Annotated in this window: 44 protein-coding genes (2 of these 44 cut by a window edge); 28 read left to right on the top strand and 16 right to left on the bottom strand. The window is 34.2% G+C overall.

The features are described 5' to 3' along the window. Positions 1-326 carry the end of a polysaccharide deacetylase family protein gene (locus FC091_RS00230; protein WP_138432275.1) on the top strand. It extends 340 nt beyond the left edge of the window, so only the last 326 of its 666 coding nucleotides appear in the window; its start codon lies off the left edge, out of view; its stop codon occupies positions 324-326. Here the strand turns inward: FC091_RS00230 and FC091_RS00235 are convergent. After that, positions 307-603: a thioredoxin family protein gene (locus FC091_RS00235; protein WP_138432276.1), complete on the bottom strand. Its 297-nt coding sequence runs from the start codon at positions 601-603 to the stop codon at positions 307-309. The two genes, FC091_RS00230 and FC091_RS00235, sit on opposite strands and share 20 nt — an antisense overlap. A gap of 108 nt (positions 604-711) precedes the next feature. Further along, complete coding sequence (locus FC091_RS00240) at positions 712-1,941, bottom strand: metallophosphoesterase (RefSeq protein WP_138432277.1); 1,230 nt, start codon at positions 1,939-1,941, stop codon at positions 712-714. A 102-nt stretch (positions 1,942-2,043) separates the two neighbouring features. Between FC091_RS00240 and FC091_RS00245 the strand changes: the two genes are divergently transcribed. From FC091_RS00245 to FC091_RS00270, 6 genes are all read left to right on the top strand, one after another. Then, positions 2,044-4,998: a GH92 family glycosyl hydrolase gene (locus FC091_RS00245; RefSeq protein ID WP_138432278.1), complete on the top strand. Its 2,955-nt coding sequence runs from the start codon at positions 2,044-2,046 to the stop codon at positions 4,996-4,998. A gap of 158 nt (positions 4,999-5,156) precedes the next feature. Then, positions 5,157-6,827 carry an MFS transporter gene (locus tag FC091_RS00250; protein WP_138432279.1) on the top strand — a complete coding sequence of 557 codons (1,671 nt, stop codon included), beginning with the start codon at positions 5,157-5,159 and terminating at the stop codon, positions 6,825-6,827. Between the two features lie 10 nt (positions 6,828-6,837). After that, positions 6,838-7,854 carry an isoaspartyl peptidase/L-asparaginase family protein gene (locus FC091_RS00255; RefSeq protein ID WP_138432280.1) on the top strand — a complete coding sequence of 339 codons (1,017 nt, stop codon included), beginning with the start codon at positions 6,838-6,840 and terminating at the stop codon, positions 7,852-7,854. 33 nt (positions 7,855-7,887) lie between these two features. Next, positions 7,888-9,639: a tetratricopeptide repeat-containing sensor histidine kinase gene (locus FC091_RS00260; RefSeq protein ID WP_138432281.1), complete on the top strand. Its 1,752-nt coding sequence runs from the start codon at positions 7,888-7,890 to the stop codon at positions 9,637-9,639. A 99-nt stretch (positions 9,640-9,738) separates the two neighbouring features. Further along, on the top strand, positions 9,739-10,428 hold the full coding sequence (locus FC091_RS00265; protein ID WP_138432282.1) for a LytR/AlgR family response regulator transcription factor: 690 nt from the start codon (positions 9,739-9,741) through the stop codon (positions 10,426-10,428). A 211-nt stretch (positions 10,429-10,639) separates the two neighbouring features. Then, positions 10,640-13,177: a tail fiber domain-containing protein gene (locus FC091_RS00270; RefSeq protein WP_138432283.1), complete on the top strand. Its 2,538-nt coding sequence runs from the start codon at positions 10,640-10,642 to the stop codon at positions 13,175-13,177. A 248-nt stretch (positions 13,178-13,425) separates the two neighbouring features. Here the strand turns inward: FC091_RS00270 and FC091_RS00275 are convergent, their stop codons facing one another. Beyond that, positions 13,426-14,844: an aldehyde dehydrogenase family protein gene (locus FC091_RS00275; RefSeq protein WP_138432284.1), complete on the bottom strand. Its 1,419-nt coding sequence runs from the start codon at positions 14,842-14,844 to the stop codon at positions 13,426-13,428. 268 nt (positions 14,845-15,112) lie between these two features. Here FC091_RS00275 and FC091_RS00280 point away from each other — a divergent pair, with 268 nt between their 5' ends. From FC091_RS00280 to polA, 5 genes are all read left to right on the top strand, one after another. Next, entirely contained in the window at positions 15,113-15,373 is a 261-nt protein-coding gene (locus tag FC091_RS00280) for a hypothetical protein (RefSeq protein WP_138432285.1), read from the top strand. 155 nt (positions 15,374-15,528) lie between these two features. Further along, positions 15,529-19,518 (top strand): response regulator, encoded by a 3,990-nt coding sequence (locus FC091_RS00285; RefSeq protein WP_138432286.1) that lies wholly within the window; start codon positions 15,529-15,531, stop codon positions 19,516-19,518. 156 nt (positions 19,519-19,674) lie between these two features. Beyond that, a complete protein-coding gene (locus FC091_RS00290; RefSeq protein WP_138432287.1) occupies positions 19,675-19,872 on the top strand; it encodes a hypothetical protein in 198 nt (65 codons plus the stop codon). Between the two features lie 26 nt (positions 19,873-19,898). Then, on the top strand, positions 19,899-21,473 hold the full coding sequence (locus FC091_RS00295; protein WP_138432288.1) for an autotransporter outer membrane beta-barrel domain-containing protein: 1,575 nt from the start codon (positions 19,899-19,901) through the stop codon (positions 21,471-21,473). Positions 21,474-21,738: 265 nt separating this feature from the next. Beyond that, the gene (gene polA, locus FC091_RS00300; protein WP_138432289.1) at positions 21,739-24,603 is read left to right on the top strand and encodes a DNA polymerase I; all 2,865 of its coding nucleotides are present in this window, start codon (positions 21,739-21,741) and stop codon (positions 24,601-24,603) included. Between the two features lie 53 nt (positions 24,604-24,656). On the opposite strand, the gene FC091_RS00305 is transcribed toward polA, so the two are convergent. Both FC091_RS00305 and FC091_RS00310 read right to left on the bottom strand, forming a co-directional pair. Beyond that, positions 24,657-25,217, bottom strand: coding sequence for a type 1 glutamine amidotransferase domain-containing protein (locus FC091_RS00305; protein WP_138432290.1), 561 nt, complete (start codon positions 25,215-25,217; stop codon positions 24,657-24,659). Positions 25,218-25,345: 128 nt separating this feature from the next. Continuing rightward, positions 25,346-27,298, bottom strand: a complete 1,953-nt coding sequence (locus FC091_RS00310; protein ID WP_138432291.1) for a YgiQ family radical SAM protein — start codon at positions 27,296-27,298, stop codon at positions 25,346-25,348. Positions 27,299-27,425: 127 nt separating this feature from the next. Here FC091_RS00310 and FC091_RS00315 point away from each other — a divergent pair, with 127 nt between their 5' ends. The 9 genes from FC091_RS00315 (at position 27,426) to FC091_RS00355 (ending at position 34,788) form a co-directional block, all read left to right on the top strand. Further along, positions 27,426-28,409 (top strand): L-threonylcarbamoyladenylate synthase, encoded by a 984-nt coding sequence (locus FC091_RS00315; RefSeq protein WP_138432292.1) that lies wholly within the window; start codon positions 27,426-27,428, stop codon positions 28,407-28,409. An 81-nt stretch (positions 28,410-28,490) separates the two neighbouring features. After that, positions 28,491-28,925, top strand: a complete 435-nt coding sequence (locus FC091_RS00320; protein ID WP_138432293.1) for a universal stress protein — start codon at positions 28,491-28,493, stop codon at positions 28,923-28,925. Between the two features lie 161 nt (positions 28,926-29,086). Next, on the top strand, positions 29,087-29,542 hold the full coding sequence (rplM, locus tag FC091_RS00325) for a 50S ribosomal protein L13 (protein ID WP_138432294.1): 456 nt from the start codon (positions 29,087-29,089) through the stop codon (positions 29,540-29,542). Then, entirely contained in the window at positions 29,542-29,928 is a 387-nt protein-coding gene (rpsI, locus tag FC091_RS00330; RefSeq protein ID WP_138432295.1) for a 30S ribosomal protein S9, read from the top strand. Before rplM ends, rpsI begins: the two co-directional genes overlap by 1 nt. A gap of 209 nt (positions 29,929-30,137) precedes the next feature. Then, on the top strand, positions 30,138-30,911 hold the full coding sequence (gene rpsB / locus FC091_RS00335; protein ID WP_138432296.1) for a 30S ribosomal protein S2: 774 nt from the start codon (positions 30,138-30,140) through the stop codon (positions 30,909-30,911). Positions 30,912-30,995: 84 nt separating this feature from the next. Next, positions 30,996-31,970 carry a translation elongation factor Ts gene (gene tsf / locus FC091_RS00340; RefSeq protein ID WP_138432297.1) on the top strand — a complete coding sequence of 325 codons (975 nt, stop codon included), beginning with the start codon at positions 30,996-30,998 and terminating at the stop codon, positions 31,968-31,970. A 126-nt stretch (positions 31,971-32,096) separates the two neighbouring features. Beyond that, on the top strand, positions 32,097-32,804 hold the full coding sequence (pyrH, locus tag FC091_RS00345; RefSeq protein ID WP_138432298.1) for a UMP kinase: 708 nt from the start codon (positions 32,097-32,099) through the stop codon (positions 32,802-32,804). 44 nt (positions 32,805-32,848) lie between these two features. Further along, entirely contained in the window at positions 32,849-33,403 is a 555-nt protein-coding gene (gene frr, locus FC091_RS00350) for a ribosome recycling factor (protein ID WP_138432299.1), read from the top strand. Positions 33,404-33,558: 155 nt separating this feature from the next. Then, positions 33,559-34,788: a DUF5686 family protein gene (locus FC091_RS00355; RefSeq protein ID WP_246035774.1), complete on the top strand. Its 1,230-nt coding sequence runs from the start codon at positions 33,559-33,561 to the stop codon at positions 34,786-34,788. A gap of 53 nt (positions 34,789-34,841) precedes the next feature. Here FC091_RS00355 and FC091_RS00360 read toward each other — a convergent pair whose 3' ends face one another. Further along, complete coding sequence (locus FC091_RS00360) at positions 34,842-36,386, bottom strand: Rne/Rng family ribonuclease (RefSeq protein WP_138432301.1); 1,545 nt, start codon at positions 36,384-36,386, stop codon at positions 34,842-34,844. Between the two features lie 320 nt (positions 36,387-36,706). After that, positions 36,707-36,997, bottom strand: coding sequence for an HU family DNA-binding protein (locus FC091_RS00365; protein ID WP_076619727.1), 291 nt, complete (start codon positions 36,995-36,997; stop codon positions 36,707-36,709). Between the two features lie 133 nt (positions 36,998-37,130). Here FC091_RS00365 and mutY point away from each other — a divergent pair, with 133 nt between their 5' ends. From mutY to gldD, 4 genes are all read left to right on the top strand, one after another. Continuing rightward, the gene (mutY, locus tag FC091_RS00370; RefSeq protein ID WP_138432302.1) at positions 37,131-38,171 is read left to right on the top strand and encodes an A/G-specific adenine glycosylase; all 1,041 of its coding nucleotides are present in this window, start codon (positions 37,131-37,133) and stop codon (positions 38,169-38,171) included. A gap of 83 nt (positions 38,172-38,254) precedes the next feature. Then, a complete protein-coding gene (locus tag FC091_RS00375) occupies positions 38,255-38,701 on the top strand; it encodes a single-stranded DNA-binding protein (RefSeq protein WP_138432303.1) in 447 nt (148 codons plus the stop codon). Positions 38,702-38,717: 16 nt separating this feature from the next. Next, positions 38,718-40,040, top strand: coding sequence for a gliding motility-associated protein GldE (locus FC091_RS00380; RefSeq protein ID WP_138432304.1), 1,323 nt, complete (start codon positions 38,718-38,720; stop codon positions 40,038-40,040). After that, positions 40,037-40,606 (top strand): gliding motility lipoprotein GldD, encoded by a 570-nt coding sequence (gldD, locus tag FC091_RS00385; RefSeq protein WP_138432305.1) that lies wholly within the window; start codon positions 40,037-40,039, stop codon positions 40,604-40,606. Before FC091_RS00380 ends, gldD begins: the two co-directional genes overlap by 4 nt. Before the next feature lie 70 nt (positions 40,607-40,676). Here gldD and FC091_RS00390 read toward each other — a convergent pair whose 3' ends face one another. From FC091_RS00390 to uvrC, 9 genes are all read right to left on the bottom strand, one after another. Beyond that, complete coding sequence (locus FC091_RS00390) at positions 40,677-43,262, bottom strand: TonB-dependent receptor (protein WP_138432306.1); 2,586 nt, start codon at positions 43,260-43,262, stop codon at positions 40,677-40,679. A gap of 158 nt (positions 43,263-43,420) precedes the next feature. Beyond that, the gene (gene pgi / locus FC091_RS00395) at positions 43,421-45,070 is read right to left on the bottom strand and encodes a glucose-6-phosphate isomerase (protein ID WP_138432307.1); all 1,650 of its coding nucleotides are present in this window, start codon (positions 45,068-45,070) and stop codon (positions 43,421-43,423) included. Next, positions 45,070-46,386, bottom strand: coding sequence for a M23 family metallopeptidase (locus FC091_RS00400; RefSeq protein WP_138432308.1), 1,317 nt, complete (start codon positions 46,384-46,386; stop codon positions 45,070-45,072). Before FC091_RS00400 ends, pgi begins: the two co-directional genes overlap by 1 nt. 10 nt (positions 46,387-46,396) lie before the next feature. Then, complete coding sequence (locus FC091_RS00405) at positions 46,397-47,329, bottom strand: tryptophan 2,3-dioxygenase family protein (RefSeq protein WP_138432309.1); 933 nt, start codon at positions 47,327-47,329, stop codon at positions 46,397-46,399. A 3-nt stretch (positions 47,330-47,332) separates the two neighbouring features. Beyond that, a complete protein-coding gene (locus FC091_RS00410) occupies positions 47,333-48,127 on the bottom strand; it encodes a DUF3108 domain-containing protein (protein WP_138432310.1) in 795 nt (264 codons plus the stop codon). A gap of 285 nt (positions 48,128-48,412) precedes the next feature. Then, a complete protein-coding gene (gene hppD, locus FC091_RS00415) occupies positions 48,413-49,573 on the bottom strand; it encodes a 4-hydroxyphenylpyruvate dioxygenase (RefSeq protein ID WP_138432311.1) in 1,161 nt (386 codons plus the stop codon). 132 nt (positions 49,574-49,705) lie between these two features. Then, positions 49,706-50,863 carry a homogentisate 1,2-dioxygenase gene (locus FC091_RS00420; protein ID WP_138432312.1) on the bottom strand — a complete coding sequence of 386 codons (1,158 nt, stop codon included), beginning with the start codon at positions 50,861-50,863 and terminating at the stop codon, positions 49,706-49,708. Between the two features lie 211 nt (positions 50,864-51,074). Beyond that, on the bottom strand, positions 51,075-53,339 hold the full coding sequence (locus FC091_RS00425) for a patatin-like phospholipase family protein (protein ID WP_246035775.1): 2,265 nt from the start codon (positions 53,337-53,339) through the stop codon (positions 51,075-51,077). A 1-nt stretch (position 53,340) separates the two neighbouring features. Beyond that, positions 53,341-55,134, bottom strand: coding sequence for an excinuclease ABC subunit UvrC (uvrC, locus tag FC091_RS00430; RefSeq protein ID WP_138432314.1), 1,794 nt, complete (start codon positions 55,132-55,134; stop codon positions 53,341-53,343). A gap of 94 nt (positions 55,135-55,228) precedes the next feature. On the opposite strand from uvrC, the gene FC091_RS00435 reads away from it, so the two are divergent. The 3 genes from FC091_RS00435 to FC091_RS00445 form a co-directional block, all read left to right on the top strand. Next, positions 55,229-55,672 (top strand): ATP-dependent zinc protease family protein, encoded by a 444-nt coding sequence (locus FC091_RS00435; protein ID WP_138432315.1) that lies wholly within the window; start codon positions 55,229-55,231, stop codon positions 55,670-55,672. Continuing rightward, positions 55,647-56,522: a 30S ribosomal protein S6--L-glutamate ligase gene (rimK, locus tag FC091_RS00440; protein ID WP_138432316.1), complete on the top strand. Its 876-nt coding sequence runs from the start codon at positions 55,647-55,649 to the stop codon at positions 56,520-56,522. Before FC091_RS00435 ends, rimK begins: the two co-directional genes overlap by 26 nt. Before the next feature lie 259 nt (positions 56,523-56,781). Beyond that, positions 56,782-57,671, top strand: the 5' portion of a protein-coding gene (locus tag FC091_RS00445; protein ID WP_138432317.1) for a succinylglutamate desuccinylase/aspartoacylase family protein. The gene runs 76 nt beyond the window's last position; only the first 890 of its 966 coding nucleotides appear in the window; the start codon lies at positions 56,782-56,784; its stop codon lies off the right edge, out of view.

Below are 57,671 nucleotides of genomic sequence, written 5' to 3' on the forward strand. Positions count from 1 at the left end.
CAAAAATTGAAAATCATCGATCTTCATTAGAAAATCTTTTCCGACCTCCTTATGGTAAATTTAAAAGTAAACAATCAAGGGTTTTACAAGAATTGGGTTACGAAATTGTGCTATGGGATGTACTTTCGTATGATTGGGATAAATCAATAAGTGAAAAAGCATGTTTAGAAAACATTATTCCTAAAGCCAAGGAAGGAAGCATTATTGTGTTTCACGACAGCATAAAGGCTTCTAAAAACTTAAAATATGTGTTACCTAAAGTTCTAGATTATTATAGTAAAAAAGAATTTGGTTTTAAGGCACTTTCTAAAAGTATTCTTGAATAATACCTATTAATGTATCTGCATCTTGCTCACCACTATGGCGCCATTTCATTTCACCATTTTTGTAAATTATCAATGTTGGTAAACCTTTTACCCGCAATGCTTCTGCTAGTTCTTGGTTTTTATCTACATCAATCTTAATGACTTTGGCTTTATCGCCTAATGCTGCAGCAACATCTCTTAGAATAGGATGCATTGCAACAGACTGGTCATTCCCTTCTGTATAGAAGTCTAATAGTACCGGAATATCGACATCTATTAATTCCCCAAATTTTGACATATAGTATTGTTTTAGTCAAACGAGTTATTACAAACCTACATAAAAATATTGCTCAAAACATAGAGTAAGTTCATAATGAACTATATAAAAATAAACAATTGTTAGCAATTATGCCTCTTTTGACCCTTTTTTAAGCTCTATAACAGTAATCTCTGGCCATATACCAACCCTTCCTGGATAGGCTAAAAAGCCAAAACCTCTATTAACATTGATATATTGCCCTAAAGCTTCATAAATACCTGCCCATTGATTATATCTCCATTTTGCTGGGCTCCATTTTATCCAACCTGGTATTTCAATACCAAATTGCATACCATGGGTATGTCCACTCAGAGTTAAGTGGTAGTGGTAATCATCATTAACGACCTCAGCATCCCAATGACTTGGGTCATGCGTCATTAAAATTTTAAAATCATTAGAGCTTATTTGAGAGGAAGCTTTCTTTAGATCTCCAGCTTTTTTAAAACCACCTTTCCCCCAATTCTCAACTCCAACAATGGCGATTTTATCACCATCCTTTTCAAGATATCTATGCTCGTTGAGTAATAAATCAAAACCGATTTCTTTTTGAATATCTTTTAAGTCTTGCAGATTTTTTTTCTTCTCTGCAGCTGAATTCCAATCTACATAATCACCATAATCGTGGTTTCCAAGTACTGAATACTTACCATCTTTCGACTTTAGTCTACCAAAGGTTTCTTTCCAAGGCAACATTTCAGATGCTTTGTTATTCACCATATCACCAGTAAACAAAATAATATCAGACTGTTGCTCATTAATCAAATCAATAGCATATTCAATCTTTTCTTTGTTATCAAAGCTTCCTGAATGTATATCGCTGATTTGAGTTAATTTATAACCATCAAAAGCGTCTGGTAAATCTTCAAAATGTAAGGTGTAATTAAGCACTCTAAAATTGTATTTCCCTTTAACCATTCCGTATAACAAAGAAGCAAATGGAATAGCTGCCAAACCTAGACCAATTTGACTTATAAATTTACGTCGACTAGGCACATGCAAAACTTCATTTTTAGCTATAAACTTATCGTATAACCCATAAAAACCTCTTATAATATCCTCACCCAAAAGAATAGGCAACAAAACCAAATTTATAGACATGAATGATAATAAAAACCCAAGTGCATAGCTTTTTGCTGGGCTTAATACGCGTCCTTCGCTAGAGACTGTAAACTGAATAATAAAATTACCTACTACAATTACTGCAAGACCTAAAAACAAGTAATGTAACCAACTCTGCTTTGTTACAGTCTTAATAGCCTGAAAAGCATAAAGTGTGAGCAAAATATAAATGATAATAAAGATAATCCATCGTGTCATAGAACAAATATAAAGTATATAAAACCCTAAAGTTTAACAGTTACTTTATATTTAACGCTATGTTAAGATTTACTATCTTTCAGGAACTAAAATCTCTACCAAGTGCGTAATGTTTTGTTCTTAAGTGTCTTTAGCTTACTTCTTTTTCAATGTAATAATGATCAAGTCATTAAACCTGCAATAAAAGACCAACCGCTCATCAACTACGTCAACACATTTATAGGCACTGGTGGTCACGGCCACACCTATCCTGGTGCAACGTTGCCTTTTGGCATGATGCAACTGAGTCCAGATACGCGCTTAGAGGGTTGGGACGGCTGCTCGGGTTATCATTATACTGACAAATACATCTACGGATTTTCACACACGCATCTTAGCGGCACAGGCATCAGCGATTATGGCGATGTGCTTTTAATGCCAACCAATAAAGTGATTTTTAATAATGGATCTGATGGAAAATCTGGTTATCGAGCTCACTTTTCACACGAGAATGAAAGTGCTGAACCTGGTTATTATAAAGTGTATTTAGACTCAACAAATATTGATGTTGAATTAACAGTTTCTAAACGCAGTGGTATTCATAAATATCAGTTTCCATCAGCTGAAAATCAATATCTTATTTTAGATTTAGAACACAGAGACAAACTTTTGGGTTATAAAATTAACAAGGTAAACGACACAGAAATTAATGGCTACAGACATTCTTCAGCTTGGGCTAAAGACCAGCGTTTGTTCTATCATATCAAATTTTCACACCCAATAAAAGCCATTGTTTATGATGATGGCGAAGGTGTAGCTGTGAGTAAAAACTATAAGTTTGAAAGTAAAAAAGCCATCATTCAATTTGAAAACCCAAACAACGAACCAATATTCATTAAAACAGGAATTTCAGCCGTTGATGAAGCTGGTGCTTATAAAAATTTGGAAGCCGAAGTTTTAAACAAAGATTTTGAAACCGTAAAGCAAGAAGCACAACAAGCCTGGGAATCTCAACTTGAAAAAATTGTTATTGAAGGTAATGACTTAGACAAAAAAACCAATTTCAATTCTGCATTATATCATACAATGATTGCACCAAATATCTATCAAGATGTTGATGGCCGTTATAGAGGTATGGATTTAGAAGTTCATCAAACCAAAGATTTCGATTATTACACTGTGTTTTCACTTTGGGATACATACAGAGCTGCTCACCCGCTCTACACCATCATAGAACAGGACAAAACCAATGATTTCATCAATACATTTTTGGCAAAATATGATGAAGGTGGCATAATGCCAATGTGGGATTTAGCAGGAAATTATACTGACTGTATGATAGGCTACCACGCTGTACCTGTTATTGCTGATGCCTATTTAAAAGGTATTAGAGGCTACGACGCTGAAAAAGCTTTTGAAGCAATGAAACATTCGGCAACGCGAGATAAATTTGGGTTAGAAGCGTATAAAAAATATGGTTTTATACCTGTTGATGAAGAAAGCGAATCGGTTTCAAAAACCTTAGAATATGCTTATGATGATTGGACAATAGCTCAGATGGCAAAAGCGATGAACAAGGACGACGATTATAAAACCTACATTCAACGTGCGCAGTACTACAAAAATGTGTTTGACCCAAGTAGTAAATTTATGCGTGGACGTTTTAGAAACACGTGGTTTTCTCCTTTCGACCCTTATGAAGTTAACTTCAATTATACCGAAGCCAATGCTTGGCAGTATAGTTTTTATGTACCACAAGATATTTCTGGCTTCATAGATTTATTGGGCGGAAAAGACGCTTTAGAAGCACAGCTTGATGAATTATTTTCGGCAAAAAGCGAAACTTCGGGACGTCATCAGTCCGATATTACAGGTTTAATTGGCCAATATGCGCACGGCAACGAGCCGAGCCACCATATGGCTTACCTTTATAATTTTGTAAATAAGCCGCATAAAACGCAAGAGAAAGTTCATCAAATTTTAACCGAACTCTATAAAAACGATCCAGATGGTGTTTCGGGAAATGAAGATTGTGGACAAATGAGTGCGTGGTATGTATTAAGTTCTATGGGCTTCTATTCTGTAACACCAGGTTCTAATCAATATATCATTGGCGCACCACTTTTTGATAAAACCACCATTAATCTGGAAAACGGAAAACAATTCAACATCACAGCACATAATCTTAGTGACACCAATAAATATGTAGAATATGTGTATTTAAATGGCGAAAAACTGAACAACACCTACATCACTCATAACGACATAGTGAATGGTGGTAATTTGGAATTTCATATGACGGACAATCCAGCAGTTTGGGGAAGTCGAGACGGTCAAGAGCCAAAAACCGAAATAACAGATCATATTATTTTACCGTCTCCATTTATTGAAAAAGGCGATATCACTTTCAGAAGTTCAACGGAAGTTGTTTTAAATACTTCTGAAAAAGATGCTAAGATATTTTATGCTATAGATGATGAAGATTTTCAACTTTACCAAACACCTTTCAGTATAACAGAAGACACAAAGGTGAAGTTATATTCTGAAAAAGGAACCCTGAAAAGTCCTGTACTAACCACACCATTTTATAAGATTGATTCAAACCTAAGTATAACACTTGAAAGTGAATTTGCCAATCAGTATTCAGCAGGTGGAAATGATGCGCTTATAGATGGTATTAGAAGCACTAAAAACTACAGAACAGGCAGCTGGCAAGGTTACCACAATAGAGATTTAGTGGCTACCGTAGATTTGGGTGAAGAAAAATCTGTAAATCTTGTGACCATTAACTTTTTGCAAGACCAAGGAGCTTGGATTTTTTACCCAACAGAAGTGAACTGTTTGGGCTCAGTAGATGGAGAGCAATTTTTCGCAATTGAAAAACAAGCAAGAAAAATTGATGCAGCTAAAAGATCAAATGAAATTGAAATTAAAGAAGTTTATTTCAAACAAGTTCCAAAAAAATATAGATACATAAAAATCATCGCAAAGAAATTAGGCGAACTACCAGAATGGCATTTAGGCTACCCAATGGATGGCAGAAGCTGGATTTTTGCTGATGAGATTTCAATAAAATAAAACTGTCATTTCGAGTGTAGTCGAGAAATCTTTGATACTTAATTATCTTTAGCATCTCGACTTGCTCTGCAAGGTGCATTCAGTAAAAATATATTTTTACTTCAACCAATGCTCGATGTGACAGAAAAATAGAATTAAAAAAACTAACTAACAATTATATGAGCAATCAAAACAACAAATCAGCTTTAGCAACCTTAGTCACCGTTTTCTTTTTTTGGGGATTTATTGCTGCATCCAACAGTGTATTTATTCCTTTTTGTAAAACGTATTTTAATATTGACCAGTTTCAGTCGCAGTTGGTAGATTTTGCCTTTTATGGTGCGTATTACATCGGTGCTTTGTTATTATTTATTCTTTCTGGTTCTATCAAAAAAGATATTATGAATAGTTGGGGCTACAAAAACGGTATTATTTATGGGTTATTACTTTCAGCAGTTGGTGCTTTTGTAATGTATCCTGTAACTGCAGGTGCTGAACAAGGTCAAACAGGTGTATTTTATCTGGTGCTCATCGCGTATTTTATTGTGGCTTTAGGGTTCTCACTGCAACAAACCGCTGCCAACCCATTTGCTATTGCACTTGGTGACCCAAAAACGGGTTCACATCGCTTAAATTTAGCTGGTGGTATTAATTCCTTCGGAACAACCATAGGTCCTGTTGTGGTAAGTTTAGTCATTTTTGGTTCTGCAAGTTGGAGCACTGATGAATTAGCATCTATGATTGCCAATAATGAAATTACACTAATGACAGTACAACAACTTTATCTTGGTGTTGGAGGATTATTTTTAGCTGCAGCAGCATTATTCTACTTCTCAAAAAAATTACCAGCCTTAAAATCTGAAACCGCTTTTGAACCTGCTAATAAAGCCAGAAACCTACTCATTGTTTTAACCTTAGTTATTGTTGGATGTTTCGGTTATATTTTTAGCACTTATTCTGGTAATACTGAAGCCACAGAAGACCTTGAACATATAAGATTAATGGTTTTATTCATTGCGCTTTTAGCTGTTATCGCAGCAGTTTTTGTTGCTAATTCTAGTGCAACTAAAAAACCTGAAGGTTGGGGAGCGATGAAATATCCACAACTGGTTTTGGGTATGCTAGCTATATTCACCTACGTAGGTGTAGAAGTTACTGTGGGTAGTAATCTTGGCGAACTATTGAAACAGGAGTTTGAAAACTCAGGTCTTAATGCCTTAGGCTTACCTGTTTTGAATGACTCTCAACTAGGTTCATACATCTCGTTATATTGGGGCGGATTAATGATTGGTCGTTGGGTTGGTGCTATTACGGTTTTTAATCCAAGTAAAGGTCTTAAAAAAGCCTTGCTTATCATTGTACCTTACATTGCTTTTGGTGTTATCATCCTAGTAAATTCTATAAAATATAGCTTTAGTACTGATGAAATTTTGTTCTTTGCCGTTTGTATTGCCGTTCAAATCGGTGGTTTCTTCTTAGCTAAGGACAAACCTGTTCAAACTTTAAAAATTTTCAGTTTATTAGGCATTATTGCAATGCTCATCGGTTTATTTGCTTCTGGTAATGTGGCTTTATTCGCCTTTATTTCTGGTGGGTTATTTTGCTCTATAATGTGGCCTTGTATTTTTACCTTGAGTATTGCAGGTTTAGGAAAGTACACCTCACAAGGTTCTGCGTTTTTAATAATGATGATTTTAGGTGGTGCTATAATTCCACCTGTACAAGGGAAGCTAGCAGATGTATTTACCATTCAATCATCGTACTGGATTGCTGTTGTCTGTTTTATGTATTTATTATTTTATGCATTTAGAACAAAGACTGTTTTAGACAAACAAGGTGTTGAATATTAAATCTTAGATTTTGAAACGAAGAAACTTTATAAAAAATGCAGCATTAACAAGTGCAGGATTAGCCATTGGAAATTCATTAACCAGTTGCAATAATTCTGAATCTAAAGAAGAAAATAATGAGACTATCGTTTCAACAGATGAGGAAAAATCACCTTTAGTAATTGCCACTTGGCACGTAAAAAATGCTACTGCAAGAGCCATGGAAATACTACAATCTGGCGGAACTTCTCTAGATGCTGTTGAGCAAGGATGCATGGTTGAGGAAGCTGACGTTAAGAACAGTTCTGTTGGTAAAGGTGGATTACCAGACAGAGATGGAAACGTGACGCTAGATGCCTGTATTATGGACAAGCACGGAAATTGTGGCTCAGTGGTTTATCTTCAAGATATAACACACGCAGTATCCGTTGCCAGAAAAGTAATGGAAGACACACCTCATGTTATGTTAGCTGGAGAAGGAGCTAAACAATTTGCAATTTCACAAGGTTTCAAAGAAGAAGATTTACTTACGGATAGTTCCAAAAAAGCCTGGGAAGACTGGAAAATAAAAAGCGAATACAAACCGATAATTAATATTGAAAATCACGACACTATAGGTATGCTAGCCATTGACAAAAACGGAGATATTGCTGGCGCTTGTACCACAAGTGGATTGGCTTACAAAATGCAAGGCCGTGTTGGCGATTCGCCAATTATTGGTTCGGGATTATTTATCGATAATGACATCGGAGGTTGTGTTGCTACAGGTTTAGGTGAAGAAGTGGTTAAAACTGTTGGTAGCTTTTTAGTGGTAGAACTAATGCGTCAAGGTAAGTCGCCTCAACAAGCTTGTGAGGAAGCCATCAGTAGAATTGTTAATAAACCCAACAGTAACTACAAAGATTTTCAGGTAGGTTATATCGCAGTAAACAAAAAAGGAAAAACTGGTAGCTATTCCATACATCAATGGTTTAGTATGACCAAGTTTCAAGATGGAATTAATGAGCAAATTCAATCCGATTTTTATTATGAGGCAGAAAATTCTTAAATTAAAGAGCTATTAACTCTTAAATTTATTCAATTGAAATTTTTCTGGATTTTTCTTTTCATCCCTTTTCTTTCAATTTCTCAAAATAACGACCTAAAAGACCAACTCAGAGACGCAATAGAAAGCACATCTAATATCGAGAAAAAGGTACAGTTTCATGTTGATCTGGCTTGGGAATACATTATGGAAGAAAATGATAGTGCTCTCATATATTCTAATAAAGCCTATGATTTTTCTAAACTGAGCAACTACCCACTTGGTCAGGCTATTGCTAAAGAAACTAGTGGACTCTATTACGAAATTGTAGATGGTAATTACGATAGAGCGAGTAGTCTTTATTTTGATGGTATAGCAATCTGTGAAGAAAATAATCTAGACTATGACAGTTCAATTTATCATTCACTTGGAGTGATGTTTCACACATCAGATAATTATGAAAAAGCATTAGAATATTATACAATTTCTTACGATAAGGCAAAAGAAGTGGATGATTTAGAACTTCAAAAAAAATGTCTTATCAATCTAGGTACTATTAATTCCTCTCTAAACAACTTCTTAGAAGCAGAAGAACTTCTTTTAAAAAGTCTTGATATAAATACGAGAGAAGAATTAAATTTTGATACCTATGCCAATTTGGGTAATTTATACATTAGGCAAGAAAAGTTCAGAGACGCATTACCTTTTTTAGAGAAAGCTACTATACAACATCCTGATAACTATAATTCTGAAGAAAACCTCACGTATCTCATCAATGCAAAAATTGCACTAAAAGATACTTTGGGAATGCAACCTATTATAAAACGTGCAAAAGCATCGTTAGAAAGCACTACAGCTTTAAGAAACAATAGTATAATGACGATGTCGCTATCTAACTATTACAGAAGTATTGGTGATTTTGAAACTGCTTTATCCTACAGAGATGATTACTTAAAGATGTACGAGTCAATCAAAGAAAAACAACGAGATCAAACCGTCTATGAGTTAGAAACTAAATATCAGACTGAAAAAACAAAAGAAGCCCTCGAAAAAAAAGAAAAAGAAGAGCAATTGTATATAACACTTTTAGTTATAGGTGTTATTATCGCTTCAGCCTTAGCTTTTTTATTATACAATAACAGAAAGAAAAAATTACAACTAGCTAGACAAAAGCAACTCCTCGAAGCCACTATAGATGAAAAAAATGTGTTGCTTAAAGAAACCCATCATCGCGTAAAAAATAGTTTTCAAATCGTATCGAGTTTACTTTATCTACAGTCTGAAAGTGTTGAAGACAAAGAAGCTAAAATAGCCATTAAAGAAGCTGAAAATCGTGTGCGTTCTATGGTCTTGATTCACCAAAAACTTTATAACAAAGACGAACTTGTTGGTATAAATACCAAGGACTATTTTAACGATTTGGTAAGAGACATTTTTGAAAGCCATCAGTTTAAATCAGAGCCTATCACTTACAATCTAGATATTGAGCCCTTAGTATTGGACATCGAGACTATTACTCCTGTTGGTCTTATTTTAAACGAGCTCATCGTTAATACATTAAAGCATGCTTTTGATGAAGTGACTTCAAAAAGTAAAATCGATATCTATTTTAACAAAGTCGAAGACCACCTAGAACTAAAAGTAATTGATAATGGGAACGGATTTGAAGGCGAAGTAAAAAACACATCATTTGGTATTACATTGATGAAAGCCCTTTCAAAAAAGTTAAATGCATCGCTCAATTATATGTCTAAAATCAACGAAGGTACAGAAGCTCAACTTATCATAAAAAAATATAATTTGCTATAAATCCGCATTTCACTCACTAAAAAAAACTAGGCATTCACTAAAAAAAGATAATTGTAAATTAGTGTTTGTCTAGTTTAATATTCTAAAATATAAATAACCTTGAAATCTCTTAATATTTACATCGTTGAAGATGAGCCGCTTATAGTTTCAACAATTGAGGTGGCTTTGCGAAAACAAGGGTTTTATGCAATTGGTGATGCTGAAGATTTTAATACAGCATTAAAAGACATAGAGCGTTTAAAACCAGACTTAACACTCATCGATATTCAGCTTTCAGGCGAAAAGGATGGTGTGGATTTAGCCACGGAACTCGATAAACGACACAAGCCCTACCTTTATTTATCTTCACAAACGGATCCAAATACCATTGAACGTGTTAAACATACCAACCCTTTGGGTTATATTGTTAAACCATTTACCGAAACTGGTCTTAGAACCAATATAGAATTGGCTTGGCATAACTACAAAGATGCGCAACAGCACTATTTAACCATTAAGCACGAGGGTAGGTTACACCGTATTAACGAAAACACCATTAGCTATCTTAAAGCTTATGATAATTATTGCTATGTGATAACACAAACAGACACCTTTCTGGTACCGCATACCCTAAAACATGTCTCAGAGCAGTTAGAAAGTGAGGATTTCATAAAGGCACATCGCTCTTATGTTGTTAATTTAAGTCATATTATAAGTGTAGACAAAAATACAATTACATTAAAAAACGATACCATTCCTGTTAGTGCATCACACAAAAGCTTAGTAGTCAGCAAGCTAAAAGGCAAGTAATACAGATTATCGGCACACTATAAATAACACTTTTCTAATGATAATATGCATTGGCTAAATAAATAAAGCCGTTCACTAAAAATGCTATCCCAACAGCTAGGTTTTAAACTAATTTTATATAGCTATTAATCAAGTTATCTAGATTCTAGACTACTTCTCTACATTATTATTTTCAAGTGGTTTAAGGTCTAAAGACTCAAAACACTCTATTATGAAGGCAAAATTACTAGGCTTCGTACTGTTTACACTTTTATTTAGTTTTAATGCAAAAGGCCAAGTTGGTGTTGGCAATACAAACCCTCAGGCACAATTAGATATTAGTGCGTCTAATACTACTTCACCAACCAACTCAGATGGTATTTTAATACCACGTATGTCTAATTTACCAGCCGTATTTAGTATGACACCCAATCAAGATGGTATGATGGTATTTTACACAGGAACAGGAGAGGATGGCAAAGGATTTTATTATTGGGATGAGACAGCTAACAATTGGGTTAAAATAGTTAGTGGAACTGCAAACAATTGGACTCTTAACGGCAATGCTATAAATGGAACAAATTTCTTTGGAACAACCAATAATGCACCGATAATATTTAGAACAAACAATGATCAACAAATGGTATTAGACCAAGATGGAGATTTAGGGCTAAATCTAACCAATCCTAATGCCACACTAGATATTGGTTTTACCAACGGTAAAAATGTCATTGAGGCCAGAGGTAATTCAACAATTTTAGCTCCTACTACTATTGTGTCTAATATCTCAGGTGCTACTTCAAGTAACAGCAATGAAATTGAAAATGGCATGATCCAAACTTTTACCACGCCCCAAGATGGCGAATTAAATTACATTGACTTTCTCGCAAGAGGCTCGAGTAATGGTGACCAAGATACCAGAATTATCATTCGAAGAAATGGAACCATAATTTATAATAACGTATTTTCTATTTTCTATTCAACAACACCCACAGCAAGGCGGATCAACTTTCCTTCTGGGATTACCATTGCAACGGGCTTTACCTATTCTGTAGAATTTGAAGATGAGAGTTATGGTTGGGCAACATCCGAAATATATGGGTACTACTCTACTGGTAATACTTACAACAATGGCAATGCAAGCGGTACTGCTCCAACAAGTGGTGATCTGGCTTTTAGGGTAAACATTAATCGATTTATAAGTACAACTGATGAAGTATTTGTACTTAATGAGAATGGCCAATTAAGTGTAGGGCACGACAATCCTTCAGCTACTCTAGACGTAGTAGGCGACTTTCAATACCGTGATGGTAATGAATCAACAGGTGACATCTTAATTTCGGACAATATTGGTAATGCTACTTGGACAGATCCTACCTCAATATTTACAGACGACCAAACACTTACACTATCTGGTAATTTTCTGAGTATAACTGATGGAAATAGTGTAAATCTATCCTCCTTATTTACTGAGGATTCTGACTGGTACGAGGTCGGCGGCACAACAATACCGAACGATATTAACGACAATATGTATACCCAAGGCAATGTGGGTATTGGGGAAAATACGCCTCAAGCCAGACTTCATGTTAACGACGCTAATACACCCTTGCGTTTAGATATCGGTGGTACTGAACGCTTTAGTTTTAGAAATAACTCACTTGAATTTTTAAACAGTGGTAATTCTGTCTTCATCGGTGAACTTGCAGGTAATAATGATGATCTATCTGGCAACCAAAATACAGCTATTGGCTACAGAGCACTTAGAGATAATGTTACTGGTCAGCGCAATATAGCTATAGGAAGTGGTGCCATGTTGCTAAACAATAGTGGTGATACTAATATTGCCATTGGCGATGATGCGATGGCAGTAAGCACGTCAGGTTCTAATAATATTAGTATTGGTACTCAAACTTTATTTAGAAATACGACAGGAAATAACAATGTAGCTCTTGGAGGCACAGCACTCAGGGAAAACACAATAGGCATTAATAATGTTGCCTTAGGCTATAGAGCATTATATAACACTGAAACTAATGCCAATATAGCCATTGGATACGAATCTGGTTATACAAATTCTTCTGGAACTCAAAACACTTTTGTTGGAACTGGCTCTGGGCACCTTACCACAGGCAGCGGTAACTTATTTTTAGGTTACCAAGCAGGTTATAATGAAACAGGCTCAAATAAGCTTTACATTAGTAATTCCAACTCAGCTAACCCTCTTATTTATGGTGAATTTGACAATGATATACTTCGCTTTAATGGTAATGTTGGTATTGGTAGAACTCCAATAACAAATGCACTTGAAGTAGAAGGTAATGCTTCAAAAAACGTAGCTGGTGCATGGTTGGCTAATTCTGATCGACGCTTAAAAAAGAACATTAAAACCATTGATGGTGAAAATGCACTAAACAAACTTTTAGCGCTAAGAGGGGTAACCTATGAGTGGAATGATAACCAAACAGGAATTGACCGTCCTAAAAATATACAATACGGCTTCATTGCCCAAGAACTCATGCAGGTTTTTCCAGGAAAGGTGACCAAGGATAATCTTGGTTTTTACCAAACCGCTTATGGTGACTATGATGCGGTTTTTGTTCAGGCCATAAAAGAACTGAACACGAAAATTGAAACTCTTGAAGCTGAAAACATAACATTAAAACAGCAACTAAAGAAATATGAATCATTAGAAGCTCGTATTCTTGCATTAGAAAATGAGACAGCAGCTAACTTGTCTGTTGAAAAAGTTCAAACAAGTGAGGAATAAAAATTAAACAATTATGTTTTGAGACCGATCATAATAACTATGTCGGATAGTAGAAAAAGTCGCAGTAGGGAGCGACTTTTTCTTTTTTAACTATGCTTTGTTATTAGCGTTGACTAGAAAAAAGCGTTCATTCACTAAAAAAAGATGTTGCAGTTATACATTTTAAATAACTTTATAAAGCTATTAATCTATTTTGTTGGATTAAAAATATTGAAGCAAAAGTCGCTGTAGGGAGCGGCTTTTGTTTTTTAAAACCACTTTACAGTTAATTTGGCCAATTTCTCTTTTAATGCACTGTACGGTGGAAACAACAATTCATTGATTCCATAGGCATATTGTTTCACTACGGCACGCTGATTGCTAAAAGCTTTAAAACCAAAAAGACCATGGCTTTTACCAATACCGCTGTTATTTATTCCACCAAAAGGCAAGTTATGATTTGCATAATGAATCACGTTATGATTAATACATGTACCACCAGCTCTTGTGTTTTTAACAATCTTCTTTATATTTCTTTTATTTTTACTATAAATATATAAAGCCAATGGTCGTTCTTTGGAATTGACATAGGCAATTGCCTCATCCAAACTGTTATATGTAACAATAGGTAAAATTGGCCCAAATATTTCTTCTTTAAGCAGTGTAGCATCTTCTTTTAAATTTGAAATTATAGTTGGGGAGATATACCTTGAATTAGCTTCTAAATCGCCACCAACCTCAACATTGGCGTCCAAACTTCTTGCGTTTTCTAAATAAGATTGCAAACGTTCAAAGTGCTTTTCGGTAACAATCCTAGCGTAAGAATCTGATTCAATCGGGTTTGCGGTATAATAATGTTCTATCCATTTTTTGCATGCATTTACAAACTTTGTTTTAATGCTTTCTTCTATCAATACATAATCTGGTGATACACAAATTTGACCTGCATTTAAGAACTTTCCCCAAACAATGCGCTTTGCAGCTTTTTCTATATTGATTGTATTGTCTATGATGGTTGGGGATTTTCCACCAAGTTCAAGTGTTACTGAAGCTAAGTGTTTTGCGGCAGCCGACATCACAATTTTACCAACGTTTGGTGAGCCGGTAAAAAAGATATGATTAAAGGGCAATTCTAATAATTGGGTAGCGGTTTCTACTTCTCCTTCTACTAATGCTACTTCCTCCTCAGTAAAAATAGTTTTCACAATCTCGGACATTAAAGCAGAAGAGTTTGGTGTCATCTCCGATGGTTTAATAATTACAGAATTACCTGCTGCTATGGCCGAAACTAATGGTCCAAAAGTTAAGTTGAAAGGAAAATTCCATGGCGAAATAATTAAACATACACCCTTTGGTTCATATATATAATAAGAACTAGAGCCAAGCATTGATAAAGGTGAATCTACCTTTTGCTTTCGCATCCACTGACGAAGATTAGATTTTACAAATTTAATTTCATTTATAATGGAATATATCTCGGTAAGCTCCACTTCTACCCTGGGCTTGTTAAGATCTTTATGTAATGCCTCAATAATACGGTCTCTATATGTCGCTTCAATGGCAGTTTTAAGCTTTTTCAACTGTTTTATCCTGTGATTATAAGGTAATGTTCCTATGTTGAGCTGACGGGATTGTTGCTTCAGAAACAACTGATAATAAGTATTATCCTTAAAGTCTATATTATTCATATGCTTAATATTTTCTAATTCAATTACAATGGTGCAGTTTGTCGACAATATCCGCAAAGCATCTCTTTTAACCTGAAAATCAATGATTTTAACTTAACAAAACAACGCTTTTAAAGGGCTGAGCGCTCATTTTGGGTATTTCGTCGATATTTTTGACTAGCAAATGTCAGTTATCTAATTATAACTTGGTTTCGTCCAAAAGTTTCATAGAAATCTAACAAACCTATGTTTCTTTGAATCGAAATTAAAACAAAACGATTTAATAACAATGAAAAAAGGTTTAGTCATATTAGCATTCTTAACAATGTCTCTAGCAGGATTTGCTCAGCAAGATGTTGTAAGTAACGTTGAGACTGAATTGGTTGAAACTATTAAGCCTGAAAAACCTGAAGTTGCAAGAGCGACTATATCTGCTAAAGTGAAGGCAAAAGTTTTAAGATTAAATCACAAGAAAAGTAATGAAATAATAAGTATTAAAGCTTACAGAAAAAGTCTTCAAATCAAAGTTAAGACTGTAAAGCTTTGCTAATTAATATGCTATTAACCATTGAAAAAGCCGAAACATATGTTTCGGCTTTTTTGTTGTAGTATAAGAGTAAATGAATACTAGTGTATTAACATTAGGATTAAGTATTTTCTCATAAATCAAAGATTTATTACTTTGTACAACACTATTAATCTTTTATGACGAATTCTATAAATATTTGTTTTCATAGATTAAGTCACACTATTATATCCTTAATTTTATGTGTAGTCAGCTTAATTTCTGGTGCTCAAAATTTAACGTTTTCTCATTATGGATTAGACGAAGGGCTACCGCAAGAAACGATTCATTGTATAGAAAAAGATGCTAATGGATTTATTTGGTTAGGAACTTCTGATGGTGTGGTTCGTTTTGATGGAAAGGAATTTTTTGTCCCTCAACCAGATACTAATTCTAATCTTGATATTGCAGGTTATAGAATTGGAGACATTCTCGCAAAGGACAACTACATATATATAGGAACTGGTCAAAATGGACTTATTAAATATAACATCCATGATGAAACAATTTCACAACTGGGAGAAACTAACACCAATTGTACGCGTTTAATTCATTATAAAGACAAAGTCGTTGCTGCCTTTTATAATAATGGATTAGCCCTTATTGATGAGTTTCAAAACTTTCATTCTGATAGTTTTCTGAAAAAGTTTCCTAAAAAAATTACTGGTATTTCGGTTTACAATGAGATGATTTTTGTAGGCACGGACGAGGGCTTTATTTATAAAGTTAAACTAGACGATAAAAACGACTTCGTGTATGGTTTCTATTATAAAAAAGTCGCCAATTTAAACGCTCAAATTAATAACCTGCAAACCCTTAATGGACAACTTTGGGTTAGCACAAACGAAGGCATTTACAAATATTCTGATACCATAAACAGCTTTGATGCAATCCCTATTCATAAAAATAATCAAACTGTAAATTACAATACTAATACATTGGCATTTCATTATGAAACTTTCTACCTTGGCACGACATCAGATGGTTTATTATTAGGCAATTTTGATGGTGATAAATTTTCAGTCAGTCAACACTTTGTTGCTGATAAAAAATATGATGCATCTACGATAAATTCCGATGGTATTAATGAGCTCTTTATATCAGATGATTTACTATTTATTGGAAATATCAATCTCGATATTACCACAGTAAAAGCACAAGACGTATTTATTCAACCCACCGAAAATTTTGATCTAGACAACCCTTCTGTTTTTGCAGTTTATGATACAAAAGATTACTTATTTACAGGTTCATCAAGCGGATTAGTGATTTCTAGCAACAAGAATATTTCAAAATATAATGTTTTATCCGAGCATAATAGGGTTAGAGGCATAACAAGAGACAATCACAACAATATTTGGTTTGTGACCAATAAAGGAGTTTTTATTATTCCTTTAAAGAATTTAGATATTAAAAACCCTACCATCATTTCATGTCCTATTGATGCCAACGACAGCGCTCAACTTCCCGCAGAAAATATGCGAAGTGTTTATAAAGACCATGATGGAAATATATGGATTACCACATTTAATGCTGGGTTTTCAAAATTTATAGGTGACGTCACTTCAAATAATTTAAAGTTCAAAACCTATAGTTCTGAAGCGTTAGCTTCGGTGTTTACACTTTCTATGGTTGAAGATGCCTCTAGCAACTACTGGATGAGTACCCAAAAAGGACTGAGTAAATTAAATTTTAAAGATGACGAATTAATTTCAGTAAAAAACTACGATGAGTCATCTGGTCTTGCTACTAAAGGTGTTTTGAGCAGTTTTATAGATTCTGAAAATACGCTTTGGGTCGCAAGCAGAAAAGGATTGAACAAATACAATGAAGCATCAGATAGTTTTAAAAGTTATGGCAAGCGTGAAGGCTTAACCAACACCTTCGTTTATAACATTAACGAAGATAACTCAGGGAATTTGTGGTTATCAACCAATGGTGGACTATTCCGATTTAATAAAACCACGGAAGAGTTCACCAATTATAACCCAAAAGACGGCGTACAGAGTACCGAATTTAATCTTGGAGCGACATTTAAAAATGAAACCACAGGACAACTATATTTTGGTGGAATTAACGGATTAAATATTTTTGATCCCAATCGAATTTCAGAGTTAGATAAAGAAGGAACTCTTAAATTTACCAGTCTTAAGATCAAAGATGAGTATATTCTTCCAAATACCTCCAAAATTCTATCTACCTCCATAAGTAATGCTAAAGAAGTTAATCTGAATTATGATAGTTTCCCTGTCAACTTAAACTTTGCCGCTCTAGACTTTAGACTCAACAGTAACATTAATTATGTTTACAAATTGCTTCCTGATGATACTGACTGGAACAATCTGGGAAGCAAAAACAACATTCAGTTATTAAACCTATCTTCTAAATCCTATACGCTTCAAATTCAGGGAAAATCACGTAATGACCTTTGGAAAAAACCACCTTTAGAATTAAAAATAAGCGTAACGCCACCTTGGTACAAAAGTAATTTAGCATATTTATCCTATTTGCTTTTATTTTTAGGTATTGTTTATGCATTTTATAAAATTAGTCTGCAACGACAAATTGCTGGGCAAGAATCTAAACGTTTACAAGATTTAGATGACTTAAAATCGCGCTTCATCACCAATATCACTCACGAGTTTAGAACACCGCTCACCATTATTTTAGGATATCTAAGCAACTTAAAAGAGCGTTTCAACACAAAAGATGAAGTGAGTACATCACTAGAAACCATAGAGCAAAATAGTAACAACCTGTTAGATTTGGTAAACCAAATGCTCGACTTAGCTAAGCTTGAAAAAGGGCAACTTAACGTTAATCTTATTCAGAATGATATTGTTGCATATGTATCTCATATAGTTTACAGCTTTAAAAGTATTGCTGCTGACAAGGACATTTCTATAAAATTTTCATCTGAGCCAAATCAAATCATAATGGATTTTGATGCTGAAAAAATTCGGCAAATAATGACAAACCTCATTTCTAATGGTATTAAGTTTTCGCCTCAACATTCTGAATTGAATATTAGACTTACCAAAAAAGAAGTTTCAATTTTACAAATCGAGGTTACTGACCAAGGTTATGGCATTGAAGAATCTCAATTGCCTTTTATCTTTGATCGCTTTTACCAAGCTGAAAATGCTGTACATAAAGTCGCTCAAGGAACAGGTATTGGATTAGCTCTTACCAAAGAATTGGTAGAATTATTTAACGGTAAAATTAAAGTCGCTTCAATAGTTAATAAAGGCACCAGCTTTACGATTACTTTGCCAATAACAAATACTGCTGAAGCAAGACCTGTAGACCAAGACGAACGTCAAATCAATATTGGTACTGTGGTTCCTCAGATTGATGATGTTATTTCAGATGAAGACGCTAACGCTGTACTCATCGTAGAAGATAATGCTGATATGGCGAGATATGTTGCATCATGTTTAAAACCAAACTATAAGGTCTCCTTTGCCAAAAATGGAAAAGAGGGTTTAAAACTTGCTAAACAAAATATCCCAGATATTGTAGTTACTGACGTAATGATGCCTGTTATGGATGGTTTTGAGTTAACGCAAAAACTACAAGCAGACGATAATACCAATCATATCCCAATCATTATGCTTACCTCTAAAGCGATGCAAGAAGATCGGTTGGAAGGCATAACCAGTGGTGCAGATGCTTATTTAACAAAGCCGTTCCAAAAAAAGGAATTACAACTGCGCATGCAAATGCTTATTTCTAAACGAAAACAGTTACAAGAACGATATACAGTAAATTCCATTGTAGAAAAAAAAGAAGAACAACCAAAACCTTTGGATAAAAAGCTGGTCTTTTTAAATACAGTTGTCGATGCTATTCACCAACATATTGAAGATTCAAATTTTGGCGCAACCGAACTAGCTAGTTTCTTAGCAATGAGTGATTCACAACTCTACAGAAAGCTAAAAGCGATTTCTAATACCAGTACAGCTGTTTTTATAAGGAAGGTGCGTTTAAAGAAAGGCAAAGACATGCTTAAAAACAAAGATTTATCGGTTTCGGAAATTGCCTATGCGGTTGGATTTAACGATCCAAACTGGTTTAGTAAGACATTTAAAGAAGAATTTGGACAAAGTCCAACCAAATTTCGTAACTAATTTATTTTCAGTTATTTAACAAATAATAAAACAATTGATTCTTCTCATTTTTCTTCATTTTGACAAAATACTCCATGCTTTTGAAAGAATAATCAAGACGATTTTTAGAGTTCAATATTAGTTTTGAAGAGCTATTAATTATTAAATCGTTGTGAGATGAAAACCTCTACATTTCTTGTGTCACTTTTAATCATCAATTCTAGTTTTTTGGCTGGTCATGTATCCATCCAATTATTTGGAAGTATTAACCCTTTTATCTTAGGAGGCTGCGAAATTTTACTTGGTATTCTATACTATGTAAATAAAATAATTAGAGATGTACGAAACACTTTTGATGTAGAGGTTAAACTCTAATCACACAATTTTAACACCCTACTGTTATGAAAACAATTATAACTTTAGCTTTGCTATGCTTTTCAATCTTTATCTTTTCCCAAGTTGGTGTAGGTAATACAGATCCTCAAGCCAGACTGGATATTTCTGCTTCAAGTACGGCAACACCAAGTAATGAAGACGGTATTTTGATACCAAGGGTAAATAATTTCCCAACAGTAAACCCGACAGCAGACCAAGACGGGATGATGGTATTTTATACTGGCACATCATTATCAGGAAAGGGCTTTTATTATTGGGACAATAGCACAACATCGTGGACTTCTATTTCTGCTAAAGATTCAGATTGGCTCACTCAAATAACAAGTGCGTTACCAAACTCAATTAATGATAACATATACACTCTAGGCAATATAGCTATTGGTGGGATTAATTCTTATGGCTATAAACTTTATGTTGACTCAGGAAGTAATCTAGGTACTTATCTCACTGGATCAGGTTTAAATAGTAATTATACTTTAAGTGTAATTAACTCGGCAGGTCGTGCCGCTCGATTTCAAACAGGAAACACTTACTTCAGTGGGTATCTTTCCAATAATGTCGCTGTACATGGAACGGCCTACGGAACCGACGCTATTGGTGGATTTTTTAGCTCATACGATAATGGAGAAGCCCTTGTTGGGCAAAGTCAAGGATCAGGAACAGCCATAGAAGGCTGGGCCTACGGTACAGGATTATCTGGATATTTTCATGGAGGAGAGTTATTCGCGAATGATGGTTTTAGAGCTGAGCGGAATGTCATTTTTAATGATTATGGATTCCCTACATCTGATTTGCGTGTTGAAAGTGACACAGAACCATACATGTTATTTGTGGATGCAAGTTTAGACAGAATGGGAATTGGCTTAAGTAATCCTCAAACTCTTTTACATGTTGGCGGTAATACACGTATTGATAGTGAGCTCCAAATAGGAAACCCTTCTACAATAGGTTATACATTTCCAACAATAGATGGCACTAACGGCCAAGTGATGACTACAGATGGTGCTGGTAATCTAACTTTTCAAGATGCTGCCGTTAACACAGACAATCAACAAGTAGATACTTTTGGATTAGTCGGTAATAACTTAGGAATTTCCTTAGAAGATGATGGCGTACCTGTTCAAACAGTTAATCTTGATAACCTTAGCTTTAATGTTAATAATTTCTCATTAGCAGTATCCACATTGCCTGGGCTTTACATCCATGGTGGAACAGGTTATGAAAAAATGGCATTCAGCACTATTGTTGTAGATACACAAGGTGAATATATAACAACAAATAACAGGTTTAGAGCCACAAATAACGGTTATTATCGTATTAATGCAACCTACACTACCACTTCGAACTATTTTACAGGAAACTATGGTATTGCTGTATATAAAAATGGAACTTTAATAAAAGAAAACACCTTTACACATGTGTACGATGCGCCAGATGGCATACTACACAGATCAATTAATTGCATAGTACAACTAGATGCCTTGGAATATATAGAAATATACATGTACAGCACAATAAGTGGTATACTTATAGACCAAAATCCTTCAAAAACATATTTTGAGGTAGAACGTATTAGATAAAATATAAAGCATAATTGGATTGTCTTCAATTATATTCTTTTGCGCAAAGAAAGCCGAAGTAGGGATCGGCTTTCTTTTTTCATTCCTGCGAAAGCAGGAATCTTTAAAATCTATTCTCAATTTCATTTAGCATTCTTTTATTTCAAGATTTAAGTTTTGTAATTTGCAAATTGTCAGCGAGACCAATTTTCATTAGCTAAAATTTGTTTTCAAAAGGCTTTCGACTGCGCTCAAGCTGACATTATATTTCAAATCATATTTCAAAATGTCAGATCAAAAACGTCTCTTTTTAGTCGATGCTTACGCGCTTATTTTTCGTGGGTATTATGCTTTTATAAAAAACCCAAGAATAAACTCTAAAGGCGAAGATACTTCAGCTATTATGGGTTTTATGAACTCACTTTTAGATGTCATCAAACGCGAAAGACCAGACCATTTAGCGGTATGTTTTGATAAAGGCGGAAGTGTAGATCGTGTGGAAATGTACGAAGCTTACAAAGCCAACCGTGACGAGACGCCAGAAGGCATTCGCACTGCAATTCCTCATATTTGTAACATATTGGAAGCTATGCATATTCCAATTATGGTTAAAGAAGGTTTTGAGGCAGATGATGTTATTGGTACACTTTCCCGTCAAGCGGAAAAAGAAGGTTATAAAACTTATATGGTTACGCCAGATAAGGATTTTGCACAATTAGTTACCGAAAATATTTTTATGTATCGTCCAAAATCGTTTGGTGGTGGATATGAAACTTGGGGAATTCCAGAAGTTCAGAAAAAATTTGAAGTCGAAAGACCAGAACAAGTTATTGACTTTTTAGGAATGATGGGCGACTCTAGTGATAATATTCCTGGTTTGCCTGGTGTTGGCGAGAAAACCGCTAAAAAATTCATTAAGCAATTTGGTAGTATGGAAGGACTTTTAGCCAATACTGACCAACTAAAAGGTAAGATGAAAGAAAAGGTTGAAGCTAATGCCGAATTAGGTCGACTTTCAAAAGAATTAGCACGAATTATGCTCGATGTTCCGGTGGAATTCAATGCTAAAGATTTCGAGTTAGATCATCCAAATATTGAAAAAGTGAAAGAAATTTTTCAAGAGTTAGAGTTTAGACGTCTTACTGATAATTTCCTTAAAACGTTTAGTACAGGAGAAGAAACGGCTTCGACTACGCTAAGCCAACAAAATAAAGAAGCGGTGACTGAGCGTAGTCGAGGTCAAAGCACCAACAATCAAAATGCTGGTGCAGGACAATTCTCATTATTTGGTGGTGGCGATGATAGCTCAAACTCTGAAACAAACACATCTTTTACAAGAAATACAGCCGAAAACACAAGTCACTTTTACCAAAGTGTTGCAAGCGGAATGGCAACAAAACTGTTTGTAAAAAACCTGCTCAATCAAACTTCAGTGTGTTTTGATACCGAAACGACTGGTTTGAATCCGTTAACCGCAGAATTGGTTGGTATTGCATTTTCTTGGGAAACTGGTAAAGGTTTCTATTTACCATTTCCAGAAAATAAAGATGAAGCACAAGAATTAATCGAAGAATTACGTCAGTTTTTTGAAGCTGATAACATTCAGAAAATTGGTCAGAATTTAAAATACGACATCAAGGTTTTAGCCAAATATAACATTGAAGTCAAAGGACCTTTATTCGACACCATGTTAGCGCACTATTTAATTAATCCAGACATGCGTCACAACATGGATGTACTATCAGAAACGTATTTAAACTACTCGCCTATTTCCATTGAAACTTTAATTGGTAAAAAAGGTAAAAATCAGTTATCGATGCGTGATGTGCCTTTAGACAAGCAAACCGAATATGCTGTAGAAGATGCCGATATCACACTTCAACTTAAAGAACATTTTGAAAAAGAGTTAGGCGAAGCCAATACACAAAAATTGTTTGATGAGATTGAAATTCCCTTACTACGTGTTTTAGCTGCTATGGAATTGGAAGGTATCAACCTAGACAAAGACTTTTTAAATAGCTTATCAGAGCAATTAAATACTGACATTGCCAACTTAGAAAAAAGCATTTACGAAGCTGCTGGTGAAGAATTCAACATTGCATCACCAAAGCAATTAGGTGTTATTTTATTTGAAAAAATGAAATTGGTAGACAAGCCAAAAAAGACCAAAACTGGGCAATACTCTACCGCAGAAGACGTGTTGAGTTACTTGGCAAAAGACCATGAAATCATCAGAAACATTCTAGAGTTTAGAGGTTTATCGAAACTTAAAAGCACGTATGTAGATGCATTACCACTTCAAGTTGAAGAAGCTACAGGTCGCGTACATACTGACTATATGCAAACTGTTGCTGCAACTGGTCGTTTAAGTAGTAATAATCCTAATTTACAGAACATTCCTATTCGTACAGAACGTGGTCGTCAAGTACGAAAAGCATTCGTGCCTCGTAATGAAGATTACACATTATTAGCTGCCGATTATTCTCAAATTGAATTGCGCATCATCGCAGCATTGAGCGAAGAAGAAACCATGATTGAAGCCTTTAAACATGGCGAAGATATTCACGCGTCAACTGCTTCAAAAGTATTTAATGTAAAAATTGAAGACGTTACCAGAGAGCAGCGTAGCAATGCAAAAACGGTGAATTTCGGGATAATTTATGGTGTTTCTGCATTCGGTTTAAGCAATCAAACCGATTTATCACGTAGTGAAGCCAAAGAGTTAATCGATACCTATTATGAAACCTATCCAAAACTGAAAAACTACATCAGCAAACAAGTAGATTTTGCTCGCGATCATGGTTATGTACAAACGGTTTTAGGCAGACGCAGATATTTAAAAGATATCAATTCTAGAAACGCGGTTGTTCGTGGCGCAGCAGAACGAAATGCAGTAAATGCGCCAATTCAAGGTAGTGCTGCTGACATCATTAAACTAGCAATGATCAACATTTATGAGAAATTAGAAGTTGGTGATTACAAAACAAAAATGCTTCTACAAGTACATGATGAATTAGTATTTGATGTCTACAAACCAGAACTTGACGACATTTCAAAACTGATAAAAACTGAAATGGAAAATGCCTTTAAACTTTCGGTACCATTAGATGTTGAAATTGGTCTTGGCGACAACTGGTTAGAAGCGCATTAGACAAAAAAAAGCAGGATTAAATCCTGCTTTTTCATTTTAATATATTATATCTATTATGCGGTTTGCATTTCGTGCTTACCTTCATAGACTTCTTCTACTAACTTAGCATTAAATGCTGGTAAATCCTCTGGTGAACGACTTGTTATTAAACCTTCGTCAACAACAACTTCTTCATCTAACCAATGTGCTCCTGCATTTTCAATATCGGTTTTAATAGAATTATACGATGTTACTTTTCGTCCTTTTAAAACATCTGCTTCAGCTAACAGCCATGGTGCATGGCAAATTGCTGCAACAGGTTTCTTATTTTCAAAAAAAGATTTTACAAAGCCTACCGCCTTATCATTTCGTCGTAAAATATCAGGATTAATGACGCCTCCTGGCAGCATTAAAGCATTGTAACTACTCTGCGATACTTCGTCTAAAGTTTTATCTACTTTGTAAGCATTACTCCAATTTCCGTTATCCCAACCTTTGATTTCGCCAGTTTTTAAAGACACAATATGCACATCTGCTCCTGCCTCTTCTAACGCTTTTTTAGGTTCTCTTAATTCACTTTCTTCAAAGCCATCGGTTGCTAAAATTGCAACGGTCTTTTTTTCTAAATTTTCCATTATCATTTGTGATTTTTTGGGTTAATAATTGTCCATTTAAACTAACAGATCTATCAACCAAAACCAAAAAAAGAGCTTGGATTAACCTAGACTTAACAGCTATTGTTAAGTAATCTTAAATTTATGAGTTAGCGTTTCTTCTTTTTACTTCGGAATTTAGCCTTATTCTTTCGCTGGTTAAAAGGCACAGCATCATTAAAGGTATTTTTAGTTTTACCAGGCTTATTTTTACGCCACTTTTCGTCCTTTTTAGGCAATAGAACGTCAAGTAGGTCTTGTCTTCCTAATTTATTTAGGGTGTTTTTAATCCAAGCTTTGTTTTCATCTTTATACCAAAAGAAAAAACGGTGTTGTTCGTCCTTTTCCTTTCTGGTTTTTGGCGTATTTACTTTTTTAAGCGTATATGGATGGTAACCACTGTAATAAATCACCGTTGCTACCGTCATTGGTGTTGGCGTAAAGCCTTGTACTTGCTCTAGTTGAAAGCCCATATCTTTAGTTTCGGCAGCAAGATTTGCCATATCTTCAACTTCGCAAGCTGGATGATTTGAGATGAAATACGGAATTAACTGTAAGTTGAGTTTATTCTTAATATTAATTTTATCAAAACGTTCTTTAAACTTGTGGAAGTAACTAAACGATGGTTTTCGCATTAATTTTAATACTGGATCGCTAGTATGTTCTGGCGCTACTTTAAGTCGACCAGAAACATGCTTAGTCATCACTTCTTCGGTATAATCGTCTAACTCTTTTGGATCGGCGTTTTTATTGAATTCTGGCACCAACATATCGTGTCTAATTCCAGAGCCGATAAATGATTTTTTAACCTTCGGATGACTATCAACCGCTTTATATAATTCGGTTAACGGCTTGTGAGACGTATCTAAATTACTACAAATTACTGGCGAAATACAACTTGGCGCAACACATTTATCACAAATAGATTGTACTTTACCTTTCATTTGATACATATTCGCACTTGGCCCACCAATATCAGATAAATAACCCTTAAAGTCTGGCATATTTGCCACTTTATCAACTTCTCTTAATATGGACTCTTTACTACGACTTGCTATGAATTTTCCTTGATGCGCCGAAATGGTACAAAAACTACATCCACCAAAACAACCACGATGAATGTTTATAGACGTTTTTATCATCTCGTAGGCAGGAATAGGTCCGCGCTTATTGTATTTTGGATGCGGTAAACGCGTGTAAGGCAAATCGAAAGAGGCATCAATCTCAGCTTCTGTCATTGTAGGGTAAGGCGGATTTATCATCAGCATCTTATCACCTACACGCTGAAAAATTCGCCTTGCAGCTAACTTATTTGATTCTTGTTCTATAATCTTAAAGTTAGACGCATAAGCCTTTTTATTTTTTAAACAGGTTTCGTGAGATGCGATTTCAACATCTTCCCAATTCTTGTTTTTTGGGATATCGTTTTCATCATTAATAAGAATTGCCGTTTGGTTAACTGTATCTATACTATTAAAAGGTACACCACGTTCTAGTAAACGGACAATTTCACGAAGTGGTTGTTCGCCCATTCCATAAACCAACATGTCTGCTTTAGAGGTTTCTAAAATAGTTGGCATTAGTTGGTCGCTCCAATAATCGTAATGCGTCACACGACGTAATGAGCCTTCAATTCCACCAATTAAAACTGGTGTATCAGGCCATTTTTCTTTTAAAATTTTACTGTAGACGGTAGATGCGTAATCTGGTCTAAAACCAATTTCGCCATTTGGCGTGTAAGCATCTTTATCTCGACGCTTTTTATTGGCGTTGTAGTTGCTAATCATAGGATCCATGCAACCACCTGTAACACCGAAGAATAAACGTGGTTTACCTAACTTAACAAAATCCTGAAGATTATCATTAACATTTGGTTGCGGTACTATAGCCACACGTAAACCCATACTTTCTAGTAAACGTCCGATTACTGCAGGACCAAACGTGGGATGATCTACATAAGCATCTCCGCTAAATAGAATTACATCCAGATATTCCCATCCGCGAATTTTCACCTCTTTATTTGTGGTAGGTAACCAACTAGAAAGTCTTAATTCTTCTTGCATAACGGCACAAAGGTAAATAGAAAATGTATTCGTTCGTTTTAAATATAGTTAATAAGTTAGTAGAATTCGATTGGTACCTTACGATAGATTCTCTTTTTTAAAGTAATTTTGCATCTTGGAAGACATTATGAGCATTATATCAACAGATCTATCAAAAGCCGTAGAGCTTCTTAACAATGAAGAGCTTGTTGCTATACCAACGGAAACGGTTTATGGCTTGGCTGGCAATATCTTTTCTGAAAAAGCGGTAAAAGCTATTTTTGAAACTAAAGAACGTCCGTTATTTAATCCGTTGATTGTTCATATTCCCAATATCGATTATCTGGAAACAATTGTTGAAGCGATTCCTGAAAAAGCAAAACTATTAGCTGAAGCCTTTTGGCCAGGACCGATAACTTTGGTTTTAAAAAAGAAATCCGTAATACCAGATTTAATTACTGGCGGAAAAGACACAGTTGCTGTTAGGATTCCGAATCATCCTCTTACTTTAGACCTTTTAAGCAAATTAGATTTTCCACTTGCTGCTCCAAGTGCTAATCCGTTTAATAGAATTAGCCCTACAAAGGCTGAGCATGTTGAAAGTTATTTTAAGGATAAGATTCAAATGGTTTTAGATGGTGGGCCTTGTAAAAGCGGTATTGAATCTACAATTATTGGTTTTGAAAACGGTGAGCCTATTATATATAGACTTGGATCTACGTCTATTGAAGCTATTGAAACCGTAGTTGGAAAAATCGAAATTAAAAACAGTTCGGCTAAGCGTAGTCAAAGTCAAAAAGAAGTAGCACCTGAGGCTCCAGGTATGTTAGAGCGTCATTATGCACCTAAAACGAAAACAATTCTCACTACAAATATTGCTGAAGCCGTTGAAACTCATAAAGGTTTAAAAATTGGTCTTCTGACTTATAATGACATTTTGAATGATGATGCTATTCATTTTAAAATTGTGCTATCCGAAGGTAAAAACCTAGAAGAAGCGGCTTCAAAATTATATGATGCTTTGCATCAATTAGATCAACAACAACTAGATATTATTATTGCAGAACAACTACCGGATTATGGTTTAGGGAAATCCATTAATGATAGATTAACTAGAGCTACTAAAAACTGATACTTCTCATTAGTTTCAACAATAATATTTCTTAACTTATAAAACATAATATTGTGTTTATATGTTAATTTATTAATTGCCATGAAAAATATTTTACTTTCATTAGACTTTAATGGTGGAGAAACAATACTTGTTGACAAAACTCTAGAAATAAGTAAAAAATTTAATTCTAAAGTTTGGTTGATACATGTTGCATCACCTGACCCTGATTATGTAGGTTTTGATGCTGGACCACAATCGGTTAGAGACAATAGAGCCAATCAATTACGTGAAGAACATCAGAAACTTCAGGATTTTGCCAACGAACTAACAAGAGAAAGCATTAAATGCGAAGCTTTATTAATTCAAGGTAGTACGGTAGAAACTATACTAAAAAAAGCAGAAAAATTAAATATAGATCTCATCATAATTGGTCATGAGATACATGACTTTATTTACAAAGCATTATTTGGAAGTGTTTCTGAAGGTTTAATTAAAAAAACCAATATTCCTGTCTTAGTTGTACCTATAGATTAATTGGATTTTTACATCCATCCTAACATTACTGATTTTCAGTTCAAAAAAAACCATTTCATGGTTTGCCAATCCAATTGTTTGTCGTAGATTTGCAAACTCTTTTTCGGAAGAGGAATGTTTAATCTTTTGTACCCTTTGGTGCAATAATAAATCAAATTAGTGTGGATACATTAAGCTACAAAACAGTTTCTGCTAACAAAGCTACCGTTAATAAGGAGTGGGTTTTAGTTGATGCTGAAGGACAAACTTTAGGTCGCTTAGCTTCAAAAGTAGCAGTACTTCTAAGAGGTAAGCACAAGCCTAACTTTACGCCACACGTTGATTGCGGTGACAATGTAATCGTTGTAAACGCAGAGAAAATCAACTTAACTGGTAACAAGTGGACAGATAAAAGTTATATCCGTCACACAGGTTATCCAGGTGGTCAAAGAAGCTTGACTGCTACTGAAATGTTTGAGAAAGACCCAACCAGATTAGTAGAAAAGTCAGTAAAAGGAATGTTGCCTAAAAACAAATTAGGTGCACAATTATTCCGTAACTTAACTGTTGTTGCTGGTGCTGAGCACGCTCATGAAGCTCAAAAGCCAAAAACAATTAATTTAAACGAATTTAACTAATGGAAGTAATTCACAAAATTGGCCGTAGAAAGACGGCTGTTGCCCGTGTATATGTTGCCCCAGGTAAAGGTAACATTACGGTGAACAAAAAAGACATGGCGGATTATTTTACTACTGCAACTTTACAGTATAAAGTAAACCAACCTTTAGCTATGACTAACAATGATGGCAACTTTGATATTACTGTTAACGTATATGGAGGTGGTATCACCGGCCAGGCAGAAGCTATACGTTTAGGATTATCTCGTGCAATGTGCGAGTTAGATCCTGAAAACAGAGCAATATTAAAGCCAGAAGGTCTATTAACAAGAGATCCAAGAATGGTAGAGCGTAAGAAATTCGGTCAGAAGAAAGCGCGTAAGAAATTCCAGTTCTCTAAACGTTAATATCCAACAACACTTAATTCAGAACTTGACTTTTTCAAGTTCTGGATTATTTTATTTTATTGAAAACCGCTGTATAGTGCAGCATATTATAAACCAGTTATTGTTGTCCATGGCTTCACGGTCAGGATTTAGTTTAGCATCTAAATGATTAAGGCTAATAAAAACCACTTAATCATTGCTAATTCAACAGAACGTAAACTATTACAAAAATGGAAAAAGTAGAAGTAAAAGAACTACTAGACGCAGGTGTACATTTCGGTCACCTAACACGTAAGTGGAATCCAAACATGGCTCCTTATATCTACATGGAGCGTAACGGAATTCACATTATTAACCTTTACAAAACAGCTGCTAAGATTGAAGAAACTTGTGCTGCATTAAGCAAAATTGCTGCATCAGGTAAAAAAATCTTATTTGTAGCTACTAAAAAACAAGCTAAAGATATTGTAGCTGAGAAAGCTGGATCTGTAAACCAACCTTACATTACAGAGCGTTGGCCAGGTGGGATGCTTACAAACTTTGTAACGATTCGTAAAGCTGTTAAGAAAATGTCTTCAATTGATCGCATGAAAAAAGACGGTACTTTTGAGTCATTATCAAAAAGAGAGAAATTACAAATAGACCGTCAACGTGCTAAATTAGAAAAGAACTTAGGTTCCATCTCTGATATGACACGTTTGCCAGGCGCTTTATTTGTTGTAGATACTTTAAGAGAGCATATTGCTATTAAAGAAGCTCAAAAATTAAACATCCCAATCTTTGCAATGGTTGATACTAACTCTGACCCACGTCAGGTTGACTATTTAATACCAGCAAATGATGACGCTTCAAAATCTATCAATAAAGTTTTATCTATTGTTTCATCTGCAATTCAAGATGGGTTAAACGAAAGAAAAGCTGAGCGTGCTGAAAAAGACACTAAAGCAAAAGCTGAAACTAAGAAAGCTGAGAAAGCTCCAGTTGTAGAACAAGAAGAAGAATAAAATAACATTTAGAAAATATATAAAAGTCGTTTAATTCGTTTCTTCGCAGAACATTAATTAATCGACTTTTTTAAATTAAACACTATGGAAAATACTGTAAAAATTACAGCAGCAGAAGTAAACAAGCTAAGACAAGCAACTGGTGCTGGTATGATGGATTGTAAAAAAGCTTTAGTTGAAGCTGGTGGTGATTTTGATAAAGCCATTGAAGTATTACGTAAAAAAGGACAAAAAGTTGCAGAAAAGAGAGCTGACAGAGATTCTTCTGAAGGTGCTGCTGTTGCTAAAATAAATGCAGATAACACATCTGGTGTTGCTATCGTTTTAGGTTGTGAAACTGATTTCGTAGGTAAAAACGAAAACTTCGTGAAATTAGCTAGCGATTTAGCAGAAGCTGCTTTAAACTTTGACTCTAAAGAGGATTTCTTAGCTTCTGATTTTGGAGGTATGACTGTTGCTGAAAAATTAGTTGAGCAAACTGGTGTAATCGGTGAAAAATTAGACATCACTGCTTTTGAAAAATTAGACGCACCATTTGTTGGACAATACGTTCACATTAATAAAATTGCTGCTTTAGTAGGCTTATCTGCAAAAGTTGATAATGCTGAAACTTTGGTTAAAGACTTAGCAATGCAAGTAGCTTCTATGGGAGCAACAACTTTATCTTATAAAGACTTTGATCCTGCTTACGTGGCTTCAGAAACTGAGGCTCGTATCGCAGTTATCGAAAAAGATAATGAAGAACTTGCTCGTTTAGGTAAAACATTAAAAAACGTACCTAAATATATCTCTATGGCACAATTAACTCCTGAAGTTTTAGCACAAGCAGAAGAAGATGCTAAAGCTGAATTAAAAGCTGAAGGTAAGCCAGAGCAAATTTGGGATAGAATCTTACCAGGTAAAATGGAGCGTTTCATTTCTGATAATACAACTCTAGACCAAGAGCAGTGTTTATTAGACCAAAAATTCATTAAAGACGAAAAGAAAACCGTTGCAGAATACGTTAAGACATTTGGTGATGTTGAAGTAACTGGTTTCAAACGTGCTTCAGTTGGATAATTCGTTATTCAAAATAATTTATAATACTAAAAGCCTTTCAATTATTGAGAGGCTTTTTTTTGGCAATTTTTTCACTTTTACAGATGCTAATAATTATGTAGCTTTGTTCAACTTTCAAATCAAGTAATGAAATACAAAAGAATTTTACTTAAATTATCTGGCGAGGCCTTAATGGGAGAGCGTCAATATGGTATAGACCCTCAGCGTTTAGCAGAATATGCCCAAGATATTAAAACCATTACTGACTTAGGTGTACAAGTAGCTATAGTTATTGGTGGTGGAAACATATTTAGAGGTGTTGCTGGTGCTAGTAATGGTATGGATCGTGTACAAGGAGACCATATGGGAATGCTTGCTACGGTAATAAATGGACTAGCCTTACAAAGTGCTTTAGAAGATGCTAATATTCCTACTAGACTACAGACAGCTATTAAAATCAATGAGGTTGCAGAGCCATTTATAAGACGTAAAGCAATGCGTCATTTAGAGAAAGGACGTGTGGTTATTTTTGGTGGAGGAACCGGTAATCCTTATTTTACAACAGATTCTGCAGCTGTATTAAGAGCAATTGAGATTGAAGCTGATGTTATTTTAAAAGGAACACGTGTTGATGGTATTTACACTGCAGACCCTGAAAAAGATAGTTCTGCGGTTAAATTTGATCATATTACTTTTGATGATGTTCTAAGAAAAGGGCTAAAGGTTATGGATACAACAGCATTTACGCTTAGTCAAGAAAATAAATTACCAATTATAGTTTTTGATATGAACAAAAAAGGAAACTTACTAAAAGTAGTTTCTGGTGAGACCATAGGTACGGAAGTTAACCTTTAGTTTTGGCTTAACTTTTGATAACTCACAATTAAAATTTTAAAATTATGGACGAAGACATTCAATTTATATTAGATTCTGCAAAAGAAGCAATGGACAATGCTATTAAGCATTTAGAAAAGCAATTGGTAAACATTAGAGCAGGCAAGGCAAGTCCTGCCATGTTAGGAAGTGTTATGGTAGATTATTACGGTTCTCAGACACCACTAAACCAAGTTGCCAATGTTAACACACCAGACGGGAGAACGATTTCTGTTCAGCCTTGGGAAAAAAGCATGCTACAAGAAATTGAGCGTGGTATAATGCTAGCGAATCTTGGTTTTAATCCTATGAATAATGGAGAAACTATCATTATCAACGTTCCACCATTAACAGAAGAACGTAGAAAGGATTTAGCAAAACAAGCTAAGGCTGAAGCAGAAGATGCAAAAGTAGGTGTTAGAAATGCGCGTAAAGATGCTATGACCGATATTAAAAAGGCTGACGTTTCTGAAGATCTACAAAAAAACGCAGAAATTGATGTACAAGAACTCACCGATTCTTACGTTAAGAAAATAGATAAAATTCTTGATGTAAAAGAAAACGAAATTATGACAGTTTAAAGTCATCTTGCTTTAGATTTAGTTTTTGGTAAGACAAACTATCTGAAACAAGTTTCAGGTAAAGCTAAGTTTTTATATTAAGCTTTTCATATTAATCCATTTATATGCTTAAGCATACTCTTGCTATTTTTTTTCTTTGTCTTGCAACCTTCTGCATGGCTCAAAATCCTATTTCCAAAGAAAGTGATTCATCCAAAATAGCTAGAGATTCTATAAAAAAAGCCGAATTTTTAAAGAATATTGGAAATGGTTTTTTACCTGTTAATTTCTTTGATTTAGATTTAAGATACCTCGTTAAGTTTAATCAATATGAGGGTTTTAGAACAGGTTTAGGAGGTATTACAAACAAGCGTTTTTCTGAACGCTACCGCGTAAATGGTTATGCCGTTTATGGCTTTAAAGACAAACGCTATAAATATAGTATTGGTGGAGGATTTAGAGTTAATAAAGCCGCCAATACGTGGATTAACTTGTCCTATACTGATGACTTAAAGGAAACGGGAAGCTCTACTTTCTTAACAGACAAACGCTTCTTCACTTTTTTTGAGCCTAGACTTCTAAACATCAATTTGTTTCATAGACACATCACTAAATCAGTAAGTGTGCAACATAAATTATCTAACCACCTTTTATCTGAAACACAATTTTCAACAAGTAAAATTAACCCTACATACAATTATAACTTTGTATTAGATGGGAAGTCTTATAACACCTTTGACTTGAGTACAGCTAAATTTAGCTTACAATGGAGTCCTTTTAGTAAATTTGAGTTAAATGAAGATCAAATTATAGTTACCAAAGATGGTTATCCTAAATTCACATTACAAGTCACTCAAGGTTTTAAGTCTGTTTTTGGTAGTGATTTTAATTTCTCTAAGTTAGATTTTAGGACTATTCAGCAATTTACGCATAGCAATGATTCTAAAACAAATATTACTCTTGTAGCAGGTATTGCAGGTGGAGAGACACCTCTTACACATTTGTATCACGCCTATCCAAATAATATTACTAAAGAAACCATACTACAGCGTTTTTCTGTGGCTGGTCTTAATAGTTTTGAAACCATGTATTTTAATGAGTTTTTTAGTGACAAGTTCTCTACCATTCAGCTAAAACACTTCTTTAAACCTTTTAAAATTTCAGAGCGTTTTAAGCCACAATTAGTACTTATTTCTAGATACGCACTCGGAGACATGAAAAGCATCAATAGACACCAAGGAATAACCTTTAATAGGCTGAATCATCTTTATTCTGAGTCTGGTTTTGAAATCAATAAACTTCTGCTTGGGTTTGGATTGAGTTTTGCCTATCGCTATGGTGCATATCATCTTCCTAATTTTGAAGATAATATTGCTTTTAAATTTACTTTTAATATTTCTTTATAAGCTATAAAAACAAAAAGCCCTTCCAAATTATGGAAGGGCTTTTCTAATAGATATTATTTGATTTTGTTACCATCTTTATCAAAAAAATGGTATTCAAGATAAGTGTAAGCATCTCTGGGTATGATTTTTACCCATTTTTTGTGTTCAAAGAACCACTTTGTACGTACCGATGGATAGCCTTTGGTTAAAAAGGCTGCTATAAAAGGATGTGCATTTAAGGTTATCTTTTTATAGTCTTTTTTAATAATCCTTTCTAGGTCTTGCTTAATACGTTGCACCACTTTAATCGGCGCTTCTATTTCGTCTCCACCTACGAGATCAGGATTTTCTTCTTTTGTTTTAATATTACGCTCTGGCCTAACGCGCTGTCTGGTAATTTGTACTAAACCAAACTTACTCGGCGGCAATATTTTATGTTTTGCTTTGTCGTCTTTCATCTCTTCACGAAGATGATTGTAAAGTTGTTTTCGGTTTTCTGCTCTGCCCATATCTATAAAATCAACTACAATAATACCTCCCATATCACGGAGGCGCAATTGACGAGCAATTTCTGTTGCAGAAATTAAATTTACCTCTAAGGCTGTGTCTTCTTGGCTTTTTTCTTTGTTAGAACGATTACCACTATTTACATCTATAACATGCATAGCTTCGGTATGTTCTATTACAAGATAAGCTCCCTTTGCCATAGAGACGGTTTTTCCAAAAGATGTTTTTATTTGGCGTTCTATGCCATATTTTTCAAAAACTGGAATGCCGTTTTTATAATACTTTACGATTGACTCTTTTTTCGGTGCAATTTTTTGCACGTAATCTTTTACTTGTAAGTACAACTCTTCATCATCTACAACAATACCAGAGAATGAATCATTAAAAATATCTCTAAGAATAGAAGATGCTTTATTCATTTCCCCTAAAACTTTTGTTGGGTGATGTGCTTTGTACAACTTTTTACACATTGCTGTCCATCTTGCCAGCAAATTCTGTAAATCACTATCTAGCTCGGCAACTTTTTTGCCTTCTGCTACAGTACGAATAATAACACCAAATCCTTTAGGCGTGATACTTTTTACTAATCGTTTTAAACGATCTTTTTCTTCTTGAGATTCAATTTTTTGAGAAATTGAAATTCTATTAGAAAAAGGCACCAAAACAATGTATCTACCTGCAATAGACAATTCTGAACTAATGCGAGGTCCTTTTGTAGAAATTGGTTCTTTTACTACTTGTACTAAAATTGATTGATTAGATTTAAGCGCATTGGCTATACTACCATTTTTGTCTAAATCTTTTTCAAACGGAAAGTCTTTGAGACTGTAATCTCTTAATTTTCCTGTGCTTACACGTTTAATGAATTTTAAAAGTGAAGGTAATTTTGGTCCAAGATCATGATAGTGTAAAAATCCATCTTTTTCGTAGCCTACATTAACGAAAGCTGCATTTAATCCTGGAATAACTTTACGGATTTTGGCAATAAAAATATCGCCTACAGCAAAGTTGTTATCCTCTTCATCTTTATGTAATTCAATAAGTTTTCCATCTTTTAATAAGGCAAAATCAACAATATCTGAACTCGATCTTACGATTAATTCTTTGTTCATAATGTTAATTTATATCTATCTCTTCATTGAGGTAGATGGATTTTACTAAATTATTTGACACAGGATTCCGATAAAAATATCGGAAAATCCAAACAAATTAAGATGTACTCTATTAAATACATCTAATTTTATATCAAAGAACGCTTGTTAAAACTGAAAAAAGTAGTCTAAAAACTACTTTTTCCAGCTTATTTCTTTTTGTGACGATTAGCGCGTCTACGTTTTTTACGCTTATGCGTCGCTACCTTGTGTCTTTTTCTTTTTTTACCACTTGGCATAATAAATAATGCTTTTTTAAATTAATATTTTTTTTAATGTTTTTAGTTAACTTCAACATTAGATTTTACACCTTCTAAAAATACTTTAGCTGGTTTAAAAGCTGGTATGTTGTGCGCTGGAATTTTAATAGTCGTATTTTTAGAAATATTACGACCTGTCTTTTCTGCTCTGGTTTTAATAATAAAACTTCCGAAACCTCTTAAATATACATTATCACCACTTTCTAGAGATGATTTTACTTCTTCCATAAAAGTTTCTACTGTAGCTTGTACGTCACCTTTCTCCATACCTAACTTATCAGATATCTTAGCTACTAAATCGGCTTTTGTCATTGTTATTAGTTTTAGGGTTACTATAAATCTTAAGGGATGCAAATATATGTAATTTAATTTCAATATTTCAAGCGTAATTAATTAAAATTTAACGCAATAAAGATTTAATTTTGTCTTAGCATTTAAAAATTCAATGGATTTTAAAAAGAAACTAACTAACTGGTATTCAAACAATAAAAGAGATCTACCTTGGAGAAACACTGAAAACCCATATCATATTTGGCTCTCGGAAATAATTTTACAACAAACTCAAGTTAAGCAAGGATTACCTTATTATGATGCTTTTGTTAGGCAATACCCTACTGTTTTTGATCTTGCAAACGCATCCGAAAAAGATGTTTTAAAACTATGGCAAGGGTTGGGCTATTACTCTAGAGCAAGAAATCTACATTCCACCGCTAAATATGTGGCTCATGAACTTAATGGTAAATTTCCGGATAACTACAAAGATTTAATAAAACTTAAAGGTGTTGGTGATTACACAGCCAGTGCTATAGCATCAATAGCATTTAACGAAGTTACAGCTGTAGTAGATGGTAATGTTTACAGAGTGCTATCGCGCTATTATGGCATCAATACTCCAATAAACTCAACAAAAGGCATAAAGGAATTTAAAGAGCTAGCGTCTTCGCTTATCGATAAAAATGAACCAGCAACCTTTAACCAAGCCATTATGGAATTTGGTGCCACACAGTGTAAACCAAAAAACCCGTATTGCATTGTTTGTCCTTTAAATGAAAGTTGTGTTGCGCTTCAGAAAAATTTAATTGATTCATTACCTGTAAAACTTAAAAAAACGAAAGTAAAGAATAGATTTTTTAACTTTTTGGTGTGTATTGATAAAAGCAAGTATACTATACTCGAGAAAAGAACCTCAAAAGGTATTTGGCAGAATTTATATCAATTTCCATTAATAGAATCTAGTAAGAGTTTATCCCCTGAAGAATTTCATTTACTGAACATAGAGGATTCTGTTTTACACAATCTAGAGTTTGATTATTCCTTATATAATACAAAAGATAAAATACATAAATTATCACACCAACATCTTCACACAAAATTCTGGATTATTGAAACAGAAGAACTGTTAAAAAATACTATCTCAATTAAGGATTTAAAAAATTATCCTGTACCTGTATTAATTGGCGACTTTATCGAAGCTTTTAATTTCTAATACTCACAAGAATCACATTTTTTTATTAATTTTAAATGAGTGATTACAAATTAAGTAACTTTGTATGCTAAAACCATTTTAATATGTCAGGAACATTGAATAAAGTAATGCTTATTGGGCATTTAGGAGATGAAGTAAAAATGCATTATTTCGATGATAAGAACTGTGTTGGTCGTTTTCCTTTAGCAACAAACGAAACTTATACTAACAAAACCACCAATGAGCGTGTAACAAATACCGAGTGGCACAATATTGTTGTAAGAAACAAGGCTGCCGAGATTTGCGAAAAATACTTAAGTAAAGGTGATAAGGTTTATATAGAAGGACGTATTAAAACCAGAAAATGGACTGATGACAAAGGTATGGAGCGCTATTCTACAGAGATACAATGTACCGACTTCACCTTTTTAACCAATAAAAACGAACAGCAACAAGGACCATCTAATCCTGTTGCTCAACAACCATCTCAACCTCAGCAACCTGCTCAAAACAGCGTTGTTCCAGAAGAGGATGACGATTTACCGTTTTAATTAAATTAATTTTATTTTGGACCCAGAACCCTCGGTTTTACTTTCAAATTTATTAGTTACCAATACATCGTTTATAACTAGTATAATTTTACTTGTTGTACTACTAGCCTGCTCTGCTCTAATTTCGGGAGCCGAAGTTGCACTCTTTTCTTTAACTAAATCTAACATAAATAAAGGCATAGAAGAGAACTCTTCTGCAATGCAATTAATTTCTTCATTGTTAGAACGGCCAAAAAAGTTATTAGCGACTATTCTTGTTGCTAACAACTTTATAAATATTGCTATTGTTTTACTCTTCGCATATATTGGGGAAACACTCTTTAAAGATGTTACCAATACAATAATGCGATTTTTGTTAGAAGTTGTTACAGCTACGTTTCTCATTTTATTGTTTGGTGAAATTATTCCTAAGATTTATGCAAGTAGGAACAGTGTAGAGTTTGCTTCCTTTATGGCGAGACCTTTAAAAGTTTTGGATGTTATATTTTCGCCAATAAGTCTTCCTATGCGTTACACCACGCTTAAAATACAAGAACGGTTTGGCAAACAGCGCTCTAATCTTAGTGTAGACCAATTATCCCAAGCTTTAGAGCTTACTAATGACGAGGACACTACACAAGAAGAACAAAAATTATTACAAGGTATTGTATCTTTTGGCAATACAGACACCAAACAAGTTATGCGACCTCGTATGGACTTGTTTGCCTTAAATATTGACACTCCTTTTGAAACTATCATAAAAGAAATTGTAGATAATGGTTATTCTAGGATTCCGGTTTATGAAGAAAGTATAGATGATGTTAAAGGTGTACTATATGTAAAAGACCTTCTACCGCATCTCAACAAGAAAAAATTTAATTGGACAACTTTACTAAGAGCACCATTCTTTGTGCCAGAAAACAAAAAGCTAGATGATTTAATGGTAGAGTTTCAAACTAAAAAAGTACACTTAGCCGTTGTTGTTGATGAATATGGTGGTACTTCTGGTTTGGTGTCTTTAGAAGATATTATTGAAGAAATTGTTGGCGATATAAGTGATGAATATGATGATGAGGATTTGATTTACACAAAACTTGATGATAACAATTATAGCTTTGAAGGTAAAACACCTCTAAAAGATGTATATAAAATAATCTCCTTAGAGGATAATGAAGCCGAAGATTTTGAAAATAAAAAAGGTGATGCAGAAACATTAGCTGGTTTTGTTTTAGAAATATCAGGAGGTTTCCCAAGAGTTGGAAGTAAAATAAATTTTAAAAATTACGTTTTTACAATTGAAGCCTTAGAGCGCAAACGCATAAAACAAATTAAGCTTACCTTGCTTAGCACTAATAAATGAAACGTATATTAATACCTATAATCAGTCTCTTTATGTTAGGTTGTGGTAATGATCCATTACCAAAACCAAAAGGATTTTTACGTTTAGAGTATTCTGATGCCCAATACAAAAAAGTAACTTCATCACTTCCTTTTTCGTTTGATAAAAATGCTTTATTAGCATCAGTTTCTAAGGTCAAAACCTCGGGAGAGGTTAGAGGTTTAGATGTAAAATACCCTTCTTTAAAAGCTACGATTTATTTAAGTTATAAAACAGTAGATAATAATTTGGATAGTCTGCTACGTGATGCTCAAAATCTTACACAAAAGCATACCATGAAGGCAGATGAAATAACTTACAAACCTTTTGAAAATTCGGTAGATAAGGTCTATGGTATGTTATACGAGGTTGGTGGTGATGCTGCCTCTCAATCTCAATTTTATGTTACAGATAGCACAAGACATTTTCTTAGTGGTTCTCTATACTTTTATGCTAAACCTAATTACGATTCTATTTATCCAGCATCAGAATATCTTAAAAAAGACATTAAACGTTTAATGGAGTCCATAAAATGGAAAGAAAATTAAACTGAAGATTTTAGTAATAAAAAAAGCAGCCGATTGGCTGCTTTTTTTATTACTTTACTTATTAACTGGACTAGAAACTATAACGTACGCTAGCGTTAAATGTTCTTCCGTTAGTATTAAATAATCCAAAACGGTCTGAGTTCTGAATAGTAATCTCATCAAATAAATTGAATACGTTACCTGTTAAAGTAATTCTGTTTTCACCTAACATAAAATCGTATGTTAAGCCAATGTCTGTTAATGAGAAAGGATCAATTCTTCCTACATTTTCAGTCTGAACTGAATTACCATCGTTTAACCAATGTCTGTCATAGTAGTTAATGTTCCCATAAAAATCTAGGTCATCAATAATTTCAGCACGAACTCCGAAACCAGCTGTAAACTGAGGAGCGGTTGAAATTTTAACTCCCTCTCTATTAACACCGTCTGCAGTACCTAATAATTCTCCAGTATCCGAGTTATAAATTGAAACATTAGACTCTCCTTCAAACTCCCAACTACCAGAAGATATATAACCAGTTAGGTTAATTTTATCTGTTAATCTGTACTGTAAATCTAATTCTACACCTTTATGAACTTGTCTTACACCTCTATCAAAAATATTTAAGAAAATATCATCTGAGTCATCATCTGGTGTCCCATTGTCAAGCTGGTCAGAACCTAAAATTGTTCTATTATCCCAGTCTGTGTAGTAGAAGTTAAATACTGCTTTAAAGTTATCAACTTCAAAGATATAACCTAACTCTACACCTGTAATCTCCTCGTTATCAACCTCAGGATTATCTACAATAGCATTAGATCTTCTTATGTTTTCAAAGATATTATCTAAGAACGGTTGTCTCGAATAGAATCCAAAGTTACCGAAAATGGTACTTTCTTCACCAATATTATAACTAAGACCAGTTTTTAAATTATAGCCTATTTTACTTAGTTTATCAGAATCACCTGGATCTTCAAAACGTCCCTCTCTTACATAAGATTGATTAGACAATGCACCTTGGAAAAAAGCAGAGAACTTATCGTTAGAATATTCTATTTGTGAGAAAACACCTTGATAATTAATATTCTCAGAGTAATCATAATCAATTCTTTGGCCCTCATCAGCGAAATTGAAAAGTGCTGCCCATGGAGTTGGATCAAAAGCCTCAGTAACAACTGCACCATCAGGTCTGTCATTTGACCAACCAGTTAAGCCATAAAAATCTGCTACTTGTCTAAAGTGGTCACCTCTGTAGAATCTAAAATCAACACCTGCACTCAAGTTTAATTTATCGTTTAGTTCTGTTGAGAAATTAGAAACTAGACCATACCACTGGTGATTATTTACAGAAGATCTTCTAATGTAACCAGCACCTAAAGGACCACCATAATCACCACCAATACCGATTTGTTGGTTTTGTGCAGTTATTGCGTCGTAATCTATTTGACCATACAATGGACCATCACCATCAGGATCTGCTGTACGAATTCTTCCGTTACCTCTTGGACCGGTTCCTCCACCACGTCCCCATGATGCGTAAACTACTGTAGATAGGTCTGATTTATCTGATATATTCCAATCCCAGTTTAAGTTCATTACTGGCTTATGGTAATAGTTTTGTCTTTCTGACTCAATTCCATCATCTGTATATCCCCAATGTTGGTTAAATTTAGGGTCTGCATCAATAATTTCTTGACTCTGAGACCATCTCTGACCGTGTAATTGTGGTGCACCAGTCAATAATAAATTTAAGTTATGGTTTTCATTTGGCTTGTATCCTACAGAAAAGAAGTAAGTTTGACCTTGTCCATATGTACCTCTAGCCCATTTTCTATGAGCTTGCCAATGATCTAATAATACTGAGAAAGACCATCCTTTGTCATTAATACCAGAATCATAACCTACAGTACCTTTAGCGTAGCTGTCATTACCACCTAAAAATCTAACAAATCCACCTTGAGTTTTTTCAGAAGATTTCATCACTAAGTTAATTGTACCACCAACTGATGATATTGCTAACTTAGAAGCTCCTAGACCTCTCTGCACCTGTACTCCATTTGCTACATCAGCAATACCAGCCCAGTTAGACCAATATACACGGCCGTCTTCCATACCATTTACCGGTTGACCATTTAATAATACGGCTGTATTAGTTTGGTCAAATCCACGTAAAAATATTTGACCATCACCAAAACCTGTTTGACCAGAAATGTAAGCTGATGGTGTATTCTTAAGGATCTCAGGAACTTCAACATTACCAACTGCTCTTTCTTGAATTTCAGTTTTTCTGATAGTAGATACGGCAACTGGCGTTTTTCTATCTTCTGCTAAGTCAATAACACCTGAACCTACAACAATCACTTCATCTAGTGAGTTGTCTGGGTTTAAGGTTATAGTACCCACATTAGTGTCTCCACTAAACTTAATAGTCTTTGAACCAAAGCCTACGTAAGAAATTACTATCTCTCCAGAATTAGATTGTGCAGTAATAGAGAAGTTACCATCAAAATCGGTAGTTGCACCGTTAGTTGTACCTTTAACTAATACATTAGCACCTGGTAACGGTGAACTTGTCTCGCCATCTACTACCTTACCAGTAACAGTGACTTGAGCAAACGCTACTGTAGTGAATAGCATCATTACAGCTGCAAATAAAAATTGGTTAAATTTTTTCATATAAAATTTAAGTTAATTGGTTTCTATTAGTGGCGCAAAATTACATATAACAATGGTTATAATATTACCTAAATGTTAAGAAATTTAACAGTGTAATTTAATTATACTTTTCGCATTTAATATGCATGCATAATTAATTTATTGTGTTTTTTTAACAATTATTTGTGTTTTTCTTTATAGAAATCAATTAAATTTTGCGTTGAAGAGTCGTGTTTTACCGAATTATCACATGTGGTTAGCTCATTGAGGATAGTTTTTGCTAATTGCTTACCTAACTCAACACCAAATTGGTCATAGCTATAAATATTCCATATGATACCTTGTACAAAAATTTTGTGTTCGTATAAGGCTATAAGCTTACCTAAGCTTTCAGGTGTTAATTTTTGTATTAATATTGAAGTTGTTGGCTTGTTGCCTTTGAAAATTTTAAATGGTAGTAATCTTTCTTTTTCTAAGTCAGAAAGATTTGTTGCTTCAAACTCTGCCAATACTTCTTCCTTAGTTTTTCCATTCATTAAGGCTTCAGTTTGAGCAAAGTAATTAGACATTAATTTATCATGGTGATCTTTATTACCGTGCAATGATTCTATAAAACCTATAAAATCAGCAGGTATTAACTTAGTGCCCTGATGTATTAATTGAAAAAAAGCGTGTTGTGAATTTGTACCAGGCTCTCCCCAAATAATTGTACCTGTTTGGTAATTCACCTCATTACCTGACCTATCTACATACTTACCATTACTTTCCATAATACCTTGTTGTAGATATGTTGCAAATTGATTTAAATATTGCGTATATGGTATTACAGCCTCGCTTTCAGCGTTAAAGAAATTATTGTACCAAACAGTCAGTAAAGCAGATATCACTGGTATATTTTTTTCAAACTCGGTGGTTTTAAAATGCTCATCCATTTTACGAGCACCTTCTAATAGACTTTCAAAGTTATTATAACCTAGAGACAAACTTATTGACAATCCTACAGCACTCCATAATGAAAAACGACCTCCAACCCAATCTTTCATTGGGAAGATGTTATTTTCATCTATTCCGAAAGCTTTTACACTCTCTATATTGGTAGATACTGCCACAAAATGTTTAGAAACTGCATCTTCTGGTAAATGTTCTAAAAACCAAGTTCTAATAGAATTTGCATTAGATAGCGTTTCTTGAGTTGTAAACGTTTTTGAAACAATGACAAATAATGTAGTCTCTGGATTTAGATCTTTAACAATCTCTTTATGATGATCACCATCTACATTACTAACAAAGTGTGTGTTTAGGTGATTTTTGTAATACTGAAGCGAATCTACAACCATTGCTGGCCCAAGATCTGAGCCACCAATACCAATATTTACAATATCTGTTATGGTTTTATCTGTGTGTCCCTTATGCTTTCCATTTACAACAGCGTCAGTAAACGTTTTAATCTTTTGCCTTACTTCATAAATTTCTGGCATTACATTTTCACCATCAACAAAAACTTCTGAGTTTTCTTCAGCTCTTAAAGCCGTATGCAATACTGCTCTTCCTTCTGTAGCGTTAATAATATCACCTTTAAAATATTTGGAAATAGCATCTTTTAAATCTACCTCATTTGCTAGTTCAATTAAAATATCAAGGGTCTCTTGTGTGATTCTGTTTTTCGAGAAATCCACATAAAAATCATCCCATTTTATAGTCAACTCTTCTGCTCTTTCTGAATTGTTTTCAAACAGTTCTTTTAAATGAGTAGTACTAATTGTATCAAAATGAGCTTGTAATTTTTTCCAAGATTTAGTTGTAGTTGGGTTTGTAGATTTAAGTGCCATTATTGTATATCTGCTGTATTATCTTCTGTTATAGTATTTTCGGCTTCTTCAGACTCTGTTTCTAAAAAGAAAATGTTGTCGAGTCTTTGTTTTATAGGCTTAATATGTTCTAAATATCTTGCCTTTAAACTATCTGAAATTGGTTCTGCTTCGGGTAATTTTTGCTTAAAAGGATCAACTTGTTTACCGTTTTTCCAAAAACGATAACACACATGCGGACCACCAGTGTTACCAGTCATTCCAACATAGCCAATGATATCACCTTGTTTAACGTATTGTCCTTTTTTAACAGCCTGTCTACTCATGTGCAAATACTGGGTACTATAAGTAGCATTGTGCCTAATCTTTACATATTTACCGTTTCCACCTCGTCTGGTAGACTCTATGACTGTACCATTTGCTGTTGCCATAATGGGTGTGCCAATAGGTGCCGCAAAGTCGGTTCCTTTGTGAGGTCTAACTTTGTAACCATAATAAGCTATTCGTCTTTTTAGATTATAACGAGACGATAACCTCCCAAACTTTACTGGCATTTTTAAAAAAGCGCGTCTAAGATTTTTTGCCTCTTCATTAAAGTAGTCTTTAATACCTTTTATTGAATCTGTTTGAAATTGAAAGGCATATAACGAATCCCCATTGTGTTCAAAATAAGCTGCTTTTACATCGTGCACTCCTGCATAAATAGAGTCGTTTATGTATTTGTCTGTATAAATTACCTTAAATCTATCACCAGGCTGAAGTCTTCTAAAATCTATAGTCCAAGCATATATATCATCTGCCATCTTGTTTGCCAAAACCTGACTTAAACCTTTACTTTCTAAGGTTAAAGAAATATTGTTTTCTATAATACCAGTTGCTACTTTTTCTACATAAGTTATTGGTTTTGTGCGTGTGTAAGCCTGTATAGAATCTTTAAAATCTATAACCACATAGTCCTCTAGATTTTGTTGATAAATAAATGTTGTGGGCTTTTGAATGCTGTCATTTACATTCTTCTTATCATATAATAAAGTGTACGGTTTACCTACTTGAAGTCTTCTAGCAATATCAAAAGTATCTTTAGCTTTCTCTGCTATTTGAAAAATTTCTGGATAGCCAATATTATTTCGCTCTAGTATAATACCGAAAGTATCTCCTTTTCTTACAGTATCTCTTTTAAATTCGAACTTTTTTAAATCAAAACCGAACTCTAGAATTTTTTCTTCTTGTTTCTTTTCTGCAATTTCCTTTTTGTAATTCTCTTCAGAATTGTCTTCTTTACATGCATTAAAAAACACCGTAAAAACGGCAAGTACTATTAATCCTTTTAAACGCATTAATCGCTAATTATATATTATTTCCCCAATTTTCTAATTCTTCTTCTGACCAAAGATCTGGAAAGAAAATACGCCTTTGGTATCTTGGATGCATATACTTTTTCCAGTCGCTTCCTCCAGTTGCCTCACCATCACCAATTCCACTTTCTATATAATGCTTAGCAGCATTATAATGCGCCATTACCCAAGTTACATTAACTGTATAATCAAAATGACGCATGGCTTTAACCAAATCTCTATCTTTTTGATCTTCAGAAGGCAACTCTTTAAAACGTGTCCATAGATTCTTGGTATTGTATTTTTCCATGAATCTTAAAAACTCGTCCTTATAACGCTTTTCAAAATTAACTAAAAGTGTAGATTTTTTACCTGTTTTGTGATCTTTTCCTGCGGCTTGCCAGTATAAATGTTCAAAAGCGTGTGTATATGGAGTATTTCGGTCAATATCAGCCCTAAATCTATAATCTATAAGATTAATTAACTCTGTTGAAGCAAATTCTATAAGTCGATATTGAGCACTTTGAAAACCACTTGCTGGTGTTAATGTATACCTAAACTTCATGTATTGTTCTACCTCCATACCTTCTCTCATAATATTGAAAGAGGTCGTGAGCATATCAAAATAACGGCTTATTCGCATTATTTTATTTTCAAAAAAGACAACGTCGAGACTTTCTTTTTCGGCTACTTGAGAAATTTCCCAAAGTATCATTTTAAAAATGAGCTCATTTATTTGATGGTAAGCTATAAACACCATCTCATCTGGAAGCGTGGTGCGCTGTATCTGAAGATTTAGCAACGCATCGGTTTGTATATAATCCCAATATGTAATCGGCTTACTATATAGCAAGCCGTATAAATGGTCATCTGTATCTTGGTCTATCTTAACATACTTCTCGTGAAGTTGTTCTAAAATCTCATGGTAATTTGGTTGGTCTGACATAAATTAATTATCAAATACTATCGGAAAGGCATGCTTTAGTCCTTTAAACTCTTCTAAGTCGGCACGAAGCGAACCTACTGCTAGATCTGCCTTTATTTTTAGTGGTATTTTATTTTTATCTGCACTTACCCACAAAGTTAAACTTTCTTCTTCTTTAAACACACGACCAGCCATAACATAAGGTCTAAACTTTAAAGTATTTACCCTAACTCGTGAACCATTGATGTCTACTTTTATTGTCTCCTTACCTAGATATTTTAGTTTAAAACCATAGTTTTCTTCATCAAAAAACATGTTTGTTTTTATTTCATCTCCAATTTTAAGATTATCTGTATCAATACTATTTCTTAAATAGTAATACATAGAAACCATATCTTGGACATCTTTCTCAGTTGCAATAGTCTTAATCTTTTTGTGCTTTTTATTATTTACAACGGCTTTTTGCTCCTCATGATTAAACTCAATCTCAATATCTTTGGTATGCCCTCCTTCATCTATCTTTCTAATAAATTTATATGGCGCGCCAGTTTCTTTATCGAAATAACTTTCGTAACGATCTCTAACCTTAAAGAATAAGTTAACAGGACCTGTCGTTTTTCCTTTTCCAACAACGTGATATACTGACTTCCCCTTAAGCTTTTTTTCATCAACTTTAAGCGTTGCCTCACCTGCTTTGAACCAACCACTGTAACTCATCCTAAACTTAAACCACTCACCAGACTTAAATGCAGATTCTTGCTCTGGACTTGGTGCTTTAAGGCCAACTAAAAAAAGTAATACTGTAAGTATGTATTTCATAATATTCTGTTTGTAAATTTAAATAATGTAACTCGATTTTTGTGTTACAATTATCTTAATTACAATTACTATTCCAAATCTATTAAAACACTGAAATACATTCAAAAAACCTTATGTTAATTTATTGTTTTTTCGATTTAGTGCTCACATACTTAATATTTATCGATAACAAAGTAGAACAAACTACAACACATTAAGTATAGAAGTGTTTATTTTTTGTGTATGAATTTAAGAGTTGGTTTATTGGCGCGTTTAGAAATAGGGATCTAAACGCGCTTTGTTTTTTTATAATGTTCCTCTTTTTGCCTGTTCTCTTTCTATAGACTCAAACAAGGCTTTAAAGTTACCTGCACCAAAACCACGAGCTCCCATTCGCTGAATGATTTCGAAGAACAACGTTGGTCTATCTTCAACTGGTTTGGTAAAAATTTGAAGTAAATAGCCTTCTTCATCAGCATCTATCATAATTCCGAGAGATTTTAAAATTTCAATATCTTCTCGTAATTCATGACTAAACTCTTCTAATCGTCCTGGTACAGCTCTATAATACTCTTCTGGTGGAATTGACAAAAACTCTACTCCCCTTTTGCGCATTTCTGATACTGTTGTAATGATATCGTCTGTGGCAACAGCTATGTGTTGTACTCCTGGACCTTCATAAAAGTCTAAGTATTCTTCAATCTGAGAACGCTTTTTACCTTCAGCTGGCTCGTTAATAGGGAATTTTATTCTGCCATTGCCATTACTCATCACTTTACTCATTAATGCTGAGTATTCGGTATGAATTTGCTTATCATCAAACGATAAGAAGTTAACAAATCCCATAACATCTTCGTACCATTTTACCCAAGTATTCATTTCACCCCAACCTACGTTTCCGACCATGTGATCTACATATTTTAGGCCTACAGGTTCTGGGTTGTAATCAGATTCCCATTTTTCGAACTTAGGCATAAAAACTCCGTTATAGTTTTTGCGCTCTACAAACATATGTACTGTTTCTCCGTAGGTGTAAATTCCCGCTCTTACAACCTCTCCGAACTCATCAGTTTCTACTGTTGGCTCCATGTAAGATTTTGCACCTCGCTTTGTGGTTTCTTCGTAAGATTTTCGAGCATCTTCTACCCAGAGTGCTATAATCTTTACTCCATCTCCATGTTTTACAATATGATCGTTAATTGGGTGTTTTGAATTTAGCGGAGTAGTCAGTACCAATCTAATTTTGTCTTGTTTTAAAACGTAAGACACGGTGTCTTTACTTCCTGTTTCTAAACCCTTATAAGCATATGACTGAAAGCCAAATGCAGTTTTATAAAAATGCGCTGCTTGTTTAGCATTACCTACATAGAATTCTACATAGTCTGTTCCTAATAACGGAAGGAAATCTTGTGCTCCTTCAAATATTTTTTCTAATCCGTAATTGACTGATTTTATTTCTTTTGACATATTTAAGAAGCCCCTTCTAACTTCCCCAAGGGGAAGAACTCTCACTGCTGGGCCACAGAGTTTATTAAAAATATTTTTTCTTTATTCTTTTCATTAACAGTTCCTTCCTTTTAGGAAGGTTAGGTTGGGCTTTTACGCCAACCAAGACTTATAATAATCCTCATCGGCAATTTTTAAGGCATCTTCTGTAACCTTTAACGGTTTGAAAGTATCTACCATAACGGCTAGTTCATCTGTTTTTATCTTACCAATACTTCGTTCCATAGCTCCAGGATGTGGTCCGTGAGGTATGCCAGCAGGATGTAACGAGATATGACCTGCAGCAATATCATTTCTGCTCATAAAGTCGCCGTCAACGTAGTACAATACCTCATCGCTATCTATGTTACTATGATTGTATGGTGCTGGCACTGCTAAAGGATGATAATCGTACAAACGCGGCACAAAGCTACACACCACAAAAGCATCAGTTTCAAAAGTTTGATGTACTGGTGGTGGTTGGTGTACTCGACCTGTTATCGGTTCAAAATCATGTATAGAAAAGGCATAAGGATAATTATAACCATCGTAACCTACCACATCAAAAGGATGTGATGCATATACCATCTCTATAATTTCATCTTGCTTTTTTATTTTTATTAAAAAATCACCAGATTCATTGTAAGTTTCTAGTTCTTGAGGCTGACGCAAATCGCGCTCACAAAATGGAGAATGCTCTAATAATTGCCCAAACCAGTTTCGGTAACGTTTTGGTGTATATATTGGCCTGTAGGACTCTACAATGAAAAGACGATTGTCTTCAGTATCAAAGTCCATTTTATAAATGACACCTCTTGGTACCAATAAATAATCTCCATATTTAAAATCTAGGTTACCCAACATAGTGCGCAACTTACCAGTACCTTTGTGCACGAAAATAAGCTCGTCTGCATCTGTGTTTTTATAAAAATAGTCTCGTGTAGATTCTTTTGGCGCAGCCAGTATAATATTGCAATCGCTATTGGTTAAGACTATTTTTCTACTGTCTAAATAGTCACTTTCTGGTTGTACTTTAAAACCATGTAAGCGGTACGATTGCATGTTGTTAGCTTTAGCAACTTTAGGTGCTACGCTGTATTGTTTTCTAATTTCTTTTACTTGCGTTGGTCTTTGCTCGTGGTAGCTGTTGGTGCTCATACCATCAAAACCAATTGTACCAAATAATTGTTCGTAATAAAAACTACCATCTGGCTTTTTAAACTGCGTATGGCGCTTTGGTGGAATTTTCCCTAATTTATGATAAAAAGGCATTTTATTTTTGTTTAATTGTTGATTTGTTATTCGTTTAATAGGTGTAAACGAACAATGTTTTAAAGTTACAAAATTTAAGAGATTCCTGTGTTTTTAGGAAGAAACAAAAAATGCATAATTATTCTGGATTCCTTTTAATAAGGAAATGTAGATGAAGTTTTAAATTTTCCCAGAATGGTGTCATAGTGCTACAAAGTTTATAAATTTTAATTTAAAACCAAAACCCAAGATTAAAAAACCAGTAATCTTCACCTGTTTCTGGGGAATAGGTGTACTTAGCCTCTAATGGTCCCACAAAAGTTTCTAGAGAATAACCCAGAGCATAACCTGTGTAGTTAGGTGATGAAAGCCAATTGCCAGTGTCAAATAGTCCGTCTTCTACATTAGCGTAGTTTGCCGCTAGAATGATATGATGATTTTTTAACCACTCATAATCCAAGGTAAAACAAGCTTTCACAAAACTATCACCAGTGATATCAACAAAATCATAACCGTAGAAACTATAAAGATTATTTATGAAATTATTGGCATAACCACCTAAAGCGAAATCGAGTGTAGGTATTGAATTGTCTCCTATACCAAAACCGCCACTTGTTTCGAATTTAAAAGCTAACTTTTCAGAAAAACTAAAGGCATAACCAATATCTGCCTTGGCTATAGAGAATGGTCTAAAATCTGTATTAAACTTTGATGCACTGAGATACCAATGAAAATCACCATTGAAATAAACACCACTCTTAGGAAAAACAGGGTGACTGTAGCTGTCATATTTTAACCTGCCAAATACACTTAGATAGTCTGTATTTTCAAAAACAAAATCGTCTTCTTGGTTTTCAGAGAACAAGGTTTCAGAAGTTATTTTTAATCTTTTGTGTTCACCACCTAAACGTAAAGAAAAATCTTTCCTAAAAAGTGTTTGTAAATAAACCTGATTTGTAAAATCTTGAAGCTTGACGTCTATTTTATTTAAATTATCTAAAAGTGGTGAGCCTTCTTCTAGGGTTAATTGAGGATTAATATTTTTATCAAACTGATTATATCTTGATTTTATACCTAAACTTATATAAAACCCCTTATCTATAAAATAATCAAAATTAAATCTAGAATTATCACCAAGTATTACATCTAAAGAGGCAATATCATTGTTAAATAATAATCTTTTTTTAGTAAGGTTTGCGAGGACAGCACTTTTATAAAGAGCATCATAATGTATACCTAATTTTAAAAACATAGTTGTTTTAGATTCTCGAATATCACCGTATAACCTAAATTCATTTACGCTATCTGTTGGCTTCAGTTGATATCTAAAAGTCTCAAAATTATTTGTTGCAATAACATTGTTTATTCGCTTTTTAAAATCTTCATAGCTTAAAGTTTCATTTCCTCTTAATTTCAATTTTCCTAGGAGATATGATCTTGTGTAGCGCTCATTACCGTCAATAGTTATCGATTTAACTTTTATGCTATCTACTAGCTTTAAATATGGACGTGTAACACTATTTTTTTGTGATGATTTAATCCTATTTAGTGCATCTAAGTTTTGTCTGGCTGCCACTTCACCATTAGTGATAATGTCCTGACCCTCATCAAATGAAAGTACAGAAAAGCTAGCAATATCTGGTTTTATGTAAATATCCGCCATTGATGCTTTATTTTTCATGGCATTAATAGTTCTGAAATTATTAATCTGTAACAATATTTCAGGTGCAGTTTTCAAAGCCTCCCTATCTCTCAAATCATCTTGTACGTCTATACCTATAATTATATCCATCCCTTTGGCTTTTAATTCTTCAATTGGAAAATTATTGGTTACACCTCCATCTATTAAAATTTTATCCTCAATAACAACAGGTTGAAAAATTGAAGGCAGAGCGCCACTTGCTGTTACAGCTTCAGCCAACCTACCGCTATCTAAAATTAGAGACTCACCCGTTTCTATGTTAGTTGCCATACAAAAGAAAGGAATCGGAAGCTTTTCAAAATCTCTAACTTCGTTTACAGGAAGCATTAGTTGATATAAAAGATTGTAGACATTCTGTCCTCTCGATAAACCTGAAGGTAAGTTTATTCTAAAATTATCGAATGGTAGATTTATTGCATACTTCTCTTCATTTTCGCGCTCATAAAACGATTTTGCTTCTCTAGGAAATTCATCATTAATAAGTTCATCAAAATCTACAGTATTAAACAAATCTTCTAATTGCTGACCAGAATATCCTGTAGCATATAAGGAGCCGATTATAGCTCCCATACTAGTGCCAGCTACGTAATCTACTTTTATCCCTAAGCTATCTATTACTTTTAAAGCTCCTATATGTGCAAACCCTTTTGCACCACCACCACTGAGCACCAAACCTACTTTTGGTTCCTTGGCTTTGGTTTCTTGAGCACTTAAACTATTATTACAAAAAAATATTTGAAATAGCAGAAATGCATATAAGCCAGTTTTTAAGTAATGTTTGAAGTTTTCTTTCAACTTATTCTTTATGATAATAATTATAAACTTTACTTGCTCGTGACACACCTATTACTGCTTCTAACTCATCAAGTTTAGCATTGGCAATTCGTTTAACGGTTTTAAATTGCTTCATTAAATCGATAATGGTTTGTTCACCAACTCCAGGAATATTTTCGAGTTCTGTTTTTAAAGCTCCTTTACTTCTTCTGTTCCTATGATGTTCTATACCAAAACGATGCGCTTCGTTACGTAATTGCTGAATGATTTTTAGTGTTTCACTTTTTTTATCTAAATATAAGGGAATTGGGTCATCTGGATAAAATAATTCTTCTAAACGTTTTGCAATTCCGATAATAGCTATCTTTCCTCTTAAACCTAAGATATCAAGACTCTTTAAAGCCGACGACAATTGCCCTTTACCTCCATCTATGATTATTAATTGTGGCAATGGGTCATCTTCTTCTAGCAAACGCTTGTAACGCCTGTAAACTACCTCCTCCATAGATGCAAAGTCATCTGGACCTTCAACCGTTTTTATATTAAAATGACGATAGTCTTTTTTACTTGGTTTTCCATTTTTAAAAACCACACAAGCTGCTACCGGATTTGTTCCTTGTATGTTTGAGTTATCAAAACATTCAATATGTCTTGGTTCTTCAGACAATCGCAAATCAGCTTTCATTTGCGCCATTATTCTATTGGCATGACGGTCTGGATCTACTATTTTTATTTGTTTTAGCTTATCCATTCTGTAATACTTAGCATTACGTTGCGATAAGTCTACCAAACTCTTTTTATCGCCAAGTTTTGGCACTGATACCTTAACTTCTTCTCCTAAATCTACCTTGAAAGGCACAAAAATTTCTTTTGAATTAGAATTGAAACGTTGCCTTATTTCAGTTATAGCAATCTCTAAAAGCTCTTTGTCGGTTTCTTGTAATTTTTTCTTTAATTCTAGAGTGTGAGACCTTATAATAGAACCGTAACTTAATTGTAAAAAATTAATGTAGGCATACGTTTCGTCACTCACAATTGAGAAGACATCTACATTACTGATTTTCGGGTTTACAATCGTAGACTTTGCTTGGTAGTTTTCTAAAATTTCGAGTTTATCTTTAATTTTCTGAGCATCCTCAAACTGCATAGCTTCTGCATACTGTTTCATTTGCACTCTAAATTGCTGTAAAGAATCTTTAAAATTTCCTTTTAAGATTTCGCGTATAGCAACAACGTTAGATTGATATTCCTCTTCGGTTTCATAACCTTCACAAGCACCTTTGCAATTTCCTAAATGGTACTCTAAGCAAACTTTGTATTTGCCTGATTCGATTTTTGCCTCGGACAAATCATAGTTACATGTCCGTAATTGGTACAAGCCTTTTATTAAACCCAGTAAAGTTTTTACAGTTTTCATACTGGTATAAGGCCCAAAATATTCTGATCCATCCTTAATCACTCGACGTGTAGGAAAAACACGTGGAAATCGTTCATTCTTTACACAAATCCAAGGATAAGATTTATCATCCTTAAGCATTACATTATACTTAGGTTGATATTTTTTTATAAGGTTGTTTTCAAGTAGTAAAGCATCACTCTCAGTTTCAACAACAATATGCTTAATCGATGTAATATTTTTAACCAGTACTCTGGTTTTTCCATAATCATGGTGCTTAGTAAAGTAACTACTAACGCGCTTTTTTAAATCCTTAGCTTTACCTACATAAATCAGCTTATCATCTGCATCAAAATATTGATAAACACCAGGTTGGTGTGGAAGCGTTTTTATCTGTATATCTAGACTTGTTTTTGGCATGTACCCAAAGGTAACAATTAGATAATTTTTTTATGTTTTTTGAATAAACTTTATGACTATCTTGCGCCACTTTTTTAAAAAATAAAAATAGACTATGAAGAAAGTTTTGGGACGCGTTGATAAAATAGACTTCCCTGAATTACATCTCAATAATATTGATGTAAAAATAGATACTGGTGCCTACACCTCTGCTATTCACTGCTCTAAAATAAAAGAAGTGAATGGTAAACTTTATTGCACCTTTGAAAGCAAAGGACATCCTAACTTTAATGGTAAAGAAGTCATCTTTGAAAACTATTCCTTTACGGATGTTAAGAGCAGCAATGGGCACAGAGAAAATCGTTATAAAATTAAAACAACGGCTATATTCTTTGGAAAAAGCTACAAGATTAACTTAACTTTAAGCACTAGAGACGATATGAAATTTCCGGTCTTAATTGGTCGTCAATTTCTAAAGCAAAAATTCTTAGTCGATGTTGACTTAGAAAATCAATCGTTTAAACACACTGCTAATGAACATTGTCATTCTTTCGCGTAACTCGCAATTATATTCTACGCGTCGCCTAATAGAGGAAGGTGAAAACAGAGGTCATGAGGTTGAAGTTATCGACCCTCTAAAATGCGACATAATAATAGAAAAGGAAAAACCAACTATATATTATAAAGATCGCTATTTAGACTACGTAGATGCTGTAATTCCTCGTATTGGCGCATCAGTAACGTTTTATGGATGTGCTGTGGTTAGACAATTTGAAATGATGAATGTCTTTACAACCGTAACCTCTGAAGCTATTTTAAGAAGCAGAGACAAGCTACGCAGTTTTCAACGTTTATCTAAGGCTGGCATTGGCATGCCTAAAACTGTTTTTACTAATTATTCTAGAGATGTTGAAGAAGTTTTAGAACATGTTGGCGGTCCACCTGTAATTATAAAATTACTCGAAGGCACACAAGGTCTTGGTGTTGTTTTAGCAGAATCTAAGAATGCTGCCGAATCTGTTTTAGAAGCTTTTAACGGACTACAAGCAAGAGCATTAGTACAAGAGTTTATTGCAGAAGCAAAGGGAGCTGATTTAAGGGCTCTTATAGTAGATGGCCAAGTTGTAGGTGCGATGAAAAGACAAGGAAAAGAAGGTGAATTTAGGTCTAATTTACATAGAGGTGGTAAAGCAAATTTAATAAAGCTTACTGAGGACGAATTAAAATTAGCGATTAAAGCAGCACGTGCCTTAAAACTTCCAGTTTGTGGTGTAGACATGCTACAATCCTCAAGAGGCCCTTTAATTATGGAGGTAAACTCAACACCAGGATTAGAAGGTATAGAAGGAGCTACCCAAAAAAACATAGCTCGTGCTATCATTACCTTTATTGAAAGGAACAGAAGATAAAAGCCCCCTTGCCCCAAAAAGGGGGAATTTCTTAACAAATAGGTTTTATGGCAAACAATTAAACTAAGGGTAGATAAAATTAAAATAGGAAAACAAATAGCATTAATTTTGAAGTTTTTAATACAGTAAACATTTTTTTGATATGAAGATTTAGTGAATGATAATGGTTGACTTAGAATCTAATAAGAATAATATTGCAAACGGTTTGAGGACAGAAGAAATAAAAGTTCCTTCCCTTTGGGAAGGTTAGGATGGGCTTATGAGCGAAAAGGAAGTACTACATATCTTAGGAAAAAAGGTGGCACTTGGAGAAAGTGCTAAGGTTAGTTTTAGCGTTGCTAAACTACACACACAAAACACTATAGAAGTCCCAGTTATTATAGAACGCTCCAAAAAGCCTGGCCCAACCGTTTTAATTACTGCTGGCATCCATGGAGATGAGGTTAATGGTGTTGAAGTAGTACGCCAAATCATTTCTAAAGGCATCAATAAACCCAAAAAAGGAACTATTATTTGTATTCCTGTTATTAACGTTTTTGGTTTTATACATATGGACAGAGAGTTTCCTGATGGTAGAGACTTAAATCGAGTGTTTCCAGGTGCCAAAAGTGGTTCGTTAGCCAGTAGGGTCGCTCATAAATTAATGACTGAAATTGTACCACATGCAGATTTAATTTTAGACTTTCATACTGGTGGTGCAGATCGTTTTAATGCAGCTCAAATCAGAATCATTAAAAATGAAATTGTCCTTGATGAACTTGCTCAAGTTTTTGGTGCACCAATAATTTATTATTCTAAAAATCTTAATAAATCCTTTAGAAACACCTGTTACAAATTAGGAATTCCTATGCTTTTGTTTGAAGGGGGAAAATCCTTTCATATAGATAATACCGTAACAAACACAGGTGTTAACGGCACTAAACGTATTTTGAATCATTTGGGCATGCTCAACCGAAAATTCAAAGTCTCTAAACCAAAGAAAAACTGTATTAAAATTTTAGACAGCAAATGGATTAGAGCCAACCATTCTGGTATGTTTAAGGCTACTGTAAACGTAAACACTCAAGTAAAGAAAGGAGATGTTTTAGGCCATATTACAGATCCTTACGGCAGTTTTAACCATTTTGTAAAAGCACCAAATAATGGTTA

Origin of the sequence: Winogradskyella algicola, assembly GCF_005869935.1 — a bacterium.
GTDB lineage: Bacteria > Bacteroidota > Bacteroidia > Flavobacteriales > Flavobacteriaceae > Winogradskyella > Winogradskyella algicola.

Excerpts from the sequence above, each read along its gene's own strand:
- FC091_RS00420 (WP_138432312.1), bottom strand. The coding sequence starts at position 50,863 with ATGCCTTTTTATCATAAATTAGGGAAAATTCCACCAAAGCGCCATACG.
- frr (WP_138432299.1), top strand. The coding sequence starts at position 32,849 with ATGGACGAAGACATTCAATTTATATTAGATTCTGCAAAAGAAGCAATG.
- rpsI (WP_138432295.1), top strand. The coding sequence starts at position 29,542 with ATGGAAGTAATTCACAAAATTGGCCGTAGAAAGACGGCTGTTGCCCGT.
- FC091_RS00270 (WP_138432283.1), top strand. The coding sequence starts at position 10,640 with ATGAAGGCAAAATTACTAGGCTTCGTACTGTTTACACTTTTATTTAGT.
- tsf (WP_138432297.1), top strand. The coding sequence starts at position 30,996 with ATGGAAAATACTGTAAAAATTACAGCAGCAGAAGTAAACAAGCTAAGA.
- pyrH (WP_138432298.1), top strand. The coding sequence starts at position 32,097 with ATGAAATACAAAAGAATTTTACTTAAATTATCTGGCGAGGCCTTAATG.
- FC091_RS00235 (WP_138432276.1), bottom strand. The coding sequence starts at position 603 with ATGTCAAAATTTGGGGAATTAATAGATGTCGATATTCCGGTACTATTA.
- FC091_RS00320 (WP_138432293.1), top strand. The coding sequence starts at position 28,491 with ATGAAAAATATTTTACTTTCATTAGACTTTAATGGTGGAGAAACAATA.
- rimK (WP_138432316.1), top strand. The coding sequence starts at position 55,647 with ATGAACATTGTCATTCTTTCGCGTAACTCGCAATTATATTCTACGCGT.
- uvrC (WP_138432314.1), bottom strand. The coding sequence starts at position 55,134 with ATGCCAAAAACAAGTCTAGATATACAGATAAAAACGCTTCCACACCAA.
- FC091_RS00280 (WP_138432285.1), top strand. The coding sequence starts at position 15,113 with ATGAAAAAAGGTTTAGTCATATTAGCATTCTTAACAATGTCTCTAGCA.
- FC091_RS00405 (WP_138432309.1), bottom strand. The coding sequence starts at position 47,329 with ATGTCAGACCAACCAAATTACCATGAGATTTTAGAACAACTTCACGAG.
- FC091_RS00365 (WP_076619727.1), bottom strand. The coding sequence starts at position 36,997 with ATGACAAAAGCCGATTTAGTAGCTAAGATATCTGATAAGTTAGGTATG.
- FC091_RS00375 (WP_138432303.1), top strand. The coding sequence starts at position 38,255 with ATGTCAGGAACATTGAATAAAGTAATGCTTATTGGGCATTTAGGAGAT.
- hppD (WP_138432311.1), bottom strand. The coding sequence starts at position 49,573 with ATGTCAAAAGAAATAAAATCAGTCAATTACGGATTAGAAAAAATATTT.
- FC091_RS00290 (WP_138432287.1), top strand. The coding sequence starts at position 19,675 with ATGAAAACCTCTACATTTCTTGTGTCACTTTTAATCATCAATTCTAGT.
- FC091_RS00315 (WP_138432292.1), top strand. The coding sequence starts at position 27,426 with ATGAGCATTATATCAACAGATCTATCAAAAGCCGTAGAGCTTCTTAAC.
- FC091_RS00355 (WP_246035774.1), top strand. The coding sequence starts at position 33,559 with ATGGCTCAAAATCCTATTTCCAAAGAAAGTGATTCATCCAAAATAGCT.
- FC091_RS00410 (WP_138432310.1), bottom strand. The coding sequence starts at position 48,127 with ATGAAATACATACTTACAGTATTACTTTTTTTAGTTGGCCTTAAAGCA.
- FC091_RS00275 (WP_138432284.1), bottom strand. The coding sequence starts at position 14,844 with ATGAATAATATAGACTTTAAGGATAATACTTATTATCAGTTGTTTCTG.
- FC091_RS00310 (WP_138432291.1), bottom strand. The coding sequence starts at position 27,298 with ATGCAAGAAGAATTAAGACTTTCTAGTTGGTTACCTACCACAAATAAA.
- FC091_RS00240 (WP_138432277.1), bottom strand. The coding sequence starts at position 1,941 with ATGACACGATGGATTATCTTTATTATCATTTATATTTTGCTCACACTT.
- pgi (WP_138432307.1), bottom strand. The coding sequence starts at position 45,070 with ATGGCACTTAAATCTACAAACCCAACTACAACTAAATCTTGGAAAAAA.
- FC091_RS00295 (WP_138432288.1), top strand. The coding sequence starts at position 19,899 with ATGAAAACAATTATAACTTTAGCTTTGCTATGCTTTTCAATCTTTATC.
- FC091_RS00400 (WP_138432308.1), bottom strand. The coding sequence starts at position 46,386 with ATGCGTTTAAAAGGATTAATAGTACTTGCCGTTTTTACGGTGTTTTTT.
- FC091_RS00250 (WP_138432279.1), top strand. The coding sequence starts at position 5,157 with ATGAGCAATCAAAACAACAAATCAGCTTTAGCAACCTTAGTCACCGTT.
- FC091_RS00285 (WP_138432286.1), top strand. The coding sequence starts at position 15,529 with ATGACGAATTCTATAAATATTTGTTTTCATAGATTAAGTCACACTATT.
- FC091_RS00305 (WP_138432290.1), bottom strand. The coding sequence starts at position 25,217 with ATGGAAAATTTAGAAAAAAAGACCGTTGCAATTTTAGCAACCGATGGC.
- FC091_RS00360 (WP_138432301.1), bottom strand. The coding sequence starts at position 36,386 with ATGAACAAAGAATTAATCGTAAGATCGAGTTCAGATATTGTTGATTTT.
- gldD (WP_138432305.1), top strand. The coding sequence starts at position 40,037 with ATGAAACGTATATTAATACCTATAATCAGTCTCTTTATGTTAGGTTGT.
- FC091_RS00390 (WP_138432306.1), bottom strand. The coding sequence starts at position 43,262 with ATGAAAAAATTTAACCAATTTTTATTTGCAGCTGTAATGATGCTATTC.
- rpsB (WP_138432296.1), top strand. The coding sequence starts at position 30,138 with ATGGAAAAAGTAGAAGTAAAAGAACTACTAGACGCAGGTGTACATTTC.
- polA (WP_138432289.1), top strand. The coding sequence starts at position 21,739 with ATGTCAGATCAAAAACGTCTCTTTTTAGTCGATGCTTACGCGCTTATT.
- FC091_RS00435 (WP_138432315.1), top strand. The coding sequence starts at position 55,229 with ATGAAGAAAGTTTTGGGACGCGTTGATAAAATAGACTTCCCTGAATTA.
- mutY (WP_138432302.1), top strand. The coding sequence starts at position 37,131 with ATGGATTTTAAAAAGAAACTAACTAACTGGTATTCAAACAATAAAAGA.